Genomic DNA, 42,999 nt, shown 5'->3' on the forward strand with positions numbered 1-42,999 from the left:
CCAGCGCGCGGACGCGCTCCAGATTCTCCGCCGACAGGAAATGCGCGCGCAGGGTTCCGCCCTTGGCGGCGCGGGCGTCGTTCGGTTGGCCGCTCAGGTATTTGGAGGTCAGCAGGCCCTGGGCCAGTGGCGAGAAGGCGATGCAGCCGATGCCCAGATCCTCCAACGTGTCGAGCAGACCGCCTTCGATCCAGCGGTTCAGCATGGAGTAGGAGGGCTGGTGGATCAGGCAGGGCGTGCCGAGGCCCTTCAGGATCGCCGCCGCCCGCCGCGTCTCCTCGGCGGAGTAGGAGGAAATGCCGACGTAGAGCGCCTTGCCCTGGCGCACGGCGTGGTTCAGCGCGCCCATGGTCTCCTCCAGCGGCGTGCGCGGATCGACCCGGTGCGAATAGAAAATGTCCACATAGTCGAGCCCCATGCGCTTGAGGCTCTGGTCCAGGCTGGCGGTCAGGTACTTGCGCGACCCCCAACTGCCATAGGGGCCGGGCCACATGTCGTAGCCGGCCTTGGTCGAAACGACGATCTCATCCCGGTAGGGGCGGAAGTCGGTCGCCAGGATGCGGCCGAAATTCTCCTCCGCCGAGCCCGGCGGCGGGCCGTAGTTGTTGGCGAGGTCGAAATGCGTCACGCCCCGGTCGAAGGCGCGGCGCAGCACGGCGCGCCCGGTTTCGAACACGTCCGTCCCGCCGAAATTCTGCCACAGCCCGAGCGAGATCGCCGGAAGGTCGAGCCCGCTCCGCCCGCTGCGGCGGAAGGCGGCCTGTTCGTAACGGGCGGGAGCGGCGATGTAGGGTGACGTCATGATCGAAATCCCGAATGAAAAGAAACGGATGACAACGACAGATGGGAGCGGCGGGAAGTTTCTGCCGGCCCAATCGTTCGTGCTATTATAATTGAGGCGGCTTCGGCGCCAATGCTGCCATTGATCGGCTTGATCGCCAAGGCAGTGTGGGAGCGCCGCTCATCGCCCGGTCTCCCGTCGTTGCCGCTGGCCGTTTCGTGCAGATGCTCATAGTCTATTAAATCTATATGCTAAGCATACGTTAAACCGTACCGTCCGCGCGAAAACTGTATTTTGAGCGGCGCTCGCCCGTGCAGGCGCATTCCAGATGACGATGGCGAGGTGAAAGCAGCTTCGTTTGCGGTACGCTGCAATTGGCGTCGGGCTGCAACATGGGAGCCTTCACGGCCGGGCGCGGCACGCCGTATGGTCTCGCCAGGGCTCCGGTGGTCAAGGCAAGCAGACTTGGGCGGACCTCCGGGGCCTGCGCGAGGTGATGACGCTGTTCAACCCTGCACCCGTGACATGATGCGGAGGTGTGCATGAGCGTTCCGACGACCGCCCTTCCCGCCGGCGAGGCCATCTCCATCCTGGGCCAAGGCACATGGTACATGGGCGAGGATGACCGCGAGCGGGCGCGGGAGTCCGATGCGCTGCGCCTCGGCCTCGACCTCGGCATGACGCTGATCGACACGGCGGAAATGTACGCCGACGGCGGAGCCGAAGAGGTCGTCGCAGACGCCATCGAGGGACGCCGGGACGAGGTGTTCCTGGTCAGCAAGGTGTTGCCCTCCAACGCCTCGCGCCAGGGAACCATTGAGGCGTGCGAGCGCAGCCTCCGCCGCATGCGCACGGACCGGATCGACCTCTACCTGCTGCACTGGCGTGGTTCGCACCCTTTTGCCGAGACGGTGGAAGGGTTCGAGGCGCTGATGCGCGACGGCAAGATCCGCCATTGGGGCGTCAGCAATCTCGATCTGGCGGCCATGAAGGACCTCATGAAGGTGCCGGGCGGCGGGGCGGTGCAGGCCAACCAACTGCTCTACAACCTGACGCGCAGGGGCATCGAGTTCGCGTTTAAGCCATGGTGCCTTCGCCAGGGCATTCCGATCATGGCCTATTCGCCCATCGAGCGGGGGCGCATGCTGCGCGATGCCCGCCTGCGCGCCGTGGCGGAACGGCATGGGGCGACGCCCGCCCAGGTGGCGTTGGCATGGCTGCTGCGGCAGAAGGGAGTCATCGCCATTCCCAAGGCGTCCAACCCGGCGCATGTGCGGGAGAACCGCGCGGCGTTGGATCTGCGTCTCGACGAGCATGATCTCGCCACCCTCGACAGCGCCTTCCCGCCGCCGCGCATGCCACGGCCGCTGGAGATGCTGTAGGCATGCCGGCCCTGGCCAGTATGGTTATGGCCGGTGAGATCATGGCCGGTGGGGTATCGTCGCGGGCGGAATTCGGGTAACGATGGCAGACCCGCCGCACACGCCCTGACCGGAATGACCATGCCCGACAGCTCCGCGATCAGCCTTCACGCCTCGGCCTGCCCGCACGATTGCCCGTCCACCTGCGCGCTGGAGGTGGAGGTCGTCGGCAGCGCCCGTATCGGCCGGATCCGGGGATCGGCGGACAACAGCTACACGGCCGGCGTGATCTGCGCGAAGGTCGCCCGCTATGCCGAGCGCGTCCACCATCCGGACCGGCTGACCCGGCCGTTGCGCCGCACCGGTCCGAAGGGCTCCGGCCAGTTCGAGCCGATCTCCTGGGACGACGCGCTGGACATTGTGGCCGAGCGCTTCCTGGAGGCGGAGCGGCGGTTCGGGACCGAGACGGTGTGGCCCTACCAGTACGCCGGCACCATGGGGCTCGTGCAGCGCGACGGCATCAACCGGCTGCGCCACGCCAAGCGCTGGTCGGGCTTCTTCTCGTCCATCTGCACCAACCCGGCCTGGGCTGGCTGGCTGGCCGGCGCCGGGCGGCTGGCCGGGGCCGACCCGCGCGAGATGGCGAAGTCGGACCTCGTGATCATCTGGGGCACCAACCCGGTCTCCACACAGGTCAACGTGATGACCCACGCCGTGCGCGCCCGCAAGGAGCGCGGGGCCAAGATCGCCGTGGTGGACGTCTATCGCACACCGACCATGGAGCAGGCGGATATCCCGCTGCTGATCCGGCCGGGCACGGACGGGGCGCTGGCCTGCGCGGTGATGCATGTGCTGTTTCGCGACGGTCTGGCCGACCGCGCCTACCTCGCCAGCTACGGCGACGACCCGGCTGCGCTGGAGGCTCACCTCGCCGAGCGGACGCCGGAATGGGCGGAGGCGATCACCGGCCTGCCGGCAAGCGAGATCGAGGAGTTCGCCCGGCTGGTCGGTCGGACGAAACGCTCCTTCTTCCGGCTCGGTTACGGATTCAGCCGCTCGCGCAACGGGGCGGCGAACATGCACGCGGCCTCCTGCATCCCGGTGGTCTCCGGCGCGTGGCAGGTGGAGGGCGGCGGGGCGTTCCACACCAACGGCGCCATCTTTCATTGGGACAAGACGCTGATCGAGGGGCTGGATCTGCGCGATCCCACCGTGCGCATGCTGGACCAATCGCGTATCGGCCCGATTCTGGAGGGTGATGCGGATGCGCTGGCCGGTGGGCCGCCGGTAACCGCCATGCTGATCCAGAACACCAACCCGGTCACCGTGGCGCCCGACCAGACCCGCGTGCGCCGGGGCTTCGCCCGCGACGACCTGTTCGTCTGCGTGCACGAGCAGTTCATGACCGAGACGGTGCGCATGGCCGACATCGTGCTACCCGCCACCATGTTCCTGGAGCATGACGACCTCTATCAGGCGGGCGGCAACCAGCACATCCTGCTCGGCCCGGCGCTGATCGATCCGCCCGGCGAGTGCCGCCCCAACCATTTCGTCATCGGCGCGCTCGCCAAACGGTTGGGTGTAGACGACCATCCCGGCTTCAACATGACCGCGCGGGAACTGATCGACGCAACCCTGCAACGCTCCGGCTGGGGCACGCTGGAGGAATTGGAGGCGGCGCGGTTCCGCGACGTGCAGCCGGATTTCGAGACCGCGCATTACGTGAAGGGCTTCGGTTGGCCGGACGGGAAGTTCCGTCTGAAGCCGGAATGGCCGAAGGTGCCCTACCCCGCTCCCTCGACCTTCGGCCCGGTCGAGGCCATGCCCGGCCTGCCCGACCATTGGACGGTGATCGAGGAAGCGGACGACGAGCATCCCTTCCGTCTGGTCACGGCACCCGCCCGCAACTTCCTGAACACCAGCTTCACGGAGACGCCGACCTCCCGCACGCGGGAAAGCCGGCCTTCGCTGCTGATCCACCCGGACGACGCGGCGGCGCTGGGCATCGCCGAGGGCGACCGGGTGGAGGTGGCGAACGGGCGCGGTTCGGTCTTCCTGCACGCGCGCCGGTTCGACGGCGTGCGGCGCGGGGTGGTGATCGCCGAATCCGTCTGGCCGAACGCGGCCCACGACGGCGGCCGCGGCATTAACACGCTGACCGGCGCGGACGCGGTCGCCCCGTTCGGAGGCGCCGCGTTCCACGACAACCGCGTGCGGGTTTGTAAGTCCGCTCAGTGAAGCGGCCCGCCGTCCAGGGTAATGCGGTGCAGGACCCGGCGGTGACCGGCGTAGTTGTTCAGCGCCAAGTGCCAAGTGGAGCGGTTGTCCCAATAGGCCAGCGTGCCGGGTTGCCATTGCAGGCGGGCGATGAACTCCGGCCGGACCGCCTGGGCGTAGAGATAGTCCAACAGCGGCTTGGACTCCGCCTCGGTCCAACCGTCGAAGCGCAGGGTGAAGTTCGGGTTGACGTAGAGCGCCTTGCGGCCGTTTTCCGGGTGGGTGATGACCACCGGGTGCAGGGCGTCTTGGGTGGCGAGGTCTGGGTTCAGCAGGCGGCCCTTCAGGTCGGGGTCGGTCACCGCCTTACTGGTGTAGCCGAAGACGTGGCGGCTGGAGTGGATGGCCTTCAGCCCCTCCAGCGTCGCCTTCAGCCCGTCGGACAGGGAATCATAGACCGCGTACATGCTGGAGAACAGCGTGTCGCCGCCGACCGGGGGCAGTTCGCGGGCGTACAGCAGCGAGCCCTTGGCCGGCAGCTGGTCGTAGCTGTGGTCGGTGTGCCAGAGCCCGCCGATGTTGATCGTCTGCTCCGGCTCCTTGCGGACCTCGGCGATTTCCGGATAGCCGTCCACCGGCTTGAAGAAGCGGTTGACGTTGATCTCCCCCAGCTGGCGGGCCAGCGCGATGTGCTGTTCCGGCGTCAGGTTTTGCCCCCGGAAGACCAGAAGCCCGAAGTCCGCGACGGCGCGGTTCAGCTCCTCGACCAGCGGAGAGGACAGCGGCTTGGACAGATCGACGCCGGCGATCTCCGCACCGGTGAAAGGCGAAATCCGCGTCAGGTCGAATTGCGAATAGCTCATAATGCTTGTTCCTCAGGTCAGGCGCCGGCGACGACGTCCAAGAAAAGGGAGGGGTCGAAATACTGGTCGGCGTGCAGCGGGTCCTTGAAGGCGCCGACCTGCACGTTGAAATCGGTGACGCGGTCGAGCTGCCGGGCAACGCTGCCGTCCTTGATCCGCGCCGCCCACTCGGCGGCGGTGTACCAAGCGGCCAGCTTGTACTGGCGATGCAGTTCCTCGACCGGGAAGTCGGGCCACTTATCCTTCAGGCCGGCGATGGCCTCGTCCGGCTTGGTCGCCAGCAGGTCGTTGGCGGCAATCCAGGCGCGGATGAAGCGCTTCAGGACGTCCTTGTTGCCGGCGTAAAAGTCGTTGCGCGCCGACCAGCCGTTCAGGATCGAGGAATCGGCCACCTGAGCGCCATCGATCAGCTTGATTGAGGCCGGGGCCCCCTTGCCGATCACCGTGTCGAACGGCGCCCAGGTCGCCACCGCCGGAACCGCGCCCGACACGAAGGAGGTGACGGCGTTCGCCATCGGCTGGTGCACGATGTCCGCGTCGGTGACGGAGTTCAGCCCGGCCGCATCGAACGCCCGGTGCAGGAAGAAATGGGCGGTGGTGCCGCGCGTGGTCGCGATCTTGCGGCCCTTCAGGTCGGTCACTGACTTAATGCCGGCCTCCGGATTCACCCAGATCTGGGCGGTGGCGATCTCTACCGCATTGATCAGAAAGGCCTTGCCCTGCCCGCGCGCCGGGAAGTTGGAGATGACCGCACCCGTGGTCACCAGATCCAGGCTGCCGCCGACGAGCGCCTGATAGGCCTCCAGCCCGCTGACGAACTGAATGGTCTCGACCTCCAGATTCTGCGCCTTGAAGGCGCTGATCCGTTCCGCCACCCAGAGGTGGGAGTCGGAGGCGAGGCCGTGCAGATAGCCGATGCGCAGCTTGGCGGTCGGGCCGGCCGGTGCGGCGAACACGGTCGGCGCCACAGACAGGCCACCGGCGGCGAGCACTGTGACGGCGGCGGATTTCAGGAAATGCCTGCGTTGAATCATGGTGAGGGTCCGTCCATTCGGGGCGGTGGGAGGGGGATCAGCTTTGCGATGCGAGGGAGAGGCGGGACTGCGCCGCGTACTCCTCCATGACCAACTCGGTCAGCTCGCCCTTCAGGCGGGCGAACTCCTCGTTGGCGAGGTGATGGTGGGTGCGTGGGAAGGGGAACGGCACGTCGATGACCGCCTTGATCCGGCCCGGCCGCGCGGAGATCACGACGACGCGGGAGGCGAGATACAGCGCCTCCTCCACCGCGTGGGTGATCAGCAGGCCGGTGGTCCCCTCCCGCTCCAGCACTTGCAGAAGCAGATCCTGCATGGCGAGGCGGGTCTGGGCGTCGAGCGCGCCGAAGGGCTCGTCCATCAACAAAACGCGCGGACGCACGGCGTAGGCGCGGGCCAGCGCCACGCGCTGCTTCATGCCGCCGGACAGGGCCTTTGGAAACGCCTTGCGGAAGTCGCGCAGGCCCATCAGGTCCAGGTAGCGTTCGACAATCTCGGCGCGTTCGGCCTCGGACACGCGGTTGGCGGACAGCTCCAGGCCGAAGCCGATGTTCTGTTCCACCGTCAGCCAGGGGAAGATCCCGTATTCCTGAAAGATCACGCCGCGTTCCGGGCCGGGTGCGCCGATGGGCTGTCCGTCCAGCGTGACACGCCCCGTGGTGGGCTGGAGCAGCCCGGCGGCCAGCTTCAGCAAGGTGGTCTTGCCGCAGCCGGACGGGCCGACCACCGCGACGAATTCCCCCTTGTTGATGGTCAGGGACACGTTGCCGAGGGCCGTAATCGGCCCGTCCGGCGTGTCGTAGGCGACCGAAACGCCGTCGAAGACGAGGCTGGAGGGCACGGTCATGACGGCACCCGCTCCTGCCAGGAGAGCAGCCGCCGGGACAGGCGGCGCAGGGCGTGGTCCATCGACAGAGCGGTCAGCCCGATCATGATGATGCCGACATAGATCACGTCCAGCTGGAAGAAGGAGGCGGCCATCTGAATCATGGCGCCCAAGCCCGCCTGCGCGGCCACCAGCTCCGCCGCGACCAGCGTCGCCCAGGTGACGCCCAGCGCCACGCGCAACGCGGTCAGGATGTGCGGCAGGGCGTAGGGCAGGACCAGCTTGCGGAAGATCTCGCTCTGGTTAGCGCCCAGCGTGCGGGCGACGTGGCCGTAGATCGGCGGCATCTGCGCGATGCCCTCGTACAGCACGATCACGGCGGCGAAGAAGGCCGAGAAGGACAGGACGAAGACCTTCGCCGCCTCCCCGATGCCCAGATAGACGATGACCAGCGGCACCAGCGCGATGGGCGGCAGAGCGCGGAAGAAGTTGATCAGCGGATCGAGCGTCAGCCGCGCGGTCGCATAGCGGCCGAGCGCGAAGCCCACGGGAATGGCGATCGCGGTGCCGATGGCGACCCCGGCCAGCACGCGGCCCGTGGAGGCCAGGATGTGGCGCGGCAATTCACCATCCAGCAGGCGCGCCCAGGCCGTCGCGGCGATGTCTTGCGGCAGCGGTAGCAGGCCGGGGCTGACCAGCCCGAAGCCGCGGATCGCGTACCAGACGGCGACGATCGTCAGCCAGGGCAGAAGACGCAGGCCCCAGTTGGCCAGTCGGGCCTTGGCGTACGGAGACATGGGTTGAGAGCGGCGCAGTCTCAAAGGGGCTTCACCGTCAATGGGGGGAGCCGTGGACATGGGAATCACCGTCCAAATGCGTCACACGTGGATAACTCTATAAACCTATATACATTGTCGTTTTAAGAAAAATAATTCATTTTTTCAGTGTTAAATTTGAGCACGAGGCAGGTTGCGCTTTGGAAAGGGAACGATCATGACCAAAATGGGGTCTTGCGGCACGGGGTGCGCCGCAGCAACGCTGACCACCGGATGGAGGGTGCTCACACAGCCGGCGGCATCTCGGTGGCGTCGTCGCAGACGTAAAGATCAGCACTCCATATCCGGTCGAACGGCAGATTCAGGCGGGTGTTCGTGCGGCTGACCGATTCCGCATCGGGCGCTTCGTAGAGGCAGATCATCCGCCGCCGGTCGAGCGCCAGCCAACTCACCAGGAACTCAACCCGGTTCAGGCTGAGGCACCATGCGCCGCGATCCTCAACGGACTGCACGTCATCGAGCCGAACGGGTTCCTGGAAGGAACGCTCAACCAAGACAAGCGTGCGCTCCGAACCTTCGGAGCGGCTGGACAGGACTTGCGCGTCGGCGCGTGGTCCGTGCGCCGTCGCCGACCAGACCCGATCGGCCGGCGGTGCGTCGATCTTCTGGGCCGCGGTGCGCACGGACTCCGCGTCCGGCGCGTCGAACACGCAGCAGATGCGCAGCCCGTCCCTGGAAAGAAGGTGACGCTTCGCCCCGATCCCATGCGCCTGAAGGCACCAGCGATTCCGCCGGTCGATGTTCAGGATCTGCTCGCCGCTGACCGGGCTTTGGAACGTCCGCTCGAAGATTACGATCGCCATACCGCCCCCCTCCCCGTGTTCAGCCTGTGACGTCCGCGTTGATGTCCGATGCGTGCGGGGCCAGCGTTTCGGCCTCGCTCCGCGCGTGGTGCGACAGGTTGCGCGCCATCAGCCGGCGCAGTGCCTCGCTATGCTCCCGCCTTGCGGTCTCATCCCCCACGGCCTCGGCGATGCGCGCGAGCGCGGCGTGGGCGCAGGCCATCTCGCTCGGCAGGTCGAGCAGCACCGCCAGCCGCAACGCCTCCTGCGCGCGGTCGCGGGCGCGGACATGCTGGCCGGCGCGCCGGTCCAGATCGGCGGCGAAAATCAGGGTGCAGGCCAGCCGGTGCTTGGCGTCGGCCACCGTGAGCGCGTCCAGCGCCGCGTTCAGGTCGCCGTCAGCCCCCGCATCGCCACGGGCGCGGCGGCACAGGGCGCTGAGCGCGCGGGCGTAGGGAGCCTCGCTGCCGTCGTGGCGCAGCCGGTCGGCAAGGTCGATCAGTTCGGCGCACAATGCCTCCGCCCGGTCGATGCTGCCCTCGCGGATTTCCATGGCGACCATGTGCTCCAGCGCCATGAACTCGGCGGCCCGCTCGCCATCGCGTCGCGCCGCCGCGCGGGCTTGGGCGAACAGGGTGGCGGCCTCGTGCGTCGCCCCCTGGTGCAGACGCAGCATGCCGAGTGCGTCGGCGATGGCGTTCGGCTCTATGCCCTGCCGCTGGGCCAGCGCGCGGGCCTCCAGCGCGAAGGCCTCGGCCTGCCCCAGGTCGCGTTCCAGCAGGGTCAGGCAGCGCGCCGCCTCGGCCAGCGCGACGACCCGTACCTTCTCGTCGGCCGAGCGGCTGACCAGTTCCGCGCGCAATGTGTCGCGCTCGGCCTGCGACCACAGGCCCCCCTCCCAGCGAAGGTGGCTCAGCATGTGGAAACCGAGGCGGGCGTGATGCAGGCAGCCGTGGTCGAGCGCGCGTTCGGACAGCTCCTCGATCTGCCGCACGGTCTCCGCCGGGGCCAGCGGCCGGCTCGCCATCAGCTGGATGTACTGGAGTTCGAGCATGAAGCGTGTCCGCTCCGGTTCGCGCAGCCGTTCGGCGTGGCGCATGCCGCGACGGGCGAACACCTCCGCCTCGGCCCCCGCGAGAAGGCGCAGGCAGTGCCGCCCGGCGGTAAGACAGGCCTGCGCGGCGAGCGCCCCGTCACCGCCAAGTGCCGCGTGATGGGCGATCTCGGCCGCAACGGCGTCGTCGGTGGGCTCCGTCTCTTGGAGCATGCGGGCGATCTTCAGGTGCATCAGGCGCCGCCGGGGCTCGGACAGGCCCGTGTAAACGGCGCGATGGATGAGGTCGTGGCGGAAGGCGTAGCCGCCCGTCTCCCCGCCGTCCTCGGCCTCCTGAAGCAGCGCGTGGCGTTCCAGCGTGTCCAGGGCCGCCATGAAGCCGGTCAGGTCCATCGCGATCAGTTTGCCGAGCCGGTCGATGGAAACGCCCGGTCCGAGAATGGCCGCCCAGCGCAGCACGTCCGCCGCGGGTTCCGGCAGGCGTTCGATGCGGTCGCGGACGAGACCCCGCAAGGTGCGCGGCACGCCGTCGGCGCCTTCGGCCAGCGCGCGGGCCATCTCCTGCGCCAGCAGCGGGTTGCCGCCGCTCTCGATGACGACCCGCTGCGCATCGATGTCCGACGCGACGGAGCGGGCGAGCGCGGCGATCTCCTCCTGCGGCATCGGTCCGAGCGCGACCTCGGTCAGCAGCCGGTCATGACGGAGGCTGCGCAGCACGCCGAGCACGGGCGGGTTGTCGGGCAGTTCGCCCTCGCGGGCGGTCAGCACCACCATGACCGGCGCCCGGCGGAGCGCGCGGACGACATGATGCAGCAGCGCCGCCGATGCCTCGTCGAGCCAGTGGATGTCCTCCAGCACCAGCAGCAAGGGCGGGCGCCGCCGTGCGCGCTCCGCAACCGTTTCGACCACCGCCGCGAACAGCCGCTCGCGCGCCACCACCACGTCGGTGTGGCGGCCCAGATCCGGCACGCTGCCTCCAACGGCGGCTTCCACGGCCGGCAATCCGTCGAGCGCCTCGATCCAGGGGCCGAAGGGTTGGTCCCGTTCGACCTCATAGGCGTGCCCAAGCAGAACGGCGCCGGTCCGGGAGGCGGCCGTGCGGGCCAGCGTGAGAGTCAGCGCGCTCTTCCCCAGCCCCGGTTCTCCTTTCAGCAGGATCACCCGCGCGCCGCCAACGCCCTCCACCTCGCCGAGCGCGGCGAGCAGGCGACGCATCTCCGACCGCCGCCCAATCAGGCCGGCGCCATTGGCGGGCGCGCATGGGGCCGGTGCGCACGGGGCCACGGGAGGTTCCCTCGGCAAGTCCGGCTGGGGGGCCGACTTCTGCGGGGAACCACCCTTCAGGGCGCGCCACGCGGCGGTCAGGGCGGCGCTGCCGAGGCCAGCCTCGCGCAGGATGCGCTGGCCGGCCTCGTACTGCTGCTCGGCCTCGCCGCGACGGTCGGCGGCGCCGAGCAGGCGGAGCAGACTGATCCTGGCGGCTTCGTCGTAGGGATGCTCGCGCACCAGCGTGCGGGCGAACGGCAGGGCGTCCTCCGGCTGGCCGTTCAGCCGCTCGACCAAGGCCGCAAGAATCTGCGCCTGGAGGCGGCGGGCGTCCTCGCGCTCAGCCACGCACCAGGCTTGGTAATCGTGCAGATCCGGCAGGTCCTGGCCTTCCAGCAGTTCGCCACGGAAGGCCCCCGCCAAGGAGCGAAGCCGGTCGGTGTCCAGCAACTCCACACCGCCGGCCAGCGCGCGGCGCACGGACAGGATGTCGATGTCGGCACCCGCCGCATCGAAACCGACCAGCTCCCGGTCGGCGCGGATGCGCGGCCGGTCGGGCTCATCGACCAGGGTGCGGAGCTTGCTGAGGCTCCAGCGCAGGGCACCGCGCGGATCGTCGGGGATTTCCCACAGCAGGGAGCACAGCCGCTCCCGCCGGTGCGGCCGACCGGTCAGCGCGAGATAGGCAAGCAACGCGCGTGTCTTCTTGGACGGCGGAAGGGAAAGGCGTTCGCCTTCACGCAGCACGTCGATCTCACCCAAGAGACGGATGGCCAGCATGGCCGCCTCCGCTCATCGTCGGGATCAGCTCCGGGCCCGATCATTCAGGCTAATCATTCGCACTTCAACAGAGCATTCGATGGGGCATACCCCGTTCGCCTCATCCGCGCTTCAACGCACATTCGACGGTGCTTCACACGGGCGTTCCAACTCTGGTCCGGCATGATCCCCGGAAAGCCAAACCAGAGGAAACCAGCCATGAACACCGCAAGGACGATCGCCACTGTCAAATTCACCTTTTCCTATTGGACGCTGGGCCAAGCCATGGTCGCGGCAATGCGGCGGCGGCGCGCTGAACGCGCGGAACTCGCGTGCATGACCGACTATCAGCTGCGCGACATCGGCCTGTCCCGTGGCGAAGCCCAAGCCATCGCCGCCGGCCTTTACACGCCCGATGCTCCGTCCACACCAGCCCTTAAGGCCGCCATGGCGTGGCTGCGGACGTGGTACGAGCACCGCAAGGCCATGCGCGCGCTGATGGCACTGGACGACCACCAACTGAAGGACATGGGCATCCACCGCAGCGGGATCACGGACGCCGTTCGCTGCGGCGACGACCGGACGCCGGTCACCGCGACCGGGTAGCGGACGCGGCCGGCACCGGCGGCGTGGCGATGAAGCCCCGCAACTCCTCCAGGAAGCGGGCGAAGGCCTGCTCGCCCTGGAGGAGGACGTGGTTCGCGCTGTCCAGTTCCACGTACCGCGCACCGCCGATGCCGGCCGCGAAAGCCACTCCCTCGGTCACCGGGGCGACCTTGTCCTGGCGCGCGTGAATGACCAGCGTCGGCACCCTTACCTGGGGCAGCAGGTCCGACACGTCGATGTCGGCAAAGGCGTGCTGGAGGCGATAGGCGTTCGCGGGCGAGATGGTCCGCAGTTGCAGTTCGTTGAACCAGTCCATCTGTTCCCGGCTGGCGCCGGGGATGAAAGTCGTGGTGAAAAGCTCGCGGAATATCGGATGGTCACGCCCCCACCCCTCCCGCATCAGGACGCTCAGCGCCTCGCGCGTGGCGATCTCGCGGGGGTTTCCGCGTTTGCGCCAGCCCCGCACGTAGCCGCCGTACAGAACCAGATGGGTGATGCGCTCCGGATGCCGCACGGCGTAGGCCACGGACACGGCGCAGCTTTGCGAAAGTCCGAGCAGGACGAAGCGGTCGAGACCGGCCGCATCCACCACCTTTTCCAGATCGTCGATCATCGCTTCGAACGACACGTCCTCGGCCGCCCAGTCGGACAGGCCGCAACAGCGCTCGTCATAGCGGATCAGCGTGTTGCGCTGGGAAAGACCGTCGATCCAATGCCGCCAGACCGGGCTTTCCCAATCAAACTCCAGGTGGGACATCCAGTGCGCCGCCCGGACGATGGGAGGTCCCCGGCCGGACACGGCGTAGGCGATGCGCGCCCCGTCCCGTGCCCGGCAGAAGCGGATTTCCTGCGTCCGAACCGGTGCCTCCGGCGCTGGTGCCGAGTGGGCCGGCGCTGACGCCACGACGCTGGCGCGTGCTGCCGAGGCCAACTCCTCCGCCGCGCGGGTCAGGGTGGAATCGTCGGGGCCGAGTTCCCGCAACGTGTGGGCGTAGGGCAGCGCCCGTTCCGGTTCGTCACGCAGGCGTTGGACCAGCACCCGCAGGATCTTCATGCGCAAAATCTCCAGACGGTCGGCGTGGGCCACGCGCCACGCCTCGAAATCGGGACAGCGCGGCAGGTAGAGATCCTCCAGAAAGGCGCCACGGAAGGCGGCGGCGGCACGTTCCAACGCACCGGTATCCACATTCGCCAGGGCGTCCGCGTTGAGGCCGGACAGCTTTCGACAATCGAGTTCTATGTCGTCGGTGCGAAGCAGGACGGTGTCCCGGCGCGCCTCGATGGGGTCGGCGTCGCCATGCTTCAGCACCTGCCGGATCTTGGACAGGCTCCAGCGCAGTGAGCCGCGCGGGTCGTCCGGCACTTCCCAGAACATCTCGCACAGACGCTCGCGGCGTTGCGGACGACCCTGGACGGCGAGGTAGGCCAGCAAAGCGCGGGTCTTGCGCGACGGCGGCAGCGAAACGGCCTGACCTTCCCGGACAACGCGCAACGGGCCCAGGACGCCGACCTCAAGGCGTTGGTTCATGGTGCCCTCCGTTCTCCGACGCCTCGTTACAACGGTGCGGGCCCGAACATACCACTCCCCTTCAAACGCTCGCACACACGAATGCTGGGTACACAAGCATTCGTGACGGCGAAGCACAACGCTTCGGCCAAAAAAGCCAAACACCAGAAAGCTTTACGAAGGAGACGACGCCATGTCCACGACCGCCACCATGACCGCCACGATGACGAAAGACACCGCCACCAAGAAAAATCCCCCGATGCCTCTGAATGGCGTGGACACGCCAAAGCTGTTCGCCACCATCGGCGTCGTCGCCGGGCAGCCGGAGCTTGCCAAGTTCCAGTTCCGCGCGCAGAGCCGTTGGGTCAGCGGAACCCACAGCCGCAGCACCATGCACGGCTTCTCGGGGGCTGGCGGTGATCACACCCACTCCGCCCCCTTCAAGGCGGACGCCGACCATCCGGCGGTCCTGTGCGGCGGGGACAACGGCCCGACGCCGGTCGAATACGTGCTGCACGCGCTGGCAAGCTGCCTGACGGCGGGCATCGCCAACATCGCCGCCGCGCGTGGCGTGACGCTGGACGAGGTCGAATCCACCGTGGAGGGCGACATCGACCTTCGCGGCATCCTCGGCCTGTCCAACACGGTTCGCAACGGCTTCCAGTCGATCCGCATCAGCTTCCGCGTCAAGGGCGACGCGCCTGAGGCCAAACTGCGCGAAATCGTCGAACAGTCCCGCGCCCGCTCCGCCGTCTACGACATCCTGACCAACGGCGTGCCCGTCGCCATCGCGATGAACGACTGAGCGACGAACCCTTTCCCGGCGGCGTCCTTCTTCCAGGCGCCGTCGGCAAGGGCAATCCCCGGAGGATTTTCCCCATGCAGCACACCGACGCCATCGTCATCGGCGCCGGCCAAGCCGGCCTCGCCATGAGCCATTGCCTGAGCCGGCGTGGAATTGACCATGCGGTGCTCGACCGGGGCCGTGTGGGCGAGCGGTGGCGCAGCGAACGTTGGGATTCCCTGCGGCTGCTGACGCCCAACTGGATGAGCCGGCTGCCCGGCTGGCAATACCGGGGACCGGATCCCGACGGCTACATGACCATGCCGGAGGTGGTCCGCTTTCTGGAAGGTTATGCCCGCGCCGGCTCCGCCCCGGTCGAGACCGGCGTCACGGTCCACGCCGTGGAGCGTGCCGGGGACGGCTACCGGGTCGAGACAGACCAGGGTGTCCGCAGGGCGCGAGCCGTGGTGGTTGCCACCGGCCATTGCGACGTTCCCATGGTGCCGGCCATGGCGCGGGATCTGCCGGCGGACATTCACCAGATCACGCCGTCCCGCTACCGCAACCCGGACTCGCTGCCGGACGGCGGCGTGCTGGTGGTCGGCGCGTCGGCGACCGGCGTCCAGCTGGCGGAGGAACTGCATCGTTCCGGCCGTCCGGTGACCCTGTCGGTCGGTCGGCACACCCGCCTGCCCCGCCTGCATCGGGGGCGCGACATCATGTGGTGGATGGACCGGATCGGCGTGCTGGACGAACGCGCGGACCGGGCGCGCGACCTCGGCCGGGCGCGGGCGCAGCCTTCGCTTCAACTGGTCGGCCATCCGGACCGGCGGACCATCGATCTGGCGGCGCTGCACGACCAGGGCGTGCGCGTTGTCGGGCGTACGGCGGGCGTGGACGGCGGTCGAATAACGCTGTGCGATGACCTTGCCGAGACGACGGCCGCCGCCCAGGCGACCATGGACCGCCTGCTGGCCCGCATCGACGCCTTCGCCGGCCCGTCCAAGACGGAGGGAGTGCGCCCCATCGCCCTGCCCCCGTCCCCCAGCGCGCTCGATCTGCGGGCGGAGGGCATCCGGTCGGTGGTCTGGGCGACGGGATTCCGGCGCGATTACGGCTGGCTGAAGGTCCCGGTGCTCGACGCGGCGGGCGAGGTCATCCACCACGGCGGGGTCACGCCGTCGCCCGGCCTCTACGTGCTGGGCCTGCGCTTCCTGCGCCGGAGGAAATCGAACTTCATCGACGGCGTCGGCGCCGACGCCGAGGAACTGGCCGAGGACATCCTGGGCCATCTGGCGAAACACGGCTTGGCGAAACACGGCTTGGCGAAACACAGCTACGTCGCGGCCTGATCGGGAGGAAACGGGGATGCGTTCACATGAATCGTTCGACGTGCTGGTCGTCGGTGCACGCTGCGCCGGAGCCGCGACTGCGATGCTGATGGCGCGGCGCGGGCTGAAGGTTCTGGCGATCGACCGGGGCGGCTACGGCACCGACACGCTGTCCACCCACGCGCTGATGCGCGGCGGCGTTTTCCAACTGCATCGCTGGGGCCTCCTGCCGCGCATCGTCGAGATGGGCACGCCGGCCGTGCGCAGCACCACCTTCCACTATGGCGACGAGGTGGTCGATGTTCCCATCAAGCCGAGCCACGGGGTGGACGCGCTCTATGCCCCCCGCCGGACGGTACTGGACAGCGTGCTGGTGGACGCCGCGCAGGAGGCCGGGGCCGAGGTCCGCCACAGCTGGACGCTCGCCGACCTGATCCGCCGGCCGGACGGGCGGGTGGCTGGCGCCGTCGTCGTCGACCCGGAAGGATGCCGCGTGGAGATCGCGGCTGAGTTGGTGGTCGGTGCCGACGGCATCGGCTCGACCGTCGCGCGGCTGGCGCGCGCGCCCACGCTGCGCACCTCCCAACACGCCACCGCCGCCCTGTACGGCTATTGGTCCGGCATCGACGCGGACGGCTACCGCTGGCATTACCGGGAGGGTGCCGGGGCGGGCACGATCCCGACCAACGCCGGGCAGCACTGCCTGTTCGCCTCCATTCCGCCGGAGCGGTTCCGACGGGGGGATCGTAACGACCTCACCGCGCTCTATCGGCACATCGTCGCCGAGTCCTGGCCGGAGTTGGCGTCGATGCTGGCCGGCGCGCGGCTGGAGGGCCGTGTCTGGGCCTTCGCTGGCCGCAAGGGCTTCCTGCGCCAGCCCTGGGGACCGGGATGGGCGCTGGTCGGCGATGCCGGCTACTTCAAGGATCCGCTGACCGCCCACGGGATCACCGACGCGCTGCGCGACGCTGAACTGCTGGCCGAGGCCGCCGCGCGCGGAACGCCCGCCGCCTTCCGGGAATACGCAGAGGTGCGGGACGAACTGTCGCTGCCGCTCTTCCGCGTGACGGACGCCATCGCCTCCTGCGACTGGGACCTCGACATGCTCAAGAGCCTCCATCAGGCGCTCAACAAGGCGATGAAACGCGAGGTCGATTGGATGGCCGAACGCACGGTGACCGCTGGGGCCTGCTGACCGCACCATCAACGGGAGTGACGATCATGACCGAAACCACGCTGGACACCGCCTCCCCCTGGCTGGCGACCATCAAGGGAAAGCCCGCCGTCGGCGCGTCCGCCGAGCGTCGTCGCCGCACGAGCATGACGGACGTGGAAATGTTCTCCGAAATGACCGGAGACCGGAACCCGCTGCATTACGACGCGGAGCTTGCCGGCCGGTCGCCCTTCGGCGGGCTGATCGTGCAGGGCGGCGTTACCTCCGGCCTGCTGAACGCCCTCGTCGCCGAGGATTTGCCTGGCCCCGGAACCGTCTTCCTCGGCGTCGAGTGGCGCTTCGTCAAGGCGGTGATGGTCGGCGAGGAGATCGTCGGGCGCGTGGAAGTCACGTCCGTTCGCGACGACAAGCCGATCTGCACCATCACGACCACGGTGCGGAACGGCGCCGGGGAGCTTTGCCTGACGGGGCAAGCGACCACCTACACCGTCCCGCTGCGTGGATAAAAAAGGCCCGGCCGCAGAGCGCGGCCGGGCCGGAATGGCCAAGGGTGAAGGGCCAAGGGAGAAGGGCCAAGGGAGAAGGAACAGATCAGTCGCCGGCCGGCACCGGCTCGGCACCGTGCGAGGGCTGCGCCACGCGCTTGCTGCCGAACAGGCGGTAGACCACCACGAAGAACACCGGCACGAAGATCACCGCCAGCACGGTCGCGGAGATCATGCCGCCCATCACGCCGACGCCGATGGCGTTCTGGCTTTCCGAGCCGGCACCGGTGCTGATCGCCAGCGGCAGCACGCCGAGGATGAAGGCCAGCGACGTCATGATGATAGGGCGCAGACGCTGGCGGCACGCCTCGATGGCGGCGTCCTTCAGGTCCATGCCCTCGTCGTACAGCGCCTTGGCGAACTCCACGATCAGGATCGCGTTCTTCGCCGACAGGCCGATGGTCGTCAGAAGGCCCACCTGGAAGTAGACGTCGCTCGGCAGCCCCCGCAGCGTCGCCGCCAGCACGGCGCCGAGAACACCCAGCGGCACGACCAGGATGACCGCCATCGGCACCGACCAGCTCTCGTACAGAGCGGCCAGGCACAGGAAGACGATGATCATCGACAGGGCGTAGAGCAGCGGCGCCTGCGACCCGCTGAGCCGCTCCTCGAAGGACAGGCCGGTCCATTCGTAGCCGATGCCCGGCGGCAGCTTGGCGGCCAGCGCCTCCATTTCCTGCATCGCCTCGCCGGAGCTGACGCCCGGCGCTGCGGCGCCCTGGATGTTGACGGAGGAGGAGCCGTTGTACCGCTCCAGCTTAGGCGAGCCGTAGGTCCACTGGGCCGTGGTGAAGGCGGAGAAGGGCACCATCTGTCCGGCGTTGTTGCGGACAAACCAGCGGTCCACGTCGCTCGGCTGCATGCGGTAGGGGGCGTCGGCCTGCAGATAGACCTTCTTCACACGCCCGTTGTCGATGAAGTCGTTGACGTAGGACGAGCCCCAGGCCGCCGACAGCGTGGTGTTGATGTCGCTGAGCGACAGGCCGAGCGCGCTCGCCTTCTCGCGGTCCACGGTCAGCTTGTACTGCGGCGTGTCGTCCAGGCCGTTGGGCCGGACGGCCATCAGCTTCGGATTCTGCGCCGCCATGCCCAGCAGCTGGTTGCGCGCCTGCATCAGCCGGTCGTGGCCGAGGCCGCCGCGATCGACCAGCTGAAGGTCGAAGCCCGTGGCGTTGCCGAGGCCGGGGACCGAGGGCGGCATGAAGGTGAAGACGACCGCGTCCTTGACCCGCGCCAGGGCGGCCATGGCGCGGCCCGCGATGGCGGCAGGCTTGCGCTCCGGCTCGTGGCGCTCCGACCAGTCCTTCAGCCGCACGAAGGCCATGCCGGCGTTCTGCCCGCGACCGGCGAAGTTGAAGCCGGCCAGGGTGAAGATGCCTTCCACGCTGTCCTTTTCGGCCTCCAGGAAATGGGCCTCGACCAGCTTGTTGGTTTCCAGCGTGCGCTCGATGCTGGCGTTCGGCGGGGCCGACCACAGCACGAACAGCTGGCCGCGATCCTCGTCCGGCAGGAAGGAGGACGGCATCTGCAAGAACAGGTACCCGAGGCCGGCGACGATCAGGGCGTAGGCGACGCCGTACCGGCCGAGCCGGTTGACCGCCCCGCGCACGCCGCGCAGATAGACACGGCTGCTGGCGTCGAAACCCCGGTTGAACAGACCGAACACACCGCCCCGGCCATGGCCGTGACCCGGCGCGATCGGCTTCAGGATGGTGGCGCAGAGCGCCGGCGTCAGCACCAGGGCGACCACCACCGACAGGGCCATGGCCGACACGATGGTCAGCGCGAACTGGCGGTAGATGGCGCCGGCCGAACCGCCGAAGAAGGCCATCGGCACGAACACGGCGGACAGCACCAGCGCGATGCCGATCAGCGCGCCGGTGATCTGCTCCATGGACCTGCGGGTGGCTTCGCGCGGCGGGAGCCCCTCCTCGCTCATCACGCGCTCGACGTTCTCCACCACCACGATGGCGTCGTCCACCAGCAGGCCGATGGCCAGCACCATGGCGAACATGGTCAGCACGTTGATCGAGAAGCCGAACAGCGCCAGCACGCCGAAGGTGCCGAGCAGCACCACCGGCACGGCGATGGTCGGAATCAGCGTGGCACGGAAGTTCTGCAGGAAGACGTACATCACGACGAAGACGAGGACGATGGCCTCCAGCAGCGTCTTGATGACCGCCTTGATCGACAGCTCGACGAACGGCGTCGAGTCGTAGGGGTAGATCACCTCCAGCCCGGCTGGGAAGAAGGCCGACAGCTCGGCGATGCGGGCCTTGACGGCGGCGGCGGTGTCCAGCGCGTTGGCGCCGGTGGCGAGTTTGATGCCCAGGCCGGCAGCCGGCTTGCCGTTGTAGCGCGCGGTGATCTCGTAGGTTTCGGAGCCGATCTCGATCCGCGCCACGTCGCGCAGGCGCACCTGCGAGCCGTCCGCGTTGACGCGCAGCAGGATGGCGCCGAACTCCTCCGGCGTCTGCATGCGCGTCTGCGCCATGATGGTGGCGTTGATCCGCTGGCCGGGCATCGCGGGCGCGCCGCCGAGCTGACCGGCGGACACCTGGGCGTTTTCAGCCCGGATCGCGCTGGTGACGTCGGTGGTGGTCAGGCGGTGGCTGTTCAGCGCGTCCGGATCGAGCCAGATGCGCATGGCGTGCTGCGGCCCGAACACGGTGACGTCGCCGACGCCGCCCACCCGGCTCAACGTGTCCTGCAGGTGGGACGCCACATAGTCGGCGATGTCGCCCTGGCTGAGCCGCCCGTCGGTCGAGACGAAGCCGGCCACCATCAGGAAGTCGTTCGACGCCTTGGACACGCGCAGGCCGAGCTGCTGAACCTCCTGCGGCAGAAGCGGTATCGCCAGCTGCAGCTTGTTCTGCACCTGGACCTGGGCGATGTCGGGGTTGGCCTCCGGCTCGAAGGTCAGGGTGATCGTGACGTTGCCCGACGAATCGCTGGCCGAGGACATGTAGCGGAAATGGTCGAGCCCGGTCATCTTCTGCTCGATGACCTGGGTGACCGTGTCCTCCAGTGTCTTCGCCGAGGCGCCGGGATAGGTGGCGCTGACGGACACCGTCGGCGGCGCGATCTTCGGGTACTGCTCGACGGGCATGCCGAAGATCGTCAGGCCGCCGGCCAGCATGATGACGATGGCGATGACCCAGGCGAAGACCGGCCGGTCGATGAAGAATTTAGCCATGAAATGGGATCCTGCCTCAGTGCGCGCCGGGCGCCGGCAAGGCGGCCACGGTGCTGGGCGCCGGGATGGGCTTCACCTCGGCGCCGGGCCGGACCTTCTGCAGCCCCTCGACCACGATGCGCTCGCCGGGGCGCAGCCCGTCCGACACCAGCCACGCGTTGCCGACGGCGCGCTCGGTCTTGATCGGGCGCAGCGTCGCCTTGTTGTCCTCGCCGACGACGAACACCTGCGCGCCGCCGTTCGGGCCGCGCGTGACGGCCGCCTGCGGAACGGCGATGGCCCCCTCGGCCACGCCCTGCTCGACACGGGCGCGCACGAACAGGCCGGGCAGCAGGTCACGGTTCGGGTTCGGGAAGACGGCGCGGAGCTGGACCGAGCTGGTGCCCGGATCGACCGTCACGTCGGAGAACTGGAGTTCGCCGCGCTGAGCGTAGGGAGCCTCCGCCGCGTGCAGGAACAACGACACCGGGATCTTGCCCGGTTCCGCCGGACGGATGCGGCCGCTCTCCATCGCGTGGCGCAGCTGCATCAGCTGCGAGGCGGTCTGCGTCACGTCCACGTAGATGGGGTCGAGCTGCTGGATGGTCGCCAGCGCGGTCGCCTGATTGGCGGTGACCAGCGCGCCCTCGGTGACGGCGGATTTGCCGATGCGGCCGGAAATCGGCGCGAAGACCTTGGTGTAGTCCAGGTTGATGCGCGCCAGATTGTGGGCGGCCTTGGCGGCGGCGAGCTGCGCCTCGTTCTGCTTCAGCGACGCCATGGCGTCGTCGTAATCCTGCTTGCTGACGACGCTGTTCCGGACGAGGTCGTTGTAGCGGGCGGCCTTGTTGCGGGCGGCCTGGAGGTTGGCCTCAGCCTTCTGGATGTCGGCCTGGGCCACGGCCAGCGCGGCCTCGTAGGTCGCCGGGTCGATCTGATAGAGCTGATCGCCGGCCTTAACGTCGCTGCCCTCCTGGAAGAAGCGCTTCAGCACGATGCCGCTGACCTGCGGGCGGATTTCGGCCACTCGGAAGGCGGCGGTGCGCCCCGGCAGCTCGGTCGTGACGGCGAGGCGCTGCGGCTCGATGGTCGTCACCGCCACCTCGACCGGTCCCGCCGCCGGAGCCGGGCCGCCGGCCTTCTTCTGATCCTGGCATGCGCCGAGCGCCACGGTCAGCGAAGCCGCCACGGCTAGGGAAAGTAACGCGTTCACTCTGGACATCCGATTCCTCGTCAAGGCGCTGAGACGCGGCGGTGCGTGTCGGCCGCGCTGGGTCCGGCCGGCGGGCGCAGTGCTCTTCCAGCATGGCCCGGAATACCCCGTTGCGCAGTACTGTCTCTTACAGTACAGTGTACCAGACGATACATTCTGGCGGGCGGTCGCGCAAGGGGGTTTCCGCCACGCCCACGCACAGGCTTCGAGGAGGAAACGGTTCGACATGCCGGGCATCGGTTCATGCGGCGGTCCCAGCGGCAGTTCGCGCGGCGGTTCACGCGGTCAGGCGCGGTGCCGCGCCCTGCTCGACGCGGCGTCGGCTCTGTTTGTCGAAAAGGGGTTCGCGCTGACCTCGCTCAGCGACATCATCGACAAGGCGGGCGGCTCGCGGAACACGCTCTACGGGCATTTCGGCGGGAAGGAAGGCCTGTTCCGCGCCATGCTGGAGGAGCACTGCTCCCGCATCGTGGACGAGCTGGCCGACGTTCAGACGACCAGCGCGATGAATCCGGCAGAGGGGTTGAACCGGTTCGGTCTGCACATCGCCCGGACCTTCACCGCGCCGGAAACGGCGGCTATCCTGCGCATTCTGGTGTCCGAAGGAGGCCGCATCCCCGACATCGCGGAAACTTTCTTCCGCATCGGGCCGGAACGGACGGCCGGACGGCTCGCCGATTACCTGCGCGACCTGGCCGAAGTGGGCTGCCTGCGCATCGACGATCCGGACACCGCCGCTCAACTCTTTTGCGGTATGGTGATCGGCCATCTGCTTCCGAAACGGCTGATCCTTCCCGACGAGCCGATCACGGACGCGGAGGTCGAAGCCATCGTCCGACAGTCCGTCTCCCTGTTCCTCCAGGGAACCCGCACCGCCCGAACCGCAAGCCACCCTCCACCGCAAAGGCCATCATGACTGCCCCCATCATGACTCCCAGGGACATCGTCGTTTTCGTCGAAGAGGAAGAAGGACGGATGGGGCGCCTGTCCTTCGCGGCGGCGCTCGCCTCGGCATGGGACGCCCACCTGATCGCGACGTTCGTCGCCAACCGGATCGATCTCAATCCGTGCAACGCCTTTGCCCACGGCAGCGGCCTGACCTCCATGCTGCGCCGTCATCACGCGGCGGTCAGGGACGCCGCCGACCGGACGCGGGAGGCGTTCGAGGATCTGGCCCGCCGCCATTCGATCAGCTGCGAATGGCGCTTTTCCGATGGCGAGGCCGGAGAGTCCTTGATGCTCCATGCCCGGCACGCCAGCCTCGCCATCGTCGGTCCCCCGGCCCGTCCGGCGAGGTCGATGCGGACGCTGAGCCTGTCGGAGGACGTCATCTTCGCCTCCGGGCGCCCTACCCTGCTCCTGCCCACGGACTGGCCGTCCGACCGGATCGGCCGCCGGATCGTGGTGGGCTGGAACGGCAGCCGCGAGGCAACCACCGCCATCGCCAGCGCCATGCCCTTCCTCGTCGGCGCGTACAGCGTTCACCTTGTCGTGGTTCCGGAGGCGGGCGCTCGGGGCCTTCTGGGCGCGGAACCCGGTGCGGACATCTCCCGGCACCTCGCCCGGCATGGCGTGCCGGTGGTTCTCGAACAGCGGAACGGCCACGATGCGGGGCGCGTCCTGCTGGACCGCGCCCGCGACCTGGACGCCGACATGCTCGTCATGGGCGCCTACGGGCGGTCCAAGATCCGCGAGTTCGTCTTCGGCGGCGCGACGCGCGCTGTGCTCGCCGGAGCGGAATTTCCAATCCTCTTGTCGCGTTAAGGTGGGAAAGCTGTGGAGAGCGCGGCCGGAATCTTCTACTCACGGTGTTCTGCAATGGCCCGTGCGTGCGGTCGCACAAGGAAATCGCGATGAAGAAAGATGCCGAAAAGGAGTTGTCCACCGTTGGCCCGCGCGGATGGGCCCGGCGCCAGGCGATTCTGGAAGCCGCCGAGCATCTGTTCATCGAAAAAGGTTTCGAGAAGACGACGCTGACCGACATCATCAACCGGTCCGGCGGGTCGCGCGCCACGCTTTACGAGCATTTCGGCGACAAGGAAGGCCTGTTCCGGGCCATGTTGGAGGAGAACTGCACCCGGACCCTCGACGGCATTTCCGCCGCCCAGGCGGATGAACTGGCATCGCCGGAGGAGGCCCTGACCAAGTTCGCGCTTCTTTTCGTTCACTCGCTTCACGACGAACGGGCGATGTCCATCGTTCGCGTGCTCGTGGCGGAAGGCGGGCGGATCTCGGACATCGCCGAATCCTTCATCCGGATAGGCCCGGAAACCGCCGTGGCGCGCGTCGCCGAGTATCTGAAGCGGCTTGGCGAGGCCGGCGCCTTGCGCATCGAGGACCCGGACGCGGCGGCCAGGGCCTTCATCGGCATGGTGACCGGCGACCTTCTCATCAATCGGCTGATCCTTCCGGAGCGCCGCATCACCGACGAGGAGTTGGACCGCTACGTGCGGCAGGCGGTCAAATTGTTTCTCAACGGAACCGCGGCTTCGCGTTCGTAGACCGGTCGCACCGTGACAACCATCGCGACAACCATCGTGACAGGGGCGCCTTCTCGGTTATGATAAAACGATCATAACGAAGGGGAGGATACCTTATGGTGGGTTGGTTTCGCCGCTCGATGCTGGCAACGGTGGCGGTGTTGACGGCGGGCATGGCCGCGCCCGCAGGCGCGGATCCGGTGAAGGTCTACGCGGCGGGCAGCCTGAAGGCGGTCATGACCGAGATCGGCACGGCCTTCGAGGCGGCGCAGGGCACGCCGATGACCGGCACCTTCGGCGCCTCGGGCCTGCTGAAGGAACGGCTGGAGAAGGGCGAGACGGCGGACGTGTTCGCCTCGGCCAACATGGAACACCCGCAGGCGCTGCAAAAGGCCGGCGTCACCGGGCCGGTGCGGGCCTTCGCGCGCAACACGCTCTGCGCGCTGGCCAAGCCGGGGCTGGCGGTCAGCCCCGACACGCTGCTCGACCGCATGCTGGATCCGGCGGTGCGCCTCGGCACCTCGACGCCGAAGAGCGACCCGGCCGGCGACTACACCTGGGAACTGTTCGGCAAGGCCGAAACCCTGCGGCCGGGCAGCGCGGCGGCGCTCGACGCCAAGGCGCTGAAGCTGGCCGGCGGGCCGCAGAGCACGCAGCCGCCGGAGGGGCGCAACACCTACGCGTGGCTGATGGAGCGCGACAGCGCCGACCTGTTCCTGACCTACTGCACCAACGCGCGGCTGGCGGTGCGGGAACTGCCCGCCCTGAAGATCGTCGCCGTGCCCGACGCCTTGTTGGTCGGCGCCGAATACGGCATCGCGACGGTCGTGCGGGGGGACGCGGCGCGCGGCCAAGCCTTCATCGCCTTCGTGCTGGCGCCGGAGGGGCAAGCCATTCTCCAGCGCCACGGCTTCCAGTCCCCCGGAGGCTGAGGCGCCGATGTTCCGCCGCTTCGTCTATCTGCTGGCGCTGGCCCGCGAGGGGCATTTCGGGCGAGCGGCGGAAGCCTGCCACGTCTCCCAGCCCACCCTGTCCAACGCCATCCGCCAGCTTGAGGAGGATCTGCGCGTTCCCATCGTGGAGCGCGGCCAGAAGTTCGCCGGCTTCACGCCGGAAGGGCTGAAGGTTCTGGAATACGCCCGGCGCATCATCGCCGAGCGCGACGGCCTGCACCAGGAGCTGGCGGCGCTGGCGCAGGGGCTGTCCGGCCATCTGCGCATCGGGGCGATCCCGACGGCGCTGCCGGCGGTGCCGCATCTGCTGGCCCGCTTCGCGGGGCGCTACCCGCAGATCCGTTCCTGCATCACCTCGCTCAGTTCGCGGGAGATCCAGCGCGACCTCGACGCCTTCGAACTGGACGCGGCGGTAACCTATCTGGACAACGAGCCGCTGAGCAACGTGCGCACCGTGCCGCTCTATTCGGAGCGTTACTTCCTGCTGGCGCGCCGCGCGCAGGTCCCGGAGGGGGCGACCGCCCTCCCCTGGGCCATGGCGGCGGATGTCCCGCTCTGCCTGCTCACCCCCGACATGCAGAACCGCCGAATCGCCGACGCCGCCTTCCGCATGGCCGGGCGCAGCGTGACGCCGGTGATGGAGACCAACTCGGTGGCGACGCTCTACACGCTGGCGCGCAACGGCCCCTGCGCCAGCGTCGTGCCGGGGCAGCTTCTGACCATGATGGCGCCGCAGCCCGATCTGGTGGCGCTGCCGCTGGTCGAGCCGGACCTGACCTACGCCGTGGGGCTGGTCTTCGCCGACCGCGACCCGCCGGCCCCGCTCGCCTCGGCGCTGGCCGCCGTCGCGGCGGAGGACGCGCTGGCCGCCCGCATCCGCGCCGCGACGGAGGAGGCGCTCGCGCCCTGGACGCGATAGGGAAAGGCTATCACGCCATCAGAAAATGAAATTTGCCGGCCCCTCCCGTCGTCGGTCACTCTGATTGCACGCCCGACGAACAAAGCGGGCGCAATCCAAACAATGGCCGCGTCAGCGGCCGTGGGGAGGGACCGTGAACGCTCGATCTCCGTGGAGCGCGGAACGCGCCGCATCGATCGTCGATGCCCACCGGCATCTGCGCGGCAACCTGTTGCCGATCCTGCACGCCCTGCAAGAGGAATTCGGCTGCATCGACGAGGAGGCCATTCCCCTCCTCGCCCACGAACTTAACCTGTCCCGCGCCGACGTGCATGGGGTGGTGTCCTTCTACCACGAATTCCGCCGCAGCCGGCCGGGCCGCCACACCATCAAGGTCTGCCGGGCGGAAGCCTGCCAGTCGATGAACGCCGACGGACTGATCGACCACATCCGCCGCCGGCTGAAGGTGGATTTCCACGAGACCACGGCCGACGACGCCTTCACGCTGGAGCCGGTCTTCTGCCTGGGCAACTGCGCGCTTGCCCCGGCGGTGATGGTGGACGAGACCCTGCACGGCCGCGTGGACGCCCGGCGCTTCGACGCCATCCTGGCGACCGGGGCCGTGCGATGAGCCAGTCGCTTCACACCGTCTTCGTGCCACGCGACGCGGCGGCCCTGTCGGTCGGCGCCGACGCCGTGGCGGCGGCCATCCGCGCGGAGGCCACCAAGCGCGGCCTGCTCCTGCGCATCGTCCGCAACGGCTCGCGCGGCATGCTCTGGCTGGAACCGCTGGTCGAGGTGGAAACGCCGGAGGGCCGCGTCGCCTACGGGCCGGTGTCCGCCGACGACGTGCCCGGCCTGTTCGACGCCGGCTTCGTGGACGGTGGTAACCACCCGCTGTGCCACGGTCCGACCGAAGCAATCCCCTACTTCGCGAAGCAGGAGCGGCTGACCTTCGCGCGCTGCGGCATCATCGACCCGCTGTCGGTCGAGGACTACCGCCTGCACGGCGGCTTCCGGGGGCTGGAACGGGCGCTCGCCATGACGCCGGCGGAGATAGTCAATGAGGTCACGGACTCCGGCCTGCGCGGGCGCGGCGGCGCCGGCTTCCCCACGGGCATCAAGTGGAAGACGGTGCTGGACGCCAAGGCGGACGAAAAGTTCATCTGCTGCAACGCCGACGAGGGCGACAGCGGCACCTTCGCCGACCGCATGATCATGGAGGGCGACCCCTTCTGCCTGATCGAGGGCATGACCATCGCCGCCTTCGCGGTCGGCGCCCGGCAGGGCTACATCTACATCCGTTCCGAATACCCGCACGCCGTCGCCACCATGCGCGAGGCGATCCGGCTGGCCTACGACGAGCGTTGGCTGGGCGACGAGATCCACGGCACCGACCACAGCTTCCATCTGGAGGTCCGCGTCGGGGCCGGCGCCTACATCTGCGGCGAGGAGACCTCCATGCTGGAAAGCCTGGAGGGCAAGCGCGGCACCGTCCGCGCCAAGCCGCCGCTGCCGGCGCTGGAGGGGCTGTTCGGCAAGCCGACCATCGTCAACAACGTGCTGTCGCTGACCTCCGTGCCGGTGATCCTCGACAAGGGGGCGGCCTATTACCGCGACTTCGGCGTCGGCCGGTCGCGCGGCACGCTGGCCTTCCAGCTCGCCGGCAACATCCGGCACGGCGGCATCGTGGAGAAGGCCTTCGGCGTGACGCTGCACGAGCTGCTGTACGACTTCGGCGGCGGCACGCTGACCGGGCGGCCGATCCGGGCGGTGCAGGCGGGCGGACCGCTCGGCGCCTACCTGCCGCCCGCCCTGTTCGACCTGCCCAAGGATTACGAGGCCTTCGCGGCGGCCGAGGCGATGGTCGGACACGGCGGCATCGTCGTCTTCGACGACAGCGTGGACATGGCCCGGCAGGCCCGCTTCGCCATGGAGTTCTGCGCCGCCGAATCCTGCGGCAAATGCACCCCCTGCCGCATCGGCGCCGTGCGCGGGGTGGAGGTGATGGACCGCATCCTCGCCGGGCAACGGGTGGAGGAGAACCTCACCCTGCTTCAGGACCTGTGCGAGGTGATGACGGACGGTTCGCTCTGCGCCATGGGCGGCATGACGCCGATCCCGGTGCGCAGCGCGCTGAAGCATTTCCCCGAGGACTTCCTGCGCGGCCCCGCCGCCATCGCGGCCGAGTGACGGCTGAGCGACCGGAAAGGACGACAACCATGTCGCAGAACGACATCGACTACGGCACCCCGGCGCGCCAGTCCGCGACCCTGGTGACGCTCACCATCGACGGGCGCCGCATCACCGTGCCGGAGGGCACCTCCGTGATGCGCGCGGCGGCGGAGGCCGGGATCTCCGTGCCGAAGCTGTGCGCCACCGACCATCTGGAAGCTTACGGTTCCTGCCGCCTGTGCATGGTGGAGATCGAGGGACGGCGCGGCACGCCGGCCTCCTGCACCACGCCGGTGACGCCGGGCATGGCGGTCTGGACGCAGACTGACCGGCTGGCCCGGCTGCGGCGCGGCGTCATGGAGCTTTACATCTCCGACCACCCGCTGGATTGCCTGACCTGCCCGACCAACGGCGATTGCGAATTGCAGGACATGGCCGGTGCGGTCGGCCTGCGGCAGGTGCGCTACGGCTACGAGGGCGAGAACCACCGGGCGGCGGCGAAGGACGAGAGCAACCCCTACTTCACCTTCGACCCGTCGAAATGCATCGTCTGCTCCCGCTGCGTGCGCGCCTGCGGCGAGGTGCAGGGGACCTTCGCGCTGACCATCGACGGGCGCGGCTTCGACAGCAAGGTGTCGCCGGGCGCCCTGGAAAGCTTCATGGACTCCGAATGCGTGTCCTGCGGCGCCTGCGTGCAGGCCTGCCCCACCGCAACGCTGACCGAGAAGTCCATCATCCAGAATGGCCAGTCGGAACACAGCGTCGTCACCACCTGCGCCTATTGCGGGGTGGGCTGCTCCTTCAAGGCGGAGATGCAGGGGACGACCGTGGTGCGCATGACGCCGTGGAAGGACGGCGGCGCCAACGAAGGGCATTCCTGCGTCAAGGGCCGCTTCGCCTGGGGCTACGCCACGCACCAGGACCGCCGCACCCAGCCGATGATCCGCAAAATCACGTCCGACCCGTGGCGCGTGGTGTCGTGGGACGAGGCCATCGCCTACGCCGCCCAACGGCTGAAGGCGGTGCAGGAGAAGCACGGGCGCGGCTCCATCGGCGGCATCACCTCCTCGCGCACGACGAATGAGGAAGTTTACGTCGTTCAGAAGATGATCCGCGCCGCCTTCGGCAACAACAACGTGGACACCTGCGCCCGCGTCTGCCACTCCCCCACCGGCTACGGCCTGAAGCAGGCGTTCGGCACCTCGGCCGGCACGCAGGACTTCCGAAGCGTCGATCAGGCCGACATCATCCTGGTGATCGGCGCCAACCCGACCGACGGGCACCCGGTGTTCGGTTCGCGCATGAAGAAGCGCATCCGCCAGGGCGCCAAGCTGATCGTCGTCGATCCGCGCCGCATCGACCTCGTGCGCAGCCCGCATGTGGAGGCAGCACACCACCTCCAGCTCCGCCCCGGCACCAATGTGGCCGTGCTGAACGCGCTGGCGCACGTCATCGTCACCGAAGGGCTGGTCAACGACGCCTTCGTCGCCGAACGGTGCGACCCGGCCGAATTCGCCCAATGGGCCGCGTTCGTCGCCGAACCGCGCAACAGCCCGGAAGCCATCGCCGAGCCATCCGGCGTTCCGGCCGAGGATCTGCGCGCCGTCGCCCGCCTCTACGCCACCGGCGGGAACGCGGCGATCTACTACGGCCTGGGCGTGACGGAGCACAGCCAGGGCTCGACCAGCGTGATGGCGATGGCCAACCTCGCCATGGCGACCGGCAACATCGGGCGGCCGGGCGTCGGGGTGAATCCCCTGCGCGGGCAGAACAACGTCCAGGGCTCCTGCGACATGGGCTCCTTCCCGCACGAACTGACCGGCTACCGCGACGTGGCCGACGACACGGTGCGCCACCAGTTCGAGGCGGTGTGGAACGCCACCCTCGATCCCGTGCCCGGCCTGCGCATCCCCAACATGTTCGACGAGGCGGTGCACGGCGCTTTCAAGGGCCTGTACGTCCAGGGCGAGGACATCGCCCAGTCCGACCCCAACACCCAGCACGTCCACGCCGCCTTGCAGGCGATGGAATGCGTAATCGTGCAGGACCTGTTCCTGAACGAGACGGCGGCCTTCGCCCACGTCTTCCTGCCCGGCACCTCCTTCCTGGAGAAGGACGGCACCTTCACCAACGCCGAGCGGCGCATCAACCGCGTTCGCCCCGCCATGCCGCCGAAGACCGGCAAGCACGAATGGCAGATCCCCTGCGAGCTGGCGAGCGCCATGGGTTATCCCATGCATTACGACAGCGCGTCGGAGATCATGGACGAGATCGCGGCGCTGACCCCTACCTTCCAGGGCGTCAGCTTCGCCAAGCTCGACCGGGTGGGCAGCGTGCAATGGCCGTGCAACGAGGCCGCTCCGGAGGGCACGCCGATCATGCACGCGGACGGCTTCATGCGCGGCAAGGGCCAGTTCGTGGTGACCGAATATGTGCCGACGCCGGAGCAGGCGTCCCGCTTCTACCCGCTGATCCTGACCACGGGGCGTATCCTCAGTCATTACAACGTCGGCGCCCAGACGCGGCGCACCGCCAACGTCGCGTGGCACCCGGAGGATCGGCTGGAAATCCACGCCCACGACGCCGAACAGCGCGGCATCCGCGACGGCGACCTCATCTCGCTGGCGAGCCGCGTCGGCGCCACTACGCTGCGGGCGCAAATCTCCGACCGCGTGCCGCAGGGGGTGGTCTACACCACCTTCCACCATCCGGTGACCGGCGCCAACGTGGTGACCACGGAGAACGCCGACTGGGCCACGCAATGCCCGGAATACAAGGTGACCGCCGTTCAGGTGACGCGCAGCAACCAGCCCGCCGACTGGCAGCGCCGGCACGCGGCGGTCATCGACGCCGCGGCGGCGGAATGAGGGAGGTCTCGTCATGCTCCCCCTCGCCCACTCGCGCCCCGCCGAGGGCACCAGCTTCCCGGCCGTCGCCAATCAATCCGACGTCACATGGCTGGTGGCGGAGGAGGTGCCGGTGGCCTTCGAGTACAACGGCCGCGCCCACGCCGTGATGATGGCCACCCCGGCGGACCTGGAGGACTTCGCCCTGGGCTTCAGCCTGTGCGAGGGCATCCTGGGCGCGGCGGATGACATCGACAGCATCCGCGTCCGGCATGCGGCGGACGGCATCGTGCTGTCCATCGGCGCCGACCCGCTGCGCCTGCTCCGGGGCTCCCTGCGCAGCCGGACGCTGGAGGGGCGCAGCGGCTGCGGGCTGTGCGGGGTGGACAGCCTCGCCAACGTGGTGCGGGAGATGCGGCCGGTCCGCGCCTCCTTCACGCCGGACGCCGGGGCGGTGGCCGCCGCCTTCGCGCGGCTGGCCGATCACCAGCCGATGAACCGCGCCAACCGCTCGCTGCACGCGGCGGCGTGGTGCGATCCCACGGGCCGCATCCTGATGGCCCGCGAGGACGTCGGCCGGCACAACGCGCTGGACAAGCTGGCCGGCGCGCTCGCCTCGGCGGGGCATGACGTGTCGGCCGGCTTCGCCGTGCTGAGCAGCCGGTGCAGCTTCGAGCTGGTGCAGAAGGCGGCGGCGGTCGGCATCCCCCTGCTGGCGACCATCTCCGCCCCGACCGGCCTCGCGCTGACCCTCGCCCGCGACGCCGGCATGACGCTGGCCGCCCGCGCGCGCGGTGACGGCGTGATGCTGTTCCGCTGAACCGCGGCGCTCGCCGGCGGTTACGCGACCAGATGGCCGGGGTGGCTGTAGACGACAAGGCGCTGGCCGCGCGCGAAGCCGGCCAGGGTCAGGCCGCACCCCTCGGCCAACCGCACCGCGAGCGCGGTCGGGGCCGAGATGGCCACGAGGCATCCGATGCCGACCGCCGCCGCCTTTTGCACCATTTCGAAGCTGGCGCGACTGGAGGTCAGGACGAATCCGTTGGTAGCGTCGGTGCCCGTGCGGGCGAGCCAGCCGACCAGCTTGTCGAGCGCGTTGTGCCGGCCCACGTCCTCGCGGATCGCCTGGATCGTGCCCATCCGATCGACCCAGGCGACGCCGTGAACGGCGCCTGTCAATTGGTGCAAACGCTGATGCTCGGCGAAGTCGGCGAGCGCGCGGGACACGGCGGCGGCCGGCACGGGGGCGCCGCGCGTCACCGTGCCCTTGACCCGCGCCACCGCTTCCAGCTTCTCCACCCCGCACATGCCGCAGCCGGTGCGGGCGGTCATGCTGCGGCGGCGGTCTTTCAGGGCCATGAAGCGTTCCAGCGGGATGTCCATGTGGACCTCCAGCCCGTCGCAGCCTTCCCTGACGGCGATGTCGAACAGCTCGCCCGGACCGGCCAGGATGCCTTCCGACAGGCTGAAGCCCAGCCCCAGATCCTCCAGGTTCTCGGGCGAGGCCAGCATCACGGCGTGGGAGATGCGGTTGTAGACCAGCGCGACCGGGACCTCCTCGATCACATGGTCGTCGCAGGCTTCCGCCCGCCCCTGCTCCAGGCGCAGGACGGCGGTGCGGTGGACGGTCGGGAAGGCGGTCCCGTCCGAGGGGCTGGTCAGCATGTCGAGCGGCATGTCGGTCTCCTTCGCCGCGCCGGCCCGGTCGGACGGGGCCGGCGCGGCGGTTAATAGGTTCAGGCCTTTTTGCCGGTCGTCTCGCGGTACCAGCGCGGGTGGTGCTTCTTCGCCCAGGCGTGGGTGACGACACCCTCGACCATGGCGCGGATCGTGCCCTGGACCCACAGCGCCGCGTAGACGTGGACGATGATCGAGGCGATCAGCACCACCGCGCTCGTCGCGTGGACCAGCAGGGCAATGCGGATCACCGGGATCGGGAAGGACGCGGCGAAGTAGGGCCGCCATGCGATGATGCCCGAGCCCAGCAGGGCCGCCATGCACAGCACCATCACCCAGAACATAGCCTTCTGGCCGCCGTTGTAGCGGCCGATGTCGCCGACCTCGTTGCCCTTCATGACCTCCTTCACCGCGACCATCCACTTGACGTCCTCGCGGTTCAGCAGGTTGTGGTGCCAGTAGCGGAAGAACTGGCGGGCGAAGGCGACGAACATGACCACGCCGACGAAGGGATGGACGATGCGCGCCAGCTCCGGCGTACCGAACACGCCGGTCAGCCAGAAGAAGGCCGGGTAGAAGAAGGCCAGCCCGGAAATCGCCAGCAGCACGAAGCAGACCGCGACGACCCAGTGGTTGATCCGTTCGGCCGCGCTGTAACGCCGAATCAACTTTTCCTGGGGCAGTTTTTCCTTCATGACCGGTCCTCCTCGCGGGCGTCCTCGTGGGACTCGTCATCGGCCCGGTTGGGACCGACGGTGATGTAATGGAAGAAGCCGAACAGGCCGGCGGCGGCGAGGCCGACCGTCGCGAAAGGCTTCAGGGCGCCCTTCCACAGGCCGACCGCCATGCTGATCGACGGGTCGTTCGGCAGGCCGGAATACTGCTCGGGCTTGTCGGCGTGGTGCAGCACGTACATCGTGTGCGTGCCGCCGACGCCCGGCGGGTCGTAGAGGCCGGCGTTCGTGTAGCCGCGGCTCTGAAGGTCGGCGATGCGGGTGGCCGCCACCTCCTTCATGTCCTCCTTGGAGCCGAACTGGATGGCGCCGGTCGGGCAGGTCTTGACGCAGGCCGGCTCCAGCCCCACCGCCACGCGGTCGGAGCACATGTTGCACTTGTACGCCTTGCCGTCCGTGGGGCTGAGGCGCGGCACGTTGAACGGGCAGCCGGAGACGCAGTAGCCGCAGCCGATGCAGTTCTCCTGGTTGTAGTCGACGATGCCGTTCTTGTGCTGAACGATGGCCCCCGGCGACGGGCAGGCCTTGAGGCAGCCGGGATCGGCGCAATGCATGCAGCCATCCTTGCGGATCAGCCACTCCAGCTTGCCGTTCTCCTCCACCTCGGCGAAGCGCATGACGGTCCAGGCCTGCGACGACAGGTCGGTCGGGTTGTCGTAGACGCCGACGCAGGTGCCGACGTCGGCGCGCAGCTCGTTCCATTCGGAGCAGGCGACCTGACAAGCCTTGCAGCCGATGCAGACCGACACGTCGATCAGCTGGGCGATCTCGGCGGGGTTGCGGGCCTCCGGCGACGCGGTCGGGCTGGCCGAGCGGCGCTGGATGTCCAGGGATGGCACGGTCATGGCGTCACGCTCCCACGATCTTTTCGACGTTCACGAGGAACGCCTTGTATTCCGGCGTCTGGGTGTTGCAGTCGCCGACGGCCGGCGGCAGGGTGTTGGACAGGTAGCCCTTGCGCGCCACCGTCTCCCACCCCCAGTGCAGGGGAATGCCGATCTGGTGCACGGTCTTACCGTTCACTTTCAGCGCCTTGACGCGCTTGGTGACGACCGCCTTGGCCTTGATGAAGCCGCGCTTGGAGCTGACCTTGACCGTGTCGCCGGTGCGGATGCCCTTCTCGACGGCCAGCGTCTCGCCGATCTCCACGAACTGCTCAGGCTGGGCGATGGCGTTCAGCGCCACGCTCTTGGTCCAGAACTGGAAATGCTCGGTCAAACGGTAGGTCGTGCCGACGTAGGGGAACTGGTCGTGCGTGCCCAGGCGCGCCTTGTCGGCAGGGAAGATGCGCACCGCCGGGCTGGTGATCACCTTCGGGTGCAGCGGGTTGGTGCCCAGCGGGCTTTCCATCGGCTCGTAATGCTCCGGGAATGGGCCGTCCACCAGCTTGTCGGTGGCGAACAGGCGGCCGACGCCCTCCGGGTTCATGATGAAGGGGTTCATGCCGCTGCTCGGTGCCGCGTCGATCTTGAAGTCGGGCACGTCGGCGCCCGCCCACCGCTCGCCGTTCCAGGCGATCAGCGCGCGCTTCGGATCCCAGGGCTTGCCCGCCGGGTCGCAGGAGGCGCGGTTGTAGATGATGCGGCGGTTGGCCGGCCACGCCCAGGCCCAGCCCGGCGTGTTGCCGAGGCCGGAGTCGGAGTTGTCGCGACGCGCCATCTGGTTGCCGGCCTGCGTCCAGCAGCCGGCGAAGATCCAGCAGGCGGACATGGTGGAGCCGTCGTCCTGGAGCAGCGCGAAGCCCGGCAGCTGCTCGCCCTTGCGGGACAGGAACTTGGTCGGGTCCTTCGGGTCGGGAATGTCGGCCAGCGCGCGGCCGTTCAGCTCCTTCGCCAGTTCCTCCGGCGTCGGCTCATGCGGGTTCTTGTAAGGCCAGGACAGGTTCAGGACCGGCTCCGGCGCCTTGCCGCCTTCCGTCTGGTAAAGGGCGCGCAGGGCCAGGAACAGCTCGGCGATGATCTCCTGGTCGGTCTTGGCCTCGCCCGGCGGGTTGGCGCCCTTGTAGTGCCATTGCAGCCAGCGCGCCGAGTTGACGATGGCCCCGTCCTCCTCCGCGAAGCAGGTGGAGGGCAGGCGGAACACCTCGGTCTTGATGCCGGCGGTGTCGACGTCGTTGATTTCGCCGTGGTTGCGCCAGAAGGACGCCGTCTCCGTCGCAATCGGGTCGATCACCACCATGTATTTCAGCTTGGAGAAGCAGGCGGCGGTCTTCCGCGCGTCGGGGAAGGAGGTCAGCGGGTTGAAGCCCTGGACGATCAGGCCGTTGACCTTGCCGTTGTGCATCAGGTCCATGACCTGGAGCACGTCGTACATCTTGTCCCACTTCGGGAGCCAGTCGTAGCCCCAGTCGTTGTCCCTGGTGGCGGCGTCGCCCCAGAACCACTTCAGCAGGCTGACGAAGAATTTCGGCGTGTTGCTCCAGAAATTCAGCTGGCCGGGCTGCTGCGCCTTGGGCGTCGTCCTGGCGACGTAGTCGGCGAAGGTCGGGTGCGCCTTTTCGTTCGGCAGCGTCAGGTAGCCGGGCAGGCTGGTCGACAGCAGGCCCAGGTCGGACAGGCCCTGGATGTTGGAATGGCCGCGCAACGCGTTCACGCCGCCGCCGGGCATGCCGATGTTGCCCAGCAGAAGCTGGATCATCGCCATGGTGCGGATGTTCTGGGCGCCGACCGTGTGCTGCGTCCAGCCCAGCGCGTAGAGGATCGTGCCGACCCGGTCGCGGGCCGACGTCTCGCCCAGGTAACGGCAGACCGTCAGGAAGCCGTCCTTCGGGCTGCCGGTCAGGTCGGCGACGACGTCGGGCGTGTAGCGCGCGTAATGGGCCTTCATCAGGTTCCACACGCAGCGCGGATGCTGGAGCGTCGGGTCGGTCCTGGCGTTGCCGGCCTCGTCGAACGCGTAGTTCCAGCTCTTCTTGTCGTACTGCCCCTTGGCCGGATCGAAGCCGGAGAACAGGCCGTCCTCAAACCCGAAGCCCTCGTCGACGATGTAGGAGGCGTTGGTGAACGCCTTCACATACTCCCACTGGATCTTGTCGTTGGCGATCAGCCAGTTGATGATGCCGCCCAGGAACACGATGTCGGACCCGGCGCGGATTGGGACGTATTCGTCGGCGACGGCGGCCGAGCGGTTGAAGCGCGGATCGACCACGACGATCCGGGCGCCCTTCTTCTTCGCCTCAATGGCCCATTTGAAGCCGACCGGGTGCGCCTCGGCCGGGTTGCCGCCCATGACCAGGATGAAGTCGGCGTTGGAGATGTCCACCCAGGTGTTGGTCATGGCGCCGCGCCCGAAGGTCGCGGCCAGCGCCGACACGGTCGGGCCGTGGCAGACGCGGGCCTGCGCGTCGGTGCCGACGATGCCGAGCGAACGCATGAACTTCTGCGTCAGGATGCCCGTTTCGTTCGACGAGGCGGACGCGGTCAGCATCGCCGTGGACACCCAGCGGTTCACCGTCACGCCCTGGTCGTTCTTGACGACGATGTTGGCGTCGCGGTCGCCCTTCATGTGGCGGGCGATGCGCTCGACCGCCTCATGCCACGAGATGCGCTTCCATTCGCTGCTGCCGGCCTCGCGCACCTCCGGGTACTTGAGACGGTTGGGGCTGTGGACGAAGTCCAGCAGCCCGGCGCCCTTCGGGCAGAGCGAGCCCCGGCTGACCGGATGGTCGGGGTCGCCCTCGATGTGGACGATCTCCGCCTTGGCGTTCTTGGCGCCGTCGCCCAGGCTGTACATCAGCAGACCGCAGCCGACCGAGCAGTAGGGGCAGGTGTTGCGGATTTCCTTGGCGCGGGCCAGCTTGAACTGGCGCACCTCCGCCAGCGCGGTCGCCGGCAGGAAGCCCAGCGCCGCAACGCTGGAGGCAGCGATCCCCCCAGCCGTTACCTTCATGAATTGCCGCCGACTGACCTGCATGGTTCCTCCCGGTGAGCGGTGTCCTGACCGCGCCCAAGGCATGTTCCGTGCCAGCGGGGGAAGACCTTTGTTTCCTAGGGGCTTTTCAGAGTTACCTCGTAAGAATTGCGGACATTCTGTCCGAGGCGGATGGACAGAATGTCCAACCGGCACGTCAATCCCGCGACGGTTGTGTGGGCGCTGACGCCGGTGCACGGAGGGCTGAACCAAGTTCCGCACCCCCTCTCCGCCGTCATTCCCGCGACGGCGGGAATCCAGTTCGGACAAGCCCTTAAGCGCGGAGCTTCTGGATCCCCGCCTGCGCGGGGATGGCGGGCGGGGCACGGTGGTTCCCCGACGAGAAAGAGCCCGGACACCGAATGCGATCACGTGGCCGGTGGGCTTGTACGGATTTTGCAGAGAGCGGCGGGCGCAACCTCACGAGAGACGGCTTCCCATGCACCACCACCACGCTCCCGCCGCCAACAGCTCCGCAACGATCAGCGCGGCGATGGCCGAAGCGATGGACGCCGCCGGCCTGGAGCCCGGCCGGTCACCGGTGCCCGTGCGCCTGCCGAACGCGGCCGTTCTGTTCCAGCGCCGCGCCGAGCGTCTGCGGCGTCTCGCCCCCGGCCATCGGCTGTCCTCGTGGCTGGCCTTCATGGCGCAGGTGAGCGATGTCCAGCACGCGCTGGCCTCGGTCCCCGTGGAGGGTCCGGCGGTGCCGGAAGCGCGCTGGATTCTCGACCTCAAGGATCTGCGGAACCATCTGCGCGGCACGCTCCCGGCGACGGCGGAAAGCGCGCTGGACGCCTTGCCGTGGGAGGATGCCGAGGCGCTGAACGCGTCCGCCGCGCGGCTCATGGCCGGAGAAGCCCAGGCGGAGGACATCGGCGGCGCGCCCTTCATCGTCGCCGCCCTGCAGGTCGCCTGGACCCGCCACGCCGGTGGGCTGACGGCCGATGAGGTCGCCGCGTCGGCGGTGGCCAACCGCTGCCCGGTGTGCGGGGGCGAACCGGTCGCCGGCGTGATCCACACCGGGCCGGAGGTCAGCGGGCTGCGCTACCTGCACTGCGGCCTCTGCCACACGGCGTGGCACCATGTCCGCAGCGCCTGCGTGGTCTGCGGCGAGGGCAACCGGATCGACCTGCGGCTCATCGAGGCGGGGGATGGTTCGGGCTGCGGCCCGGCCGATCCGGCGCGCGCCGAAACCTGCGATTCCTGCAACAGCTATCTGAAGCTGTTCCTGGCGGAAAAGGCGCCCGACCTGGACCCGGTGGCGGACGACCTCGCGTCCTTCGCGCTCGACATCCTGGTCGGCGAGGAGGGATTCCAGCGGATCGGCGGCAATCCCTTCCTCGCCCAGCCGGGATAAGGGGTTCCGGTCAGCCGAACAGGGCGGAGGGCGGTGCCGCTTCGCCGGGCGGGTCGGCGAAGCGGGCCTTCCGGCGCAGCGCCACGGTGAAGGTGGTGCGGACGCCGGGCTGGCTTTCCACGGTGATGTGCCCGCCCTGGCGCTGGACGATGGCGAAGCTGATCGACAGGCCCAGGCCCGTCCCCTCCGACTTCTTCGTAGTGAAGAAGGGATCGAAGACGCGGCGGAGGTGGTCGGCCGCGATCCCGTGGCCGGTGTCGTGCACCGACAGGACAACGCCCTCCTCGTCATCCTCCGGGAACAGCGTGTCGCGCGTCTCCATGGTCAGCGTCCCGCCGTCCGGCATCGCCTGGACGGCGTTGACCATCAGGTTGATCAGCACCTGCTGCAACTCGCCCCGGCTGATCTCCACCAGAACCTTCGACGCGAGGTCGGTCTCCACCGTGATGCGGCGGCGGCCCATGGTGTGCCGGGTCAGCAGCAGGCAGTCGAAGACCACCGCGTTGAGGTCGATGGGCTCCGCCTGCCCGGCGAAGTCGCCCGGACGGGCGAACTGAAGCAGCTTGGCGATGATGGTCTGGATGCGTCGGGTCTGCTCGTCGATCAGGCGGATTTCATCCCGCACCGGATCGGCGGCGTCGCCCAGCACCTCGCGCAGCAGGTCCAGATTGCCCTGGATCACCGCGACGGGGTTGTTGATCTCGTGGGCGACCCCGGCTGTCAGCTGGCCGATGGCGGCCAGCTTCTCGCTCATCACCAGCTGGCGGCTGGCCTGCTGGAGCGTGGCGTTGGCGCATTCCAGCTCCGCCGTGCGCTCGGCGACCTTGCGATCGAGGTCTTCGGCGGAGCGTTGCAGTTCCAGCCGGCGGGCCGCCAGGGAGTCCAGAAGCTGGTCGAAGGCCCGCGACAGCCGCCCCAGCTCGTCGCGGCTCAGGATCGGCCCGGCGCGCGCCGTTTCGTCGCCCGCCTCGATGGTGGCGATCACGCGGTTCATCCGCTCCAGCGGCCGGAAGATGGACTGGGCGAAGCGCAGATCGGCCAGCGTCCCCAACCCCGAGACCACCAGGAAGGCCAGGAACAAACCGGCCATCGCGCGGTAAAGCGCCTCCTGCAAGGGCGCCTCCAGGAAGCCGACGTAGAGCATCCCGATGCGCCGCCCCTCGGTGTCGAGCAGCGGCTCGTAGCCGGAAACATAGATGTCGTCCACGACGAAGGCGGAGCCCAGCCACACCCGCCCCTCGTCCATCACCCGGCGGTACACCGCCGCCGACGCCCGCGTGCCGAGCGCCCGTTCCCCTTCGAACAGGCGGACGTTGGTGGCGATGCGGGTGTCGTCCAGGAACAGGGTGGCGGTGCCCTGGCTGCCCAGCGGCAGCGACGCCTCCTGATAGACGACGGTGTTGATGCGGTCCACGATGGCCTGGCTGCCGTTGAGCAGCACGCCGCCCTCCAGCACGCCGAGCAGTTCCCCGCCCAGCCCGACGATCGGCACGGCGGCGTGGATGGTCAGCGCCCGATCCTCAACGACGCGCGCGGTGGAGGCGGCGTTGCGCGTCGGCACCAGCGGAATCACGACGCGGGGCGGCAGGGCCGGGTCGATGGCGGCCAGCTGCTCCGGGGCGAGCACGTCCAGCCCATGGGTGCCGTTGCCATCCAGCGCCGAGCGCACCACCGCCCAGCCGGAACGGTCGGCGCCGGCCGACCGGGCGCCCGCCCGCACCCGCCCCTGCGGATCGAGCAGAAGCAGGAAGTCGAACCCCTGCCGCCGCGCCGTCTCGCTCAGCAGCACCGTCAGCCCGGAGTCCTCCGGCCGCTCCAGCGCCAGAGCCAGCCGGTGCGACGCGGCGAGCGCTGTCAGCCCGTCGCCAACCGTGGTCTGCATCCGGTCGAACACCTGCCGGGCGGTGCCGAGGTCGGCGCTGACCTTGTTGATCAGCAGCTGGTTGTAGCCCTGGGTGCCCCAGTACCAGACGATCAGCAGCAGCGCCGGCACCCCCAGCAGCAACGGCGCCAGAACCAGGGTCAGCAGCTTGTGGCGGACCGATCCGGTGAAGGGCGTCAGACGCTCGTCCAGCGCGGCGCGCAGGCGGCTTAGACGCCCCATTCGGCCCACTTCCGGTCGAGCGTCTTGCGCGACACGCCCAACAGGGCGGCGGCCCGCGCGCGGTTCCCGCCGCAGTCGGCCAGCACGGCCAGGATGTGGCGCTTCTCGACCTCGGCCAGCGTCTGCCCGCCCGCCGCCCCCGCGCGCTCGTGCGCGGCGGACACCGCCGGCCCCAGATCCTCCAGCGGAAACTCCCCGAACAGCAGCGCGCGCTCCACGAGGTTGCGCAGTTCACGCACATTGCCCGGCCAGGGGTGCGCGATCAGCGCCGCCTCAAGCGGCGGGTCGATGTTCAGCGGCGGCACGCCAAGGCGCAGCGACAGAACCCCCATGAAGCGCTGCGCCAGTTCCACCACATCGTCGCCCCGCTCGCGCAACGGCGGAACCCGCAGGGTCATGACGGCAAGGCGGTAGAACAAATCCGCCCGGAAGCGGCCGGCGGAAACCTCTGCCTTCAGGTCCCGGTTGGTCGCGGCCACCACGCGGACGTCCACGGGAAGTTCCTGCTCCCCGCCGACCGGGCGGATGCGGCGCTCCTCAAGGACGCGCAGCAGCTTCGATTGCAGCGCCAGCGGCAGTTCCCCGATCTCATCGAGGAACAGCGTGCCGCCGTGGGCGTAGTAAAACAGGCCCTTGCGCGCCTCCTTGGCCCCGGTGAAGGCGCCGCGCAGATGGCCGAACAGCTCCGCCTCCACCAGATCGGCCGACACGGCGGCGCAGTTCAGCGCCACGAAGGGCCGCTCGGCGCGGTGAGAGCGGGTGTGCAGGGCGCGCGCCACCAGCTCCTTGCCGACGCCGGATTCCCCTTCGATCAGCACGGTGGACGGCGACGGGGCGACCCGCTCGATCAGCGCCCGCAGGCGTGCGATGGCCGCCGACCGGCCGACGATCTCGTCGGTGGCGCCCCGCCGCTTGGCCAACTGGCGGCGCAGGAGGAAGTTCTCGCGCTGGAGGCGCGTGCGCTCCATGCAGCGGCCGATGGCGCTGACGATCTGCTCGACGCGAAAGGGCTTCAGGATCAGGTCGGCGGCCCCGGCGCGCAGCGCCTCGATGGCGGTGTCGATGTCGGCGAAGGCGGTGATCAGGATCACGTCGCCGCCGAAGCCCGCAGCCTGCAACGCCTTCAGCCAGTCGAGCCCAGACTGTCCCGGCAGGGCTATGTCGAGGATGATCAGGTCGACGCAGTGCCGCTCCAGATGAAGGGCGGCCTCCTCGGCGCTTCCCGTGGTGGCGACGCGCCAGCCACGCCGTTCCAGGCTGCGCGACAGGAAGTTGCGGATGCCCTCCTCGTCGTCCACGATCAGCACGGACGGCGCAACGGCCGGGTCCTCTGCGGCTCCGGCGGATGGAATTGCATCGTCGCTGAGCGACAGAGAATCGGCTGACATTCTGGGCTTTGGAGCACGGCGGACAGGGATATGACTTTTTAATCATATCGAACCGCAGTGATGTTTCCAGCGATTACCGCATCGTCGTCAGCGAGCTTCCGCAATCACGGCCAGCCGGTCGCGGGTGAACGCGCCAATCCAAAAGCACGCTTCAACAAAGACAGTCACGAATAATGCGAAACCGTCCGCTCCTGTTGGGAGCGGCCGGTTTCGGTGATTGTTGGGAAGACATGCAAGTGACGGTGCGTTGAGCGTTCGTTGTGTGTGGTTGTTGGTGTTGTGTTGTGCGCGTCGTGGCGACCTGGCGGCGACCTACTCTCCCACGTCTTAAGACGCAGTACCATCGGCGCTGAGGCGTTTCACG

At 68.7% G+C, this 42,999-nt stretch carries 33 protein-coding genes and 1 pseudogene (1 of these 34 cut by a window edge); 18 read left to right on the forward strand and 16 right to left on the reverse strand.

The genetic code is table 11. From position 1 onward, the window contains the following. A protein-coding gene (gene mgrA, locus J2852_RS19290) for an L-glyceraldehyde 3-phosphate reductase (protein WP_209878514.1) crosses the window boundary here: on the reverse strand, positions 1–802 show its 5' portion. It extends 239 nt beyond the left edge of the window; 802 of the gene's 1,041 nt are visible here — the first part of the coding sequence; its start codon is at positions 800–802; its stop codon lies off the left edge, out of view. Positions 803–1,143: 341 nt separating this feature from the next. Here mgrA and J2852_RS19295 point away from each other — a divergent pair. From J2852_RS19295 to J2852_RS19305, 3 genes and pseudogenes are all read left to right on the forward strand, one after another. Then, positions 1,144–1,278 (forward strand): annotated as a pseudogene (locus J2852_RS19295) (hypothetical protein); the annotation flags it as partial. 45 nt (positions 1,279–1,323) lie between these two features. Next, positions 1,324–2,163, forward strand: a complete 840-nt coding sequence (locus J2852_RS19300; RefSeq protein ID WP_209878517.1) for an aldo/keto reductase — start codon at positions 1,324–1,326, stop codon at positions 2,161–2,163. Positions 2,164–2,283: 120 nt separating this feature from the next. Further along, positions 2,284–4,380, forward strand: a complete 2,097-nt coding sequence (locus tag J2852_RS19305) for a molybdopterin-containing oxidoreductase family protein (protein WP_209878518.1) — start codon at positions 2,284–2,286, stop codon at positions 4,378–4,380. Here the strand turns inward: J2852_RS19305 and J2852_RS19310 are convergent. The 6 genes from J2852_RS19310 to J2852_RS19335 all read right to left on the reverse strand — a co-directional run bounded on the left by J2852_RS19310 (position 4,374) and on the right by J2852_RS19335 (position 11,800). Beyond that, positions 4,374–5,222, reverse strand: a complete 849-nt coding sequence (locus J2852_RS19310; RefSeq protein ID WP_209878521.1) for a TauD/TfdA dioxygenase family protein — start codon at positions 5,220–5,222, stop codon at positions 4,374–4,376. The genes J2852_RS19305 and J2852_RS19310 overlap by 7 nt on opposite strands. Before the next feature lie 17 nt (positions 5,223–5,239). Beyond that, positions 5,240–6,256, reverse strand: coding sequence for an ABC transporter substrate-binding protein (locus tag J2852_RS19315; protein WP_209878523.1), 1,017 nt, complete (start codon positions 6,254–6,256; stop codon positions 5,240–5,242). A 37-nt stretch (positions 6,257–6,293) separates the two neighbouring features. Then, positions 6,294–7,103 (reverse strand): ABC transporter ATP-binding protein, encoded by an 810-nt coding sequence (locus J2852_RS19320; protein WP_209878525.1) that lies wholly within the window; start codon positions 7,101–7,103, stop codon positions 6,294–6,296. Continuing rightward, positions 7,100–7,879 carry an ABC transporter permease gene (locus J2852_RS19325; RefSeq protein ID WP_209878527.1) on the reverse strand — a complete coding sequence of 260 codons (780 nt, stop codon included), beginning with the start codon at positions 7,877–7,879 and terminating at the stop codon, positions 7,100–7,102. Before J2852_RS19325 ends, J2852_RS19320 begins: the two co-directional genes overlap by 4 nt. A gap of 263 nt (positions 7,880–8,142) precedes the next feature. Next, on the reverse strand, positions 8,143–8,721 hold the full coding sequence (locus J2852_RS19330) for a nickel-binding protein (protein WP_209878529.1): 579 nt from the start codon (positions 8,719–8,721) through the stop codon (positions 8,143–8,145). 19 nt (positions 8,722–8,740) lie between these two features. Further along, on the reverse strand, positions 8,741–11,800 hold the full coding sequence (locus J2852_RS19335) for an ATP-binding protein (RefSeq protein WP_209878531.1): 3,060 nt from the start codon (positions 11,798–11,800) through the stop codon (positions 8,741–8,743). A 198-nt stretch (positions 11,801–11,998) separates the two neighbouring features. Here J2852_RS19335 and J2852_RS19340 point away from each other — a divergent pair, with 198 nt between their 5' ends. After that, positions 11,999–12,385 (forward strand): YjiS-like domain-containing protein, encoded by a 387-nt coding sequence (locus J2852_RS19340; RefSeq protein ID WP_209878533.1) that lies wholly within the window; start codon positions 11,999–12,001, stop codon positions 12,383–12,385. On the opposite strand, the gene J2852_RS19345 is transcribed toward J2852_RS19340, so the two are convergent. Continuing rightward, the gene (locus J2852_RS19345; protein ID WP_209878535.1) at positions 12,369–13,913 is read right to left on the reverse strand and encodes a bifunctional AfsR/SARP family transcriptional regulator/alpha/beta hydrolase; all 1,545 of its coding nucleotides are present in this window, start codon (positions 13,911–13,913) and stop codon (positions 12,369–12,371) included. The genes J2852_RS19340 and J2852_RS19345 overlap by 17 nt on opposite strands. Before the next feature lie 172 nt (positions 13,914–14,085). Between J2852_RS19345 and J2852_RS19350 the strand changes: the two genes are divergently transcribed. The 4 genes from J2852_RS19350 to J2852_RS19365 all read left to right on the forward strand — a co-directional run bounded on the left by J2852_RS19350 (position 14,086) and on the right by J2852_RS19365 (position 17,687). Next, the gene (locus J2852_RS19350; RefSeq protein WP_246499841.1) at positions 14,086–14,697 is read left to right on the forward strand and encodes an OsmC family protein; all 612 of its coding nucleotides are present in this window, start codon (positions 14,086–14,088) and stop codon (positions 14,695–14,697) included. 74 nt (positions 14,698–14,771) lie between these two features. Beyond that, positions 14,772–16,028 (forward strand): NAD(P)-binding domain-containing protein, encoded by a 1,257-nt coding sequence (locus J2852_RS19355; RefSeq protein ID WP_209878537.1) that lies wholly within the window; start codon positions 14,772–14,774, stop codon positions 16,026–16,028. 16 nt (positions 16,029–16,044) lie between these two features. Next, on the forward strand, positions 16,045–17,202 hold the full coding sequence (locus J2852_RS19360; RefSeq protein WP_209878539.1) for an NAD(P)/FAD-dependent oxidoreductase: 1,158 nt from the start codon (positions 16,045–16,047) through the stop codon (positions 17,200–17,202). Positions 17,203–17,228: 26 nt separating this feature from the next. Further along, entirely contained in the window at positions 17,229–17,687 is a 459-nt protein-coding gene (locus J2852_RS19365) for a MaoC family dehydratase (protein ID WP_209878541.1), read from the forward strand. Between the two features lie 85 nt (positions 17,688–17,772). Here J2852_RS19365 and J2852_RS19370 read toward each other — a convergent pair whose 3' ends face one another. Together J2852_RS19370 and J2852_RS19375 are read right to left on the reverse strand one after the other, a co-directional pair. Next, complete coding sequence (locus J2852_RS19370) at positions 17,773–20,922, reverse strand: efflux RND transporter permease subunit (RefSeq protein ID WP_209878543.1); 3,150 nt, start codon at positions 20,920–20,922, stop codon at positions 17,773–17,775. Positions 20,923–20,938: 16 nt separating this feature from the next. Continuing rightward, positions 20,939–22,123, reverse strand: a complete 1,185-nt coding sequence (locus J2852_RS19375) for an efflux RND transporter periplasmic adaptor subunit (protein ID WP_209878545.1) — start codon at positions 22,121–22,123, stop codon at positions 20,939–20,941. A 217-nt stretch (positions 22,124–22,340) separates the two neighbouring features. Between J2852_RS19375 and J2852_RS19380 the strand changes: the two genes are divergently transcribed. The 9 genes from J2852_RS19380 (at position 22,341) to fdhD (J2852_RS19420) (ending at position 32,286) form a co-directional block, all read left to right on the forward strand. Next, positions 22,341–23,030, forward strand: coding sequence for a TetR/AcrR family transcriptional regulator (locus tag J2852_RS19380; protein WP_209878547.1), 690 nt, complete (start codon positions 22,341–22,343; stop codon positions 23,028–23,030). Next, positions 23,027–23,878 carry a universal stress protein gene (locus J2852_RS19385; protein ID WP_246499843.1) on the forward strand — a complete coding sequence of 284 codons (852 nt, stop codon included), beginning with the start codon at positions 23,027–23,029 and terminating at the stop codon, positions 23,876–23,878. The genes J2852_RS19380 and J2852_RS19385 overlap by 4 nt, the downstream gene beginning before the upstream one ends. Positions 23,879–23,967: 89 nt before the next feature. Continuing rightward, positions 23,968–24,615: a TetR/AcrR family transcriptional regulator gene (locus J2852_RS19390; protein ID WP_209878549.1), complete on the forward strand. Its 648-nt coding sequence runs from the start codon at positions 23,968–23,970 to the stop codon at positions 24,613–24,615. Between the two features lie 95 nt (positions 24,616–24,710). Continuing rightward, positions 24,711–25,526: a molybdate ABC transporter substrate-binding protein gene (locus tag J2852_RS19395; RefSeq protein WP_246499845.1), complete on the forward strand. Its 816-nt coding sequence runs from the start codon at positions 24,711–24,713 to the stop codon at positions 25,524–25,526. Between the two features lie 7 nt (positions 25,527–25,533). After that, the gene (locus J2852_RS19400; RefSeq protein ID WP_209878551.1) at positions 25,534–26,466 is read left to right on the forward strand and encodes a LysR family transcriptional regulator; all 933 of its coding nucleotides are present in this window, start codon (positions 25,534–25,536) and stop codon (positions 26,464–26,466) included. Positions 26,467–26,599: 133 nt separating this feature from the next. Beyond that, positions 26,600–27,076, forward strand: coding sequence for a formate dehydrogenase subunit gamma (locus J2852_RS19405; RefSeq protein ID WP_209878553.1), 477 nt, complete (start codon positions 26,600–26,602; stop codon positions 27,074–27,076). Next, positions 27,073–28,638: a formate dehydrogenase beta subunit gene (locus tag J2852_RS19410; RefSeq protein ID WP_209878554.1), complete on the forward strand. Its 1,566-nt coding sequence runs from the start codon at positions 27,073–27,075 to the stop codon at positions 28,636–28,638. Before J2852_RS19405 ends, J2852_RS19410 begins: the two co-directional genes overlap by 4 nt. A gap of 29 nt (positions 28,639–28,667) precedes the next feature. Then, positions 28,668–31,487 carry a formate dehydrogenase subunit alpha gene (fdhF, locus tag J2852_RS19415; protein ID WP_209878556.1) on the forward strand — a complete coding sequence of 940 codons (2,820 nt, stop codon included), beginning with the start codon at positions 28,668–28,670 and terminating at the stop codon, positions 31,485–31,487. A gap of 13 nt (positions 31,488–31,500) precedes the next feature. Then, the gene (fdhD, locus tag J2852_RS19420; protein ID WP_209878558.1) at positions 31,501–32,286 is read left to right on the forward strand and encodes a formate dehydrogenase accessory sulfurtransferase FdhD; all 786 of its coding nucleotides are present in this window, start codon (positions 31,501–31,503) and stop codon (positions 32,284–32,286) included. Between the two features lie 20 nt (positions 32,287–32,306). Here the strand turns inward: fdhD (J2852_RS19420) and fdhD (J2852_RS19425) are convergent, their stop codons facing one another. The 4 genes from fdhD (J2852_RS19425) to fdnG are packed head-to-tail and all read right to left on the reverse strand — an operon-like array spanning position 32,307 to position 37,789. Continuing rightward, positions 32,307–33,143: a formate dehydrogenase accessory sulfurtransferase FdhD gene (fdhD, locus tag J2852_RS19425; protein WP_246499846.1), complete on the reverse strand. Its 837-nt coding sequence runs from the start codon at positions 33,141–33,143 to the stop codon at positions 32,307–32,309. Positions 33,144–33,202: 59 nt separating this feature from the next. After that, complete coding sequence (locus J2852_RS19430; protein WP_209878560.1) at positions 33,203–33,838, reverse strand: formate dehydrogenase subunit gamma; 636 nt, start codon at positions 33,836–33,838, stop codon at positions 33,203–33,205. Beyond that, positions 33,835–34,722, reverse strand: a complete 888-nt coding sequence (fdxH, locus tag J2852_RS19435; protein WP_209878562.1) for a formate dehydrogenase subunit beta — start codon at positions 34,720–34,722, stop codon at positions 33,835–33,837. Before fdxH ends, J2852_RS19430 begins: the two co-directional genes overlap by 4 nt. Before the next feature lie 4 nt (positions 34,723–34,726). Further along, complete coding sequence (gene fdnG / locus J2852_RS19440) at positions 34,727–37,789, reverse strand: formate dehydrogenase-N subunit alpha (RefSeq protein ID WP_209878564.1); 3,063 nt, start codon at positions 37,787–37,789, stop codon at positions 34,727–34,729. Positions 37,790–38,225: 436 nt separating this feature from the next. Here fdnG and J2852_RS19445 point away from each other — a divergent pair, with 436 nt between their 5' ends. Continuing rightward, positions 38,226–39,143 (forward strand): formate dehydrogenase accessory protein FdhE, encoded by a 918-nt coding sequence (locus tag J2852_RS19445; RefSeq protein WP_209878566.1) that lies wholly within the window; start codon positions 38,226–38,228, stop codon positions 39,141–39,143. A gap of 10 nt (positions 39,144–39,153) precedes the next feature. Here J2852_RS19445 and J2852_RS19450 read toward each other — a convergent pair whose 3' ends face one another. Together J2852_RS19450 and J2852_RS19455 are read right to left on the reverse strand one after the other, a co-directional pair. Further along, positions 39,154–41,247 (reverse strand): cache domain-containing protein, encoded by a 2,094-nt coding sequence (locus J2852_RS19450; protein WP_209878569.1) that lies wholly within the window; start codon positions 41,245–41,247, stop codon positions 39,154–39,156. Then, the gene (locus tag J2852_RS19455) at positions 41,235–42,635 is read right to left on the reverse strand and encodes a sigma-54-dependent transcriptional regulator (protein WP_209878571.1); all 1,401 of its coding nucleotides are present in this window, start codon (positions 42,633–42,635) and stop codon (positions 41,235–41,237) included. The genes J2852_RS19450 and J2852_RS19455 overlap by 13 nt, the downstream gene beginning before the upstream one ends. Positions 42,636–42,999: the final 364 nt, after the last annotated feature.

The organism is Azospirillum soli (genome assembly GCF_017876165.1).
GTDB lineage: Bacteria > Pseudomonadota > Alphaproteobacteria > Azospirillales > Azospirillaceae > Azospirillum > Azospirillum soli.

Coding starts and splice junctions, on each gene's coding strand:
- fdhD (WP_209878558.1), top strand. CDS start 31,501: ATGCTCCCCCTCGCCCACTCGCGCCCCGCCGAGGGCACCAGCTTCCCG.
- fdhF (WP_209878556.1), top strand. CDS start 28,668: ATGTCGCAGAACGACATCGACTACGGCACCCCGGCGCGCCAGTCCGCG.
- J2852_RS19410 (WP_209878554.1), top strand. CDS start 27,073: ATGAGCCAGTCGCTTCACACCGTCTTCGTGCCACGCGACGCGGCGGCC.
- J2852_RS19355 (WP_209878537.1), top strand. CDS start 14,772: ATGCAGCACACCGACGCCATCGTCATCGGCGCCGGCCAAGCCGGCCTC.
- J2852_RS19305 (WP_209878518.1), top strand. CDS start 2,284: ATGCCCGACAGCTCCGCGATCAGCCTTCACGCCTCGGCCTGCCCGCAC.
- J2852_RS19300 (WP_209878517.1), top strand. CDS start 1,324: ATGAGCGTTCCGACGACCGCCCTTCCCGCCGGCGAGGCCATCTCCATC.
- J2852_RS19345 (WP_209878535.1), bottom strand. CDS start 13,913: ATGAACCAACGCCTTGAGGTCGGCGTCCTGGGCCCGTTGCGCGTTGTC.
- J2852_RS19375 (WP_209878545.1), bottom strand. CDS start 22,123: ATGTCCAGAGTGAACGCGTTACTTTCCCTAGCCGTGGCGGCTTCGCTG.
- J2852_RS19325 (WP_209878527.1), bottom strand. CDS start 7,879: ATGTCTCCGTACGCCAAGGCCCGACTGGCCAACTGGGGCCTGCGTCTT.
- J2852_RS19430 (WP_209878560.1), bottom strand. CDS start 33,838: ATGAAGGAAAAACTGCCCCAGGAAAAGTTGATTCGGCGTTACAGCGCG.
- J2852_RS19395 (WP_246499845.1), top strand. CDS start 24,711: ATGGTGGGTTGGTTTCGCCGCTCGATGCTGGCAACGGTGGCGGTGTTG.
- fdxH (WP_209878562.1), bottom strand. CDS start 34,722: ATGACCGTGCCATCCCTGGACATCCAGCGCCGCTCGGCCAGCCCGACC.
- J2852_RS19350 (WP_246499841.1), top strand. CDS start 14,086: ATGTCCACGACCGCCACCATGACCGCCACGATGACGAAAGACACCGCC.
- J2852_RS19335 (WP_209878531.1), bottom strand. CDS start 11,800: ATGCTGGCCATCCGTCTCTTGGGTGAGATCGACGTGCTGCGTGAAGGC.
- J2852_RS19390 (WP_209878549.1), top strand. CDS start 23,968: ATGAAGAAAGATGCCGAAAAGGAGTTGTCCACCGTTGGCCCGCGCGGA.
- J2852_RS19310 (WP_209878521.1), bottom strand. CDS start 5,222: ATGAGCTATTCGCAATTCGACCTGACGCGGATTTCGCCTTTCACCGGT.
- J2852_RS19315 (WP_209878523.1), bottom strand. CDS start 6,256: ATGATTCAACGCAGGCATTTCCTGAAATCCGCCGCCGTCACAGTGCTC.
- J2852_RS19320 (WP_209878525.1), bottom strand. CDS start 7,103: ATGACCGTGCCCTCCAGCCTCGTCTTCGACGGCGTTTCGGTCGCCTAC.
- J2852_RS19385 (WP_246499843.1), top strand. CDS start 23,027: ATGACTGCCCCCATCATGACTCCCAGGGACATCGTCGTTTTCGTCGAA.
- J2852_RS19370 (WP_209878543.1), bottom strand. CDS start 20,922: ATGGCTAAATTCTTCATCGACCGGCCGGTCTTCGCCTGGGTCATCGCC.
- J2852_RS19330 (WP_209878529.1), bottom strand. CDS start 8,721: ATGGCGATCGTAATCTTCGAGCGGACGTTCCAAAGCCCGGTCAGCGGC.
- J2852_RS19445 (WP_209878566.1), top strand. CDS start 38,226: ATGCACCACCACCACGCTCCCGCCGCCAACAGCTCCGCAACGATCAGC.
- J2852_RS19455 (WP_209878571.1), bottom strand. CDS start 42,635: ATGTCAGCCGATTCTCTGTCGCTCAGCGACGATGCAATTCCATCCGCC.
- fdhD (WP_246499846.1), bottom strand. CDS start 33,143: ATGCCGCTCGACATGCTGACCAGCCCCTCGGACGGGACCGCCTTCCCG.
- J2852_RS19360 (WP_209878539.1), top strand. CDS start 16,045: ATGCGTTCACATGAATCGTTCGACGTGCTGGTCGTCGGTGCACGCTGC.
- J2852_RS19340 (WP_209878533.1), top strand. CDS start 11,999: ATGAACACCGCAAGGACGATCGCCACTGTCAAATTCACCTTTTCCTAT.
- fdnG (WP_209878564.1), bottom strand. CDS start 37,789: ATGCAGGTCAGTCGGCGGCAATTCATGAAGGTAACGGCTGGGGGGATC.
- J2852_RS19400 (WP_209878551.1), top strand. CDS start 25,534: ATGTTCCGCCGCTTCGTCTATCTGCTGGCGCTGGCCCGCGAGGGGCAT.
- J2852_RS19365 (WP_209878541.1), top strand. CDS start 17,229: ATGACCGAAACCACGCTGGACACCGCCTCCCCCTGGCTGGCGACCATC.
- J2852_RS19380 (WP_209878547.1), top strand. CDS start 22,341: ATGCCGGGCATCGGTTCATGCGGCGGTCCCAGCGGCAGTTCGCGCGGC.
- J2852_RS19450 (WP_209878569.1), bottom strand. CDS start 41,247: ATGGGGCGTCTAAGCCGCCTGCGCGCCGCGCTGGACGAGCGTCTGACG.